Origin of the sequence: Nostoc sp. UHCC 0302, assembly GCF_038096175.1 — a bacterium.
In the GTDB taxonomy this organism is placed as follows: domain Bacteria; phylum Cyanobacteriota; class Cyanobacteriia; order Cyanobacteriales; family Nostocaceae; genus UHCC-0302.
Genome location: NZ_CP151099.1, coordinates 2481687 through 2539357, shown reverse-complemented (window position 1 = coordinate 2539357; position 57671 = coordinate 2481687). Strand labels below are relative to the sequence as shown.

31 protein-coding genes and 2 pseudogenes (2 of these 33 cut by a window edge) are annotated in these 57671 nt (G+C 41.9%); 18 read left to right on the top strand and 15 right to left on the bottom strand.

Features of this window, described 5'->3' with window-relative positions; all coding sequences use genetic code 11:
• From WKK05_RS10445 to WKK05_RS10430, 4 genes are all read right to left on the bottom strand, one after another.
• On the bottom strand, nucleotides 1–159 hold the start of the coding sequence (locus WKK05_RS10445) for a DUF3891 family protein (protein ID WP_341529662.1). The gene continues 582 nt to the left of window position 1, outside the view; 159 of the gene's 741 nt are visible here — the first part of the coding sequence; it begins with the start codon at nucleotides 157–159; the stop codon falls past the left edge of the window.
• A 3-nt stretch (nucleotides 160–162) separates the two neighbouring features.
• Entirely contained in the window at nucleotides 163–306 is a 144-nt protein-coding gene (locus tag WKK05_RS10440) for a hypothetical protein (protein WP_341529661.1), read from the bottom strand.
• Nucleotides 307–628: 322 nt separating this feature from the next.
• Complete coding sequence (locus tag WKK05_RS10435) at nucleotides 629–1321, bottom strand: manganese catalase family protein (RefSeq protein ID WP_341529660.1); 693 nt, start codon at nucleotides 1319–1321, stop codon at nucleotides 629–631.
• 172 nt (nucleotides 1322–1493) lie between these two features.
• Nucleotides 1494–1772, bottom strand: coding sequence for a GlsB/YeaQ/YmgE family stress response membrane protein (locus WKK05_RS10430; RefSeq protein WP_341529659.1), 279 nt, complete (start codon nucleotides 1770–1772; stop codon nucleotides 1494–1496).
• Nucleotides 1773–2153: 381 nt separating this feature from the next.
• On the opposite strand from WKK05_RS10430, the gene WKK05_RS10425 reads away from it, so the two are divergent.
• The gene (locus tag WKK05_RS10425) at nucleotides 2154–2453 is read left to right on the top strand and encodes a hypothetical protein (RefSeq protein ID WP_341529658.1); all 300 of its coding nucleotides are present in this window, start codon (nucleotides 2154–2156) and stop codon (nucleotides 2451–2453) included.
• Nucleotides 2454–2609: 156 nt separating this feature from the next.
• Here WKK05_RS10425 and hemN read toward each other — a convergent pair whose 3' ends face one another.
• Nucleotides 2610–3992: an oxygen-independent coproporphyrinogen III oxidase gene (gene hemN, locus WKK05_RS10420; RefSeq protein WP_341529657.1), complete on the bottom strand. Its 1383-nt coding sequence runs from the start codon at nucleotides 3990–3992 to the stop codon at nucleotides 2610–2612.
• A 65-nt stretch (nucleotides 3993–4057) separates the two neighbouring features.
• On the opposite strand from hemN, the gene WKK05_RS10415 reads away from it, so the two are divergent.
• Nucleotides 4058–4198 (top strand): hypothetical protein, encoded by a 141-nt coding sequence (locus WKK05_RS10415; RefSeq protein ID WP_341529656.1) that lies wholly within the window; start codon nucleotides 4058–4060, stop codon nucleotides 4196–4198.
• 84 nt (nucleotides 4199–4282) lie between these two features.
• Here the strand turns inward: WKK05_RS10415 and WKK05_RS10410 are convergent, their stop codons facing one another.
• On the bottom strand, nucleotides 4283–4999 hold the full coding sequence (locus WKK05_RS10410) for a heme oxygenase (biliverdin-producing) (protein WP_341529655.1): 717 nt from the start codon (nucleotides 4997–4999) through the stop codon (nucleotides 4283–4285).
• 403 nt (nucleotides 5000–5402) lie between these two features.
• Here WKK05_RS10410 and acsF point away from each other — a divergent pair, with 403 nt between their 5' ends.
• The gene (gene acsF, locus WKK05_RS10405) at nucleotides 5403–6479 is read left to right on the top strand and encodes a magnesium-protoporphyrin IX monomethyl ester (oxidative) cyclase (RefSeq protein WP_341529654.1); all 1077 of its coding nucleotides are present in this window, start codon (nucleotides 5403–5405) and stop codon (nucleotides 6477–6479) included.
• A 56-nt stretch (nucleotides 6480–6535) separates the two neighbouring features.
• On the opposite strand, the gene WKK05_RS10400 is transcribed toward acsF, so the two are convergent.
• The 4 genes from WKK05_RS10400 to WKK05_RS10385 form a co-directional block, all read right to left on the bottom strand.
• A complete protein-coding gene (locus WKK05_RS10400; protein ID WP_341529653.1) occupies nucleotides 6536–7981 on the bottom strand; it encodes a cytochrome ubiquinol oxidase subunit I in 1446 nt (481 codons plus the stop codon).
• Between the two features lie 173 nt (nucleotides 7982–8154).
• Nucleotides 8155–13620 carry an AAA family ATPase gene (locus WKK05_RS10395; protein ID WP_341529652.1) on the bottom strand — a complete coding sequence of 1822 codons (5466 nt, stop codon included), beginning with the start codon at nucleotides 13618–13620 and terminating at the stop codon, nucleotides 8155–8157.
• 475 nt (nucleotides 13621–14095) lie between these two features.
• Nucleotides 14096–15115 (bottom strand): SDR family oxidoreductase, encoded by a 1020-nt coding sequence (locus WKK05_RS10390; protein ID WP_341529651.1) that lies wholly within the window; start codon nucleotides 15113–15115, stop codon nucleotides 14096–14098.
• Between the two features lie 201 nt (nucleotides 15116–15316).
• Entirely contained in the window at nucleotides 15317–16024 is a 708-nt protein-coding gene (locus WKK05_RS10385; protein ID WP_341529650.1) for an ROK family protein, read from the bottom strand.
• A gap of 230 nt (nucleotides 16025–16254) precedes the next feature.
• Between WKK05_RS10385 and WKK05_RS10380 the strand changes: the two genes are divergently transcribed.
• The 4 genes from WKK05_RS10380 (at nucleotide 16255) to WKK05_RS10365 (ending at nucleotide 20695) form a co-directional block, all read left to right on the top strand.
• Nucleotides 16255–17058 carry a creatininase family protein gene (locus WKK05_RS10380; RefSeq protein WP_341529649.1) on the top strand — a complete coding sequence of 268 codons (804 nt, stop codon included), beginning with the start codon at nucleotides 16255–16257 and terminating at the stop codon, nucleotides 17056–17058.
• Nucleotides 17059–17189: 131 nt separating this feature from the next.
• On the top strand, nucleotides 17190–17693 hold the full coding sequence (locus WKK05_RS10375) for a 2TM domain-containing protein (protein WP_341529648.1): 504 nt from the start codon (nucleotides 17190–17192) through the stop codon (nucleotides 17691–17693).
• Between the two features lie 1202 nt (nucleotides 17694–18895).
• Nucleotides 18896–19312 (top strand): alternative ribosome rescue aminoacyl-tRNA hydrolase ArfB, encoded by a 417-nt coding sequence (gene arfB / locus WKK05_RS10370; protein ID WP_341529647.1) that lies wholly within the window; start codon nucleotides 18896–18898, stop codon nucleotides 19310–19312.
• 183 nt (nucleotides 19313–19495) lie between these two features.
• Nucleotides 19496–20695, top strand: coding sequence for an alpha/beta hydrolase (locus WKK05_RS10365; protein WP_341529646.1), 1200 nt, complete (start codon nucleotides 19496–19498; stop codon nucleotides 20693–20695).
• A gap of 559 nt (nucleotides 20696–21254) precedes the next feature.
• Here WKK05_RS10365 and chlP read toward each other — a convergent pair.
• Both chlP and WKK05_RS10355 read right to left on the bottom strand, forming a co-directional pair.
• A complete protein-coding gene (gene chlP, locus WKK05_RS10360) occupies nucleotides 21255–22475 on the bottom strand; it encodes a geranylgeranyl reductase (protein ID WP_341529645.1) in 1221 nt (406 codons plus the stop codon).
• A gap of 176 nt (nucleotides 22476–22651) precedes the next feature.
• On the bottom strand, nucleotides 22652–25153 hold the full coding sequence (locus tag WKK05_RS10355; RefSeq protein ID WP_341529644.1) for a bluetail domain-containing putative surface protein: 2502 nt from the start codon (nucleotides 25151–25153) through the stop codon (nucleotides 22652–22654).
• 763 nt (nucleotides 25154–25916) lie between these two features.
• Between WKK05_RS10355 and WKK05_RS10350 the strand changes: the two genes are divergently transcribed.
• Nucleotides 25917–26933 (top strand): sulfate/molybdate ABC transporter ATP-binding protein, encoded by a 1017-nt coding sequence (locus WKK05_RS10350; RefSeq protein WP_341529643.1) that lies wholly within the window; start codon nucleotides 25917–25919, stop codon nucleotides 26931–26933.
• Between the two features lie 256 nt (nucleotides 26934–27189).
• Here the strand turns inward: WKK05_RS10350 and WKK05_RS10345 are convergent, their stop codons facing one another.
• Entirely contained in the window at nucleotides 27190–27363 is a 174-nt protein-coding gene (locus WKK05_RS10345; RefSeq protein WP_341529642.1) for a hypothetical protein, read from the bottom strand.
• Between the two features lie 366 nt (nucleotides 27364–27729).
• Here WKK05_RS10345 and WKK05_RS10340 point away from each other — a divergent pair, with 366 nt between their 5' ends.
• The 8 genes from WKK05_RS10340 (at nucleotide 27730) to WKK05_RS10305 (ending at nucleotide 51882) form a co-directional block, all read left to right on the top strand.
• Entirely contained in the window at nucleotides 27730–31833 is a 4104-nt protein-coding gene (locus tag WKK05_RS10340) for a beta-ketoacyl synthase N-terminal-like domain-containing protein (protein ID WP_341529641.1), read from the top strand.
• Nucleotides 31834–31885: 52 nt separating this feature from the next.
• On the top strand, nucleotides 31886–32572 hold the full coding sequence (locus WKK05_RS10335; RefSeq protein WP_341529640.1) for a hypothetical protein: 687 nt from the start codon (nucleotides 31886–31888) through the stop codon (nucleotides 32570–32572).
• Nucleotides 32573–32703: 131 nt separating this feature from the next.
• Nucleotides 32704–34470 carry an SDR family NAD(P)-dependent oxidoreductase gene (locus WKK05_RS10330; RefSeq protein WP_341529639.1) on the top strand — a complete coding sequence of 589 codons (1767 nt, stop codon included), beginning with the start codon at nucleotides 32704–32706 and terminating at the stop codon, nucleotides 34468–34470.
• A gap of 35 nt (nucleotides 34471–34505) precedes the next feature.
• Complete coding sequence (locus tag WKK05_RS10325) at nucleotides 34506–38672, top strand: PfaB family protein (RefSeq protein ID WP_341529638.1); 4167 nt, start codon at nucleotides 34506–34508, stop codon at nucleotides 38670–38672.
• 238 nt (nucleotides 38673–38910) lie between these two features.
• Nucleotides 38911–40539: a PfaD family polyunsaturated fatty acid/polyketide biosynthesis protein gene (locus WKK05_RS10320; RefSeq protein WP_341529637.1), complete on the top strand. Its 1629-nt coding sequence runs from the start codon at nucleotides 38911–38913 to the stop codon at nucleotides 40537–40539.
• A gap of 380 nt (nucleotides 40540–40919) precedes the next feature.
• The gene (locus WKK05_RS10315) at nucleotides 40920–41186 is read left to right on the top strand and encodes an acyl carrier protein (RefSeq protein WP_341529636.1); all 267 of its coding nucleotides are present in this window, start codon (nucleotides 40920–40922) and stop codon (nucleotides 41184–41186) included.
• Nucleotides 41187–41219: 33 nt separating this feature from the next.
• Nucleotides 41220–46703: a type I polyketide synthase gene (locus WKK05_RS10310; protein WP_341529635.1), complete on the top strand. Its 5484-nt coding sequence runs from the start codon at nucleotides 41220–41222 to the stop codon at nucleotides 46701–46703.
• Between the two features lie 181 nt (nucleotides 46704–46884).
• Complete coding sequence (locus WKK05_RS10305; protein ID WP_341529634.1) at nucleotides 46885–51882, top strand: type I polyketide synthase; 4998 nt, start codon at nucleotides 46885–46887, stop codon at nucleotides 51880–51882.
• A gap of 129 nt (nucleotides 51883–52011) precedes the next feature.
• On the opposite strand, the pseudogene WKK05_RS10300 reads toward WKK05_RS10305, so the two are convergent.
• A pseudogene (locus WKK05_RS10300) lies at nucleotides 52012–52365 on the bottom strand (DUF4351 domain-containing protein); the annotation flags it as partial.
• 86 nt (nucleotides 52366–52451) lie between these two features.
• On the opposite strand from WKK05_RS10300, the gene WKK05_RS10295 reads away from it, so the two are divergent.
• Nucleotides 52452–53345 (top strand): transposase family protein, encoded by an 894-nt coding sequence (locus tag WKK05_RS10295; RefSeq protein WP_341525207.1) that lies wholly within the window; start codon nucleotides 52452–52454, stop codon nucleotides 53343–53345.
• Between the two features lie 163 nt (nucleotides 53346–53508).
• Here the strand turns inward: WKK05_RS10295 and WKK05_RS10290 are convergent.
• A pseudogene (locus tag WKK05_RS10290) lies at nucleotides 53509–54105 on the bottom strand (hypothetical protein); the annotation flags it as partial.
• A 242-nt stretch (nucleotides 54106–54347) separates the two neighbouring features.
• Here WKK05_RS10290 and WKK05_RS10285 point away from each other — a divergent pair.
• Nucleotides 54348–57671, top strand: the 5' portion of a protein-coding gene (locus tag WKK05_RS10285; RefSeq protein ID WP_341529633.1) for a beta-ketoacyl synthase N-terminal-like domain-containing protein. 1443 nt of this gene lie beyond the right edge of the window; the window shows 3324 of its 4767 coding nt (coding positions 1–3324); the start codon lies at nucleotides 54348–54350; the stop codon falls past the right edge of the window.

Genomic DNA, 57671 nt, shown 5'->3' with positions numbered 1-57671 from the left:
TTTTTCTAAGTCATCGTGATGAGAAATTGCAGCTAGCGTTTCATATAACCTTGCTGGCGCATCTTTACGTCGCCACTGTCCTGCTAGTTGAGCGGCTAACAAAGCATGAGCGCGGTGATAAATAACTTCCCAACCAGTTGGTGTAGCGTTAACAATCACAAGTTAATCTCCTACTTCTCTGTTTTGATTTTGAGTTAAGCTAATTTGAATTGATTGAGTTAAATCAATTTCTAAATGCAAAATGCGACTAGATATTAAGGAAGCGATCGCTCTTACAAATACTTCAGTTTTTCGTACTGTATTCACAAGACTATAGGCATCTTGTCTAGAAAATAGACTGAGCTAGACAATACGTTTTTAACTAACTCATATTAAATATTCGAGTTTAAGTAGTCATTGCTAAATTAATTAACCCAAAAGTTTTTGAATTATAAATTTAATTTAAATTAATTTAAACTAGTTTTTATTCTAATAATAAAATCATCCACTCATCCACCAATTTAATAATTTTAAAGCAAGATAATGTAAGGCGAGCAATGCCCACCTTACTAAAAAAAGTAATTTTTCAAGGATTAATCAAAGGCATCTGTGCCTTGAATCAACCTATCCTTTTACAGAACATATTGATTTAGGATTTGCTTTCTAGTGGGTTAGCGATGTATTTAAATGTAGGCTCAGAATTCCAAGGGCCTCGCTCATCAGTACCATTTCCGTTCGTAGATAGATTGTAGTAAAGGGCAACAGTTTCATCAGGCTTGATATTACCAAAGAATGGATCTGTCAACTTACCCAGTGAATCTAGAGCTTTCATAAACATCTGGGTATGAGAAATTTCCCGTGTTAAGAGATGAACCAAAGTCTCTTGAGTTCCCTGATCTGTCGCCAACTTAATTAACTCTTCGTAAGTTTGACGAGCGCCAGCTTCAGCTGCAATATTAGCTCTCAAATCACGTACTACATCTCCACCTTCATTCAAGTAATTTGCAGTCCAGGCGTTACCCTGGCTATCTAGAAAATGGGGGCCAATTCCGCGTACAGCAAAGAGAGTACTTTTGTAAGCTTCTGTTTGATCTGTATTTTTAGTATGAGCTTCGATGAGTTTACCTACCATTTCTAAATGGCTAAATTCTTCGATAGCAATGTCTTGGAGCATATCTCGAATTCCAGCATTTTCGACGTGGAAGGATTGTACCCAATATTGCAGCGCTGCACTAAGTTCTCCTGTCGCTCCACCGAACTGCTCTAGAAGTAACTGAGCAAAACGAGGGTTTGCTTCACGAACGTTTACTGCATGAATCGGCTCTTTTTTGTGAAAAAACATAACCCTTAATATTTCCAAAAAACGATGTTACAGAGTCTACGGATTATTTTTCCTAGTACTCCTAGAATTTCTAGTTTTATTTAGCGAATTTTGATTTTTTGAGCAGATAAAACTAGTTAACTAGAAGACTTAATTAAACACACCTGATTATTTACAATTTGCCAATAAGCGGTTAGACATTGCTACTTCTTCTGATTAATCCCCACAGATAAATAGCTATAATTGCGCCGAGAACAGCAACCAAAATACCCGTAAGGCTTAACCCAGCCCCAGCCGCAGTAAGTTGTAAGGTTCCTGTTCTTAGTAATGTGAAGATACTTCCACCAATAAAAGCGCCAACGATACCTAAAATCATTGTGGAGAGAATTCCACCACCTTGATACCCAGAATAAACAGCTTTGGCGATCGCACCAGCTAAAAGTCCTAAAATTACCCAAGCAATAATAGTCATAATTCCCTTAAGAATTCGCTTGCTTAGTAATTAATTTATCAATATTGGTTCACAATTGTTTCTACCACATGAGATAAATGGTAAATCCAAAAGTTATAGAAAATCTCTTACATCAGCTATGTGTAAAATTTTTTCCTTTTACAAATGAATTTCTTGTTAAATTTAGTTTTTAGTACTTAAAGAAAAACTTTGCTTGAGATATGGTTTAATCTGGTTTGGTTTTGTCATGCATCAAAAGCAATAAATTTAAGGTAGTTATTTCTACCTTTAGGAGAATTTAATCTATTTAAAATATGTTTAGAAATAAAAATATAGGTATTGCACACTTAGTTTTTAAACATATTTGTGTAGCACCTAATGTAAGTAAGTGAGGCAAAAATTATGTTGTATGAAGTTATCAAATCAGATTCATTGGTGGAGTTATCCATAGAAGAACAGCAGCATCTATCTGGTGGACAATGCTTCGGCAGACGTCAAGAACGTCCAGAACGCCCAGGAGAGTTACCACCAGGATATGATAAATATGTCTACCATCATGCTGATGTTTTCCCCCAATCTGGTTCCCCTAGTCAAGGTAGTGGCTTTGACTTCGGCGGCGGGCAGAATGATTTTGGCGGAGGTAACCCCAGCGGAGGTAACCCCGGCGGAGGTAGCCCCGGCGGAAGTTGTTCTGGTAGATAGATAATTACTAATGATTTCCTAAATCCATAATGTGCTAATTTTAGCGTAATAGGGTAGGTTTCCCCTGAGAAACAATTGTTTCTAAATTAGGGGATTCCTACTATTTTTTGCGGAAACTAAACAAGTAACACATCGCAACAAGTTCTCGTAATAGTATCAAATTGCGCGTGAGAATTTAGTCTCGCGAGTTCTTGTATGAGTATCAAAAATGACGGCAATATTCCTTACAAGTAACCTACCAATATCTGTGACTTGAATATGGTTTGTTGATAAACTAACTAAACCATCAACTTCTAGTGGTTGTAATGCTTTTAATTCTTCAGCGAAATATTCATCAAAACTGATGTGATATTTTTTTTCAATATCTGGTTTGTACAATTGAAAGTGAGACATGATAGACATAATCACATCTCGTCTAATTATGTCATTTTGACTCAGTTTGATGCCTTTGCTAGTTGGTAAAACACCCGCTGCAATTGTTTGATAATAATCCTTTAATTGCTTGTGGTTTTGGGCATAGGCATCTTCTAACATACTTATGGATGTGACTCCGAATCCAAAAAGTTCTGTTTCTGCGTGAGTTGTGTAACCTTGAAAGTTGCGTTTGAGAGTACCATTGCGTTGAGCGATCGCCAGTTCATCATTAGTTTTGGCAAAATGATCCATGCCAATAAATAAATATTGGTTACTCGTCAATTCTTCAATGGTCATTTTCATAATTTCTAACTTTTCCTGTGGTAGAGGTAATGTCTCTTGTGCAATATTTTTTTGCACAGGTTTAAGCCACGGTACATAGGCAAAGTTAAACACAACAATCCGGCCAGGGTCTAATTCAATGGTCTTTTTCAGTGTCTCTCGAAATGTCTCGCGAGTTTGATAAGGTAGACCATAAATTAAATCGACATTCACACTTTCAAATTTAGCTTCTTTAATCCAGGTCATGACATCAAACAGCATTTCTTGTGGCTGGACGCGATTCACAGCTACTTGAACTTTGCGATTAAAATCCTGGATGCCAAAACTAATTCGGTTAAACCCAATCTGTCTGAGAAACAAAATGTAATTTCTATCGACATAGCGGGGATTAATCTCAATTGAGATTTCTGCCTGTGGGTCGATGTTAAAGTAGCGATTGATGTTTTTCCATAAGAATTCTACTTGGTCACGCTCTAAGTAATTAGGTGTACCTCCTCCCCAGTGAATTTGCAACACTTTTCTGTCTGGATCAATTAAGGCTGTAGTGTTCTTGATGTCTTGAACCAAATGCTTTAAATAAGGTTCAGCAATCTTTTTATTGTTAGAAATTACCGTATTACAGCCACAGAAATAGCAAGCACTTTGACAAAAAGGTATGTGGAAATACAAAGAAAGAGGGGATTTTCTTTGATTAGAAGCTGCGATCGCTACCTTAAAGTCGGTTTGGGTGAAAGTTTCGCTTAACTCTGTAGCAGGTGGATAGCTAGTGTATCTGGGTGCGCGAGTATCATACTTCTTGATCAAATCCAGATCAAATTTGACACCAGGTAATAGAAAAACCATCAAAACCTCCGGAGACTGGGGATTAGGGACACTTCTCTACGAGAGGCTGCGCCTTAAGCGTAGCTATGCCGCAGGCTTTACAACAAGCGGTAGTTGAGCGCAGCCGAAACTCAGTGCATCGCTGGGGACTGGGTATTAGGGAACTCGGCCCCCTCTGGGGAAGGAGCAATGGGGATAGGGATTTGGGACTAGGTATTAGGGACTAGAGGCTAGGAAAAAATTTAGTTTACTAAAACAAATTGATTTTTCTTCCTAATATGCCAGTACCCAGTACCCAGCCACCAATACCCCTAATTAGCTACTGCTGTTTCGGTGCTACCTGGATTTTGGGAACGAGTCAGGCTATTGAACAATACTTGACCAAGTGCTTTGATTAAACTTCCCTCTAGCTCTTGAGCCATCTGTAAGTTGAACTGGAAGGCATTATTAGCTTCTGCTACAATCCGTTGGGCGATCGCATCATCAATTGGTAGTGCGTTCAATGCTTGACGATACTTGTCCTTAAATGCTTTCTTATCTGGAATTTGCTCAAAATTGTAAAAGGACGTGCCTTCGTAGCCAGAGAGCTTTAGGGCTGACTGAGCAACTTTTTGGAGCATTTGACCTCCAGAGAGGTCTCCCATGTAGCGAGTGTAGGCATGACCTAACAATAAGGCAGGTGCACTAGCAGAAACTTCCCGAATACGAGCAATGTAGGTTTGAGCAGCAGCTGAGGGTGTGACTTGCTTTCTCCACTCATCCCCATAATAGAATACCATGTCTTTCTCTAACGACGCGTGGCGATTGAGTTCGGGGAAATAAACCGCGCTAATCACAGGATGATTGACATGACTCTCTATTGCCGCTTCTAATTCGCTGTAGACGTAATACAAGTTGCCTAAAAATTTGGCGAAGCAGTCTCTATCTACAACCCCTTTAAGAAAACATTTCATGAATCCCACATTTTCCGCCGAGGTGTGAGCTTGTTGAGTTCCAGAGCGCAGTTTGATGGCTAGATTGCTACTCATTGTTGCTTCCTTCATATTCAAGCGCAAGGTTTTCAGGCAGTCATCAACTCAGAATGCCTGTCAGTGCCAGAGTTAAAAGATTGTTATTCTAGGTTTAGAGAGGATTTGCATCACTCTACTCAGCAAGTACCATTACCAACGCAAATCCTAGCGATTTTTATTTATCTCAAAATTATATAACTGATAATGGTTACATAACTATTAAGTTATTATGATTGTTTTGCTGAGGTATATTTCAGTCGGTTAGCGACAAAATTGCTTGTTGGATAGGCATTTTAACTGTCCTGAAACGGAGATAGTAAGGTTATTTCTCACAATTTACTTTCAATAATTTAACTGATGTCTTTTTATAGCTGTTTATGGTTTTATAACTTTAAAAGCATAAACTCATAAAAGGATTCTGATGGTTAAGTCTGTGGAAAGTCTCCAGCCTGATGTGCTGAAGCCAGGTGTGAAAGCGCCTGTTCAGGAAACTTTGTTAACACCAAGGTTTTATACTACTGATTTCGATGCTGTAGCGCAGTTGGATATTTCGGCTCAAGAAGCTGAATTGCGGGCAATTGTTGAGGAGTTACGCGCTGACTATAACCGACATCACTTTATCCGTGATGAAGAATTTAAGCAGTGTTGGGATCACATTGATGGAGAAACGCGCCTCGCCTTTATTGATTTCTTGGAACGTTCCTGTACCTCAGAGTTTTCTGGGTTTCTGTTGTTTAAAGAGTTATCGCGCCGACTGAAAGACCGCAATCCTATCTTAGCGGAAGCTTTTAATTTTATGGCACGGGATGAGGCACGCCACGCGGGATTTTTGAATAAATCAATGGCAGATTTTAATCTTTCCCTCGACTTAAGTTATTTAACTAAAAATCGTACCTATACATTCTTTCCACCAGAGTGGATTATTTACACTGTCTACTTATCTGAGAAAATTGGCTACTGGCGTTATATTTTGGTGTATCGCCATATGGAAAAACATCCAGAACACCAAATTTATCCCCTCTTCCGCAAATTTGAGAGTTGGTGTCAAGATGAAAACCGACATGGGGATTTCTTCAATGCACTGCTGCGATCGCAATCCCAACTATGGAACAATTGGAGAGCGCGGTTATGGGTGCGCTTCTTCTTGCTGAGTGTATTTGCAACCCATACGTTGACAGTATTTGAGCGGGCGACCTTTTATCAGTCCATTGGTATAGACCCGCGCGAATATAATACCAGAGTCATTCAAGAAACAAACAACACCTCTGCGCGGGCATTTCCTCTGATTTTAAATACGAATCACCCCAAGTTTTTCCAGCGCTTAGAGCAGTGTTCTGACCTTAATCTGAAAATAGCAGAGATTAATCAGAGCGATCGCCCCAAGTTTATCAAGTTCTGCCAAAAATTACCCCTGATAACCTCCATCATCTGGTATCTATTGCAGACATACCTAATCAAACCCGTCGATGCTGAATCATTACGGGGGAAGGTTCATTAATCTGGAATTTAAATAAAGTAGGAGATAGTATTATATTATCTCCTCTGCTCCCCTGCCTACTGTTGTGCTTCCACGGGGCGTTCATCGGCAACAAATTCTCCAGGAGTTGTTTTAATCGCTGGTTTGCTAACTTCAACTCCGGGTACAGGCAAGTTGAAATCCGGGCCTCTGCGAATAATGCGACTACCAAAATAGATATATGCAATCAGCAGCAAAATATAAGTGATTGTAAAACCTGTCAGGGATGCAAGAACATGACTGGCAGGAACATGAGAGGCAGAATCTACAGTGCGAATTTCTCGGTAGAGTGTCCACGGCTGCCGCCCAACACAGCGGACAATCCAACCCGTATCAATTGCAATGAATCCCAAAGGAGCCGCAAACATCCAAGCACGCATCAGCCAGCGCTGCTGAGTAATTTTCTCTGGCGAAAATCTACCCAATGGCCAGTAGATAACACTAACGAACATTAATCCGGCTAACAAAAAACCAATACCAACCATTATTCGAAAAGAATAGTAGATTACACCAACAAGACGTGGACGATCCTCCGGTTTCCACTCTTTCAAACCGAGTACTGGCTCAGATAACTTTTCTTTGAATTCTAAAATGTATCCCAGTGCATTGGGAACATCAATTTCCCAGTCGTTTTTCTCTGTTTTGTTGTTTGGTAACGCTAGCAGGCTCCAATCAGCAGACTCTCCAGCGGGAATTGTATTCCACTGTGCCTCCATTGCCGCCAGTTTTTCGGGTTGATAGCGGTAGACTTGTTCAGCATTCAAATGCCCTACATAAATTTGTAAGGGAGCAACTATAATTGCCGCTGCTAAGGCAATTTTAAAAGATTTAGAAAATAACTGAGGATGGCGATTTCTCAAAATATACCAGGCACTAATCCCACCTACGACAAACAAGGACGTTTCTAGCGTTGCGAGGAACATATGCAGAACGCTGTTCCCCATAAATGGGTTGAGGATTGCCTTAAAGTAATCGTGAACTACAAACTTACCATTAACCATCTCTCCGCCTGCTGGTGATTGCATCCAGGAACTTGCTGACAATATCCAAACTGTGGATAAGTTTGCGCCAATTGCTACCAGAATCGTAGAGAGATAGTGAATTGCGGGATTGACACGTTCCCAGCCAAATAACATAATGCCGAGAAACGAAGCTTCTAGCATAAATGCCCAAGATGCTTCAAAGCCAATGACACTACCAAAAAAGTTGCCAACTGCTTCTGAGAAAGGGGCCCAGTTAGTGCCAAACTGAAATTCCATTGGAATACCCGTTGCTACACCAACGCCGAAGTTAAGGGCATACAATTTAGACCAAAAGCGAGCATTATAGTAATAGTCAGGATTGCGAGTTCTTAACCACAGTCCTTCAATAATCACCAAATAAATTCCCACACCTGTTGTCAGGGTGGGCCAAAGCATATGGATGCAAGCAGTCAGTGCAAACTGCATCCGTGACAATACAACGGTATTCGAGAGAAATTCCATGTTGGCATCTCTTGATTGAGCTAGAGAGTATCAATCTTTCTCTATATATGAGTAAACTGAGGCGATCGCATCTTCATCTATCGTTAGACTAATTGCCAAAACGTTAACTCAGTTGTATGAATTGATATGCCTCTGCCTGAGATAAAACATCCGTTGTTTCTTAAATAAGACGGTTAGACAAGCAGGGCTTCTAGCTTTGCCCTAAGCGGCATAAAGATAGGGATAGAAATAATAAATTCCGCCCCTTGTCCTAAAACTGATATACACTCCAACTGTCCTTTATGTTTATTAGTCACAATCTGGTAACTAATAGATAGCCCTAAACCAGTGCCTTTACCAACACCTTTGGTTGTAAAAAAGGGTGTAAAGAGTTGGCGGCGCACATCCTCAGACATACCAGAACCATTGTCAGCAATGCGGATGACGGCAAAATCACCTTCAACAGTAGTACGAATTGTAATAATACTTGGCTGACGTACGATATCGGCATAAGTCCGATGTTCGTTAAATTCCTCTAAAGAATCGATCGCATTTGCGAGCAAGTTCATAAAAACCTGATTTAGTTGCCCTGGGTAGCACTCTATGGGTGGTAGGTTACCGTACTCCTGTATTACCTGAATTCCCGGAGAGTCTGGTTCGGGTTTAAGCCGATTTTGCAAAATCATCAGAGTGCTATCAATGCCCTCATGTATATCAACAGCTTTGACTTCAGCTTCATCTAGGCGAGAAAAGTTTCTTAAAGACAATACTATCTGGCGAATGCGATCAGCTCCTACTTTCATTGAAGCTAAAAGCTTAGGTAAGTCTTCCATCAAAAAATCTAAGTCAACCGCATCTATCTCATTCTGAACTTTAGGTGGTAAATTCTGGTTTTGCTGCTGATAAAGTTCTACTACATTCATCAAGTCTTTGACATAATTCTTCACATGAGTTAGGTTGCCATAGATAAAGCTGACAGGGTTATTGATCTCATGAGCAACGCCCGCCACCAACTGCCCCAAGCTAGACATTTTTTCGCTTTGCACCATCTGAGACTGGGTGAGCTTTAATTCATCGAGCGTCTGCTCTAGCTGCTTTGCTTTTTCACGCGCTTGTGTTTCCGAAACTTCTAACTCCTGAGAGTATATATGCAAATTTGTGTAAAGCCGAGCATTTTCCATAGAGATGGAAACTTGCGAAGTCAATAGATTTAGTACCTCTAGTCGGTCTGCGGTAAAGGCTCCGGTGGTAAGGTTGTTTTCTAGGTAAAGAACTCCAGTCAGCTTGCCCTGATGAGCGAAAGGCGAACATAAAACTGATTTGGGTTGATTGGCAACAATATAGTTGTCGCTGGCAAAACGCTCTGTATGGCTGGCATCGTCTAAAACCAAACTTTCTTTTGTTCTTTCAACATAGTTAATCAGCAAAGCTGGCAGTTTATTCCTTACTTGAACCAGACTAGATGATTGCACTGTAACTTGGTCGCGATTAACGCTTCCCTCAACTTCAATCAGCCATTGGTTCTCCCGTCTGACAAGTAGATATCCCATTTGAGCGCCAGCATTCTCAATTGCAATTGTCATCATTTTTTCCAGCAATCGGCTTAGCTCCATCTCGCTTGACAGTGCTTGTGATGCTTTAATCGCTGTGCTGATATCTAGAGTTTGGGTTTTAGCTTCAGAAATATCCGGAATCTGTTTTGTAGCCGTACCTCGCCCATTTGCTTCCCTGGCTGTATCTCTAAAAAGTTGGGAATATTCTTCGTCCAGTTGCTGGACTTTACCCGTAGCTTGCCACTTGAGATAGCAATAGCGGGCTTCTTTAAAATAAACTTTGGCAAAGTTTTTCCTACCCTTAGCCAAGTAAAATCGAAATGCCAGTTCGTTTGCTAAAGCTTCATTTTGTAAATAACCGTTTTCGGCAGCAGAAGCGATCGCTTGATCATACAGTTCCATTGCCTGATAATCTTGTTGGGAAATCCGAGCAATTTCAGCTTGAATTAGCAGAAACTTATGTTGGTAATTCGCTGAGCAGTGTATTGCCCATTGCTGGAATTTTTCTAAGTTGGTATTTAGTTTATGTAGATAAATTACTTGAGTTTCTATATCTGCCTCTGCATAAGCTCCTGCCAAAGCAACACTTTGGTGAAAGTAGAAAACCGGATTAATAAAAATTCCTCGCGCTCCCCCAACAAATTTTTCGGCATTGTCTGCATATTCAACAGCTTTGGTATACTCTCCATACCAGTTACAGAGCGCAAGTTTATATATGTAAACTACAAATGCACTCAACATATCCGAAGATGCCAGGGCAAATTCTAGCACTTGCTGTTCATCTGCCCAAGTTCCAACAAGCTGGTCAATCTTGGCTACTGGCTTAGTTAGGTTAGCGATCGCTTCCATAGCCAACAGATGGTAGTTCAACATATTTTTGTCAATCTTGCGGAGAGTAGGAATAAAATCTTCGGCTACTTCTGCCGTTGTTTCCAAAGATTCATTTCCGAATAAACATTGCCACAAAAAATTAACTGAACAATAACCAGACCATTGGTAAGAACCTGTTTCTAATCCACTATTAAATCCTTTTAATAAATAAGGTTTACCCTCACTAATGTGGTCTTTGTAGTGACAGATTAAACCTCCCCACATATTCAAAATATTCGCTTCTAATTCCTTCGTCCTTAAAATTTCATGCAGCCGCAGAGATAATTCACCAAACTCATAGCCCGAATCTACCTCACCATATTGAAACACCAGATTAAAGGCATAAAGCATATAGCCAAATACCGAAATTGGTGAGTTGCCATACTGAACTGAAAGTTGAGTTATATTCATCGATGTAATGTGCAACGCTTTAGATCCTAAAAAGTAGGCAATAGGCCAGACTTCTTTTAAGATGCGTTGAGCCATTAACTTCTCTTCGTCTTGCATTTGTGGTAGTTCTGCAAGACTAAAAGTTGAGCGATCGCCAATAATTTTTTTTGTCTGATTCAGTTTTTCTAACAGATATGCATCATCAGGATAAGCTGTAAACTTCAAGCCTAAAAGTTCTAAGGTGTTTAACCCAATTTCATAGGCGGAGTTTAAGTCATTCTCCATGCGATAACACATAATCCGATATTCATTCACTCGGCACATATCAAGAGTAGTTTTAACTTTGCTGAAAGTCTGCTCAAAAATCAGCAAAGCTTGCTCATATTCACCATTTAAAAATTCTGCTTCTCCAGATTGTAAATATAAAGTTAGTGTGAGTAAATATTTATCTTGCCAGCTATTGTCAGGGAGATAGCTCATCCCTGTTTTCAACAATTTTAGTGCAGTTACAAACGCCGAAGAAGATTTTGCTCGCTGACCTGCTTTCAGATTTAATTCTGCTAGTTCATATCTTTCTGCTGGTTCAACAATCAATGCTTCTCCAGCATTGAGATGGTTGACAATATCAAAAAGATGCTCTTCCAACTGGGCTTTTTCAGTATTGTGTAATAGTAATTTGCCAATTTTCAGATGTACTTCTTGTTGCTGACCAGTTGGAATTAAAGAATAGGCAGCTTGCTGAACGCGATCGTGCAAGAACTTATAATCAACTTTTACCGCAGTATCGCAGTATGTTGCCAATTCCGATTGATTCAATAACTGAGGAATTTTGTAAGTATCGCTCAAGGGAAGAATTAATCCCGCCCGCAAAGCTTCCCATAAATCAACTGCTGTTGCTGATGCAGATTTTTCGTTTACTACAGCTAGAATTTCTAAATTAAACCGATTACCAACACAAGCAGCTAATTGTAAAACTTGCTGCGTCGGTTCTGACAGCCTCTGAATTTTATTCACCATTAAATCGACGACATTATCGGTAATGGCTTGTTCCTGAATTTTGTTGAGATCCCAGTGCCAAAAACCCGAACGATAATCAAATGTCAAGAGATTATCTTGATGCAATATTTTTAGTAACTGAGTCAAGAAAAATGGATTACCTTGGGTTTTTTGAAATAGCAAATCAGCTAAAGGTTCTGCCTGAGATAATTCGCAATTGAACGTGTCAGTAAGCAGTTGAGTAATATGAGGTGTTGCTAATGGTTTTAAGAGCAACTCTTCAACAATTGCCCCAGATGCCCGAATTGTCTCTAACATAAGTATCAGCGGATGGGTGGGACTAACTTCGTTATCTCGATAAGCCCCAATCAGCAATAGATACTGACTTTCTGGGTCAGTCATCAAATTCTCGACCAGCTTCACAGAGGCAGCATCTGCCCATTGGAGGTCATCTAAAAACAGCACTAAGGGATGTTCAGCAGCAGTAAAGGCATGGATAAATTGCTTAAACACCCGATTAAAACGGTTCTGAGACTCAGCAACCCCCAACTGCGGAACAGGCGCCTGCTGCCCAATAATTAGTTCTACTTCCGGGATGACATCAATAATAACTTGACCATTAACTCCCAATGCTTGTAGTAATTTATTTTTCCAAACCTCAACTCTGGCTTGGGTTTCAGTTAACAGTTGTCGCATCAATTCTCGAAATGCTTGAATCAAAGAAGCATAAGGAATATCTCGTTTAAGTTGGTCAAATTTACCACCTATGAAGTAACCTCGTTGCCGCACAATCGGTTTGTGAACTTCGTTAACTAGTGAGGATTTGCCGATACCTGAGTATCCCCCTACCAACACAACTTCACTCTCTCCAAGACTGACTCTCTCAAAGGCAGCCATTAAAGCCGCCACTTCTACTTCCCGACCGTAAAGTTTTTGAGCTATTTGGAATTGATGCGAAAAATCTTGCTGACCTAGGGTAAAAAGCTCAATGCTGCCTGTTGTTTGCAATTGTATTGCTGCTTGCTCTAGGTCAGCCTTTAATCCGTAAGCACTCTGGTAGCGGTCTTCAGCAGTTTTGCTCAGGAGTTTCATCGCGATCGCAGAGATTCCTAATGGTACTTTAGGATTAATCTCGTGAGGAGCTACTGGAATTTTTGCAATGTGACAATGCACCAACTCCATTGGGTCTTGGGCATTCTGGAAGGGAAGCTGACCCGTCAGCATCTCGTAGAAAATGACACCTACTGAGTAAAAATCTGTACGATAATCTAAGGTTCGGTTGATGCGTCCAGTTTGCTCTGGCGACATATAAGCCAGCGTTCCTTCTAGAAGGTTGAGGCTACTAATTTCTGGGCTTTCTTTTGACAACAGCGAAGCGATGCTGAAGTCAATAAGTTTTATTTTCTCAGTATTGGGGTTATAAAGAATGTTTTCTGGCTTAAGATCCTTATGAATAATATGGTGGGTATGTAGCTCACCCAAGGTTTCAGTAATTTGGCCAGCGATGTTGAGAAATTTTATAAGTTCAATGCCTGTATTAGATATTTGATCTTTTAAAGATTCTCCACCAAAGTCTTCTAAAACCAGTGCTAGACCATTACTGTAGCCGTTATCGTAACTGATTAATTCATGGGGTTTGATTACACCTGCAATGTTCAAATTTTGGATAATTTCGTATTCGTGCTTAAGTTGAGCAATCTCTTTGACAGTAGGATATTCTGCTTTGAGAAGTTTAATAATAACTGAGTATTCATTAACCTTGGAATATGCTTGATAAACTACTGTAGTAGTAGCTTCACAAATTAAGTTTGTAATACTATAGTCTGGGATGCGGGAGATCAATTTAAACATTATTAGTTGCTTAAATGTTTTTAATCATAAATTTTGCTGGTTACTATGATGATTCCCGTAATCAAAGCAAAGTTAACGCTTTATATTGTTTATCTAAAATATGACGAGAGATTAAATCAGGCTTGTAGTTGCGTTTAAGCCCTACTACTTAGCTTGCTTCCACGTATCGCTAAAGCGAAAGCTTCGCTAACGCGCAGCGTCCCGCAGGGAAGTAGTATGATGTGTTGGTTTCATTTAAAGAATTGATATTAAATACTAGTTGTAGATGAGTCATGGCAATGCCCACCTACTTATATTATTTAACTTTAAAAATGATACAAAAAAGTACGTAGGAACATGGCAACGCCGTGTCCCTACGAGAAATCTATACTTATCAAGATTTTCGTGAATTGGTTTTACACTAATTTTTAATTAAGTAAAATACAAAATATCGTATGGTAGCACAGTTGTGCTACCATTTTTCGCGGTTTGCTAATCAAACATCATTCCCCGGACGCCACCCCCCAAGAATCGCCGCAAAACCCAACGCTGCTAACCCTAACGTCCCCCACTTCAGCGGCGGATTCCTATCCAACCACTCTAAGAAACTGGGTATTGTTAAGTGTTTAAAATCTCCTTCAACACGGTCATATTCGGGAATTGCTGTACCAAAAACATTATTTGGCCCGTCCTCTGATTTTGGCTCACTGGTATACTGTCCTGGAATAGCGATCGCTTGTAACAGTGCATCCGCTAGGGGAGGCGAAATGCGTTGCAGCAAATCTAACACTTTGCCTGCATCCCCGACGACATAATCGCGCGTGGGGTGTTCAGCAGCATAGAGAATGGCATCAGCAACTATGCTGGGTTGATAATACGGTGGTATTCCGGTCGGTTTTACCCCTAGCTTAGTGCCAACTTTATTGTAAAAAGGAGTGTTGATTGTTGCAGGCAATATTGAGGTGACGCTGATAGGCCATTTTTGGTATTGCAACTCCACACGCAACGCATCCAAGAAACCTTCTAAGCCATGTTTTGCAGAAGAATAAGGACTTTGCAGCGGCAAACTGCGCCTACCTTCCATTGAGGAAATATGAATTAATGCCCCACGTCCCTCTTGTTTAAGATAAGGGAGCGCTGCCATTGCACCGTGTACTTGTCCCATTAACGTGACATTAATTACACGCTGAAACTCTTCTGGTGTAATTTTCTCAAAAGGTGCAATTACACCTGTAGCAGCAGCATGAACCCAAGTATCTAACCGTCCATATTCTGCTACGGCTTTATCTGCGATCGCCTTTACCTGCTGAAAATCACTCACATCCGCCACAACTGCGATCGCTTCACCGCCAAAGCTGCGGATTTCTTCTACTAACGACTTCAGCCCTGGTTCGCTGCGTGCTGCAACTACTACCTTTGCACCGCGTCGGGCAAACTTCTCTGCCGTCTCCCGCCCGATACCGCTGGAAGCCCCAACGATGACTACTACCTGCTGATTAATTGGCTTCAATTGCATGGTTAAACATCTCTACCCTGTCCTTATTCCATGTTTAAGTTTTATTAAGGATAAGTACATCCCTCAGAAGGCTTACGCGCAGGGTAGAGATGGGCATAGGGGCAGCACTTCCGCTACGCTCAGTGACCGAGGAGCAGAGAGCAGGGGGACAATAATAACTATTAATTTTTAACTACTAATTCGTAACTCCTTTCCTTTTTTCTAATTTCGCCACAAAGCAATACCGCCTAATAAACCAGTGATATTAGGGATGAGTTTTACATTTAACGGTAGCTGGAGATTCACTCTGACGGCTTCACCACCGCCTATGTAAAGGTAATCATAATTGAACAGACGTTGCAAAGATGCGATCGCTTTTTCTAAACGCCTGTTCCATCTTTTCTCACCAATTTTTTCTAACTCTGCACGCCCTAGTTGTTCCTCGAAAGTCTCTCCTTTGCGAAAGGGATGATGTCCCATTTCCATGTTCGGCACGAGTTTACCATCCACAAACAAAGCCGAACCAAACCCTGTACCTAAAGTAATAACTAATTCCACACCTTTACCTGCGATCGCTCCTAGCCCTTGCATATCTGCATCATTAATCACCCGTACAGGTTTGTCTAAGCGTTTTGACAATACTGTTTCCAAATCAAACCCGATCCAATCTTGATGTAAGTTTACCGCTGTTTCTGTAACTCCAGACCGTACCACACCAGGAAAACCTACCGAAACGCGATGAAATTCACCTTGAGCTGCTGCTAAAACGACAATTGCATTAATCACAACCTCTGGTGTAGCAGGTTGAGGAGTATCCAAACGCGCCCTTTCTGTCAAAGGATTTCCCGTGATATCCAAAACCATAGCTTTCACCCCACTACCGCCAATGTCAATCGATAGGGTGCGAATCGATCCATTTTCTTCAACCATTAGCTTAAGTCCTCGTGATTCTTTGGCTATTATGCTCTGCTATATCAAGTAAAGTTTGAATGTTTTGATAGTCTTCACATCATTAAAAAATAGGGATTAGGGACTGAAGAATATGAAATAAATTATCCCCGATCTCCGATGCCCAATGACGCCATTTCTGTGGGGGTTCCCTCCGCACAGAACTGACTCCCCAATGCCAATTAAAATAAAAATGGCGCGATTTCAGAAATATGCACAGCTTTATTCCCCCAGAACGCTTTTTTCCCTACCTCGCTTGGACTGATATCCAAGCTATGCCAGATAAGGAAAATGTGGTAATCATCCAACCAGTAGGGGCAATTGAGCAACATGGCCCACATCTGCCGTTGATTGTGGATGCTGCTATTGGTGTTGGGGTACTAGGAAAAGCTCTAGAAAAGCTGGACACGAGGATTCCCGCCTATGCCTTACCAACTCTTTATTATGGTAAATCTAATGAACATTGGGATTTTCCCGGTACAATTACCCTGAGTACGGCAACTCTCACGGCAATCATTATGGAGGTGGGAGAAAGCATCTATCGTGCTGGATTTAGAAAATTGGTGTTAATGAACTCCCACGGTGGACAACCCCAAGTAATGCAGCTAGCCGCGCGGGATTTGCACGTTAAGTATAATGATTTTTTGGTGTTTCCGCTGTTTACTTGGCGTGTGCCTAATATTACTAAAGAATTATTGACTCCAAAAGAGGCACAGTTAGGAATGCACGCTGGAGATGCAGAAACTAGCATTATGCTCACAATTTTGCCAGAACAAGTAAAGCTGGAAAAAGCTGTTGCTGAATATCCACCAGAACAGGAAGAAAGTAGTTTGCTAAGTTGGGAGGGTAAGTTACCCGTGGCTTGGGTAACGCGGGATATTAGTAAAAGTGGCGTGATTGGCGACGCGACAACCGCAACTAAAGAAAAAGGCGATCGCATCCTCGAATCTGTTGCTAACGGTTGGGTAGAAGTCATTCAAGATATTTACGCCTTTCGACAACCAAAATCACATTAGGAGACAGGGAGAGAACTAATCCCCAATCCCCAATCCCCAGTCTTATCTAGATTTGCTAATCTAGGAATAATGGAAATAATGCTGCTGGTGGTGGCAAATATCTAATCAAAGTAATAATAAGAGAAAAAATTATGACGGCGTTTGAACCTAACAGCATCCGTTCTTATAGCCAAGAAGATGTACAGCAAATTTTGCAATTTGCGATCGCCCGTCAAGCTGACGACAAAGACACAGAATTTTCTTATCAGCAACTGTTAGAAATCGCTGCTGAGTTAGAAATTTCTCCAGAGTCTCTGAATTTAGCAGAACGTGACTGGCAAGCACAACACAGCCAGATGCAAAGCCGGAAAGCTTTTGATGCCCACCGCCTCAGAAAATTTAAGAAACGTCTAAGTAATTATGCAATTGTTAATGGTTTTTTGATGCTCGTCGATTTAGTCGGTGGTGGCGGTGTTTCTTGGTCGCTGTATATTTTGCTATTTTGCGGATTACCAGCAGGGCTTGACTTCTGGAATACCTTTCAAACAAAAGGTGAAGAGTACGAAATGGCATTCCAGAAGTGGAACCGTAACCATCAAATTAAACAAACTATTAGCACAGTTTTGAATAGGTGGTTCAAAGCTTTGCAAACTTAAGTAATTTACAGTTATACAGCACGTCTTACTACTTAACGCTCTTGGAAAACGCTCCTTAATAAAAAACCCCGTGAACGGGGTAACATTTGCCTTAATAGCAATTTTTTATCCACCACATGAAATCAAAGAAACACAGCAATTATTAGGATTAGAGCAGATATTACTTTGTTTTCGTAAGTATTCTGTCTCTCTTTAAGGGTATATAGGGTCTATCAATAGTCTGAAGAGTACCCCGTAAATTTAGCTATAACCTAAATATTTACTTAGCATAATCAGTATTTAAACCGATTTCATTGCGATTTTGGTAAGTATAAATTGTAATTGTTTACTAGAAGTGAGTGTAGTACCAAGCAAATTGTTGACGCTGCTACTAATTTTTAAGTTGCAGTTTCAAACAAGAGCATACATCTAGACAATTGAATTGTTTCATTAGAATACTCGTTCATATCAATTAAAAACCTTTGTCTTCGCTTTTCTTGATATTGACGAAGCCGAGAACTATTTTCAATGCTCTCACTTCACTTTTCTGTAATAGAAATCAACTCAATCACAACGATTATGAAAATTACTTTGGTTAGGACACATCACATAGTAATACCTACTCTTATGGTTATAAACTATGTACTTTTCACTATGTTGCTCAAGTACTCAGATAGCCTTAATTCGTTACTCAGTCCAGAGTCCATATTCTAGATAATTTCAGTATATCTTTAGCCTCAAATTGGCTTTACACTTAGTTCAGCAGCGATTTTGTTGAGTCAGTGAACTTAAGATTGACAAGTGCTTAATATGTGTATTTTAGGTGGGTCACAATTATAATTTACCCAGTAGAAAAAAAAGCGATCGCATGATTTAAAAATCTGTGATCGCTTTTAGTTTTGATATACCAGAAGCATTAGACTTAGCTAAAGTTTCCACCTATACTTGCGGCTTACTTAGCCTTGGCTCAATGCTGAATGAGGTATTATATAAGAGCCTACCGACTAGTTGATTATTTTCCTATAAGTTAACTCTATAAATTAGCGATCGCAGCTTTATTATTTACATAGTGTATAGCTTTTATTAACCCCTATCTAATTCCCAAATGAGTGAAATTTTTTATGATCAATCTAGAATAGTATCTGAGTTTTATGCCTGCTATTGTTTTTGTTCCTTCTTGAAAATGCTACACAAAGGCACTTTGGAAGCTATATATTTAAGTTATGCTGCAAATTTCTAACAAAATTATCATCCCCGATACAGACATAGAAATAAGTGCGATTCGCTCTCAAGGAGCGGGAGGTCAAAACGTTAACAAGGTTTCTACAGCTATCCACTTACGCTTTAAAATCGAGACTTCATCATTACCCACTTTCTATAAAGAGCAGCTTTTGAAGCTAAATGACCGACGCATTAATCAGGAAGGAGTCGTTGTAATCAAAGCCCAGGAACACCGAAGCCAGGAGAAGAACCGAGAGGAAGCGTTAAAACGGCTCCAAGAACTCATCAAAAGTGCAGTAATACTGCCCCAAAAGCGCAAACCGACTAAACCAACTCGTAACTCTCAGAAAAAGCGCCTTGACCACAAAACTAAACATGGACAGATTAAATCCAACAGAAACCAAGTCACGGATTATTAAATATTTAGTAATACAGCAGTTTGCAACTTAACGAGGTACACATTTTTAACTCAATAGCAAGATATAGAGCTAATTTGCTTCCTAACTCCTCTATGGAGGCAATTAATTACGTTTCTACTCCTGACTCACTTCGGCTACGCTCAGCACCTCGATTGCGCTCGGCGACCACCTGAATTCTGATATATGTGTGATAGAAAGAAAATAGTTTTGTCATGGGCTGCATTATTACTAAGTTTTACTAGCTTATTTATCAGTTCTTGGATTATTATTCCTGCTCCCAATATGTTTTTACTCAATTTAGCAGTGGGAGCGCCAGAAGTCAGTCCCTGGTTATTTGGATTAAATCTATTTTCTTTGTTGCTTTGTTTTTTCTGCATACGTCAGCGTCAACTACAGCGCCTAACCTGTATTGTCAGCTTAATCGGATTGTTAATTTGTGCGTTAGTGCTAGTGAATATACCATCGACTCAAATACAGATGTCGGAAGCGATGAAACGGGGGTTAGGTCAAGATTATTTAGATAAAATTCCAGTACTAGCAAGCGCCAAAATGCAACCCAGTCCTTTTGTTTTAGCTAATACTTTGCAGGGCATTTCATCAGGTAAAACGCGTCATCAATCAGGTATTTTGTTTGCTATGCCTGCGGGAGTACCTTTAAAAATAGAAGTTTATCAACCGCCAAAAGTAGGTAAATATCCAGCGTTGGTGGTGATTTATGGTGGAGCTTGGCAATATGGTACTCCTCACGCCAATCGTGAGTTTAATCAGTATATGGCAAGTCATGGGTATACAGTATTTGCCATTGATTATCGACACGCACCTCAATATCGATTTCCAGCTCAGTTAGATGACGTGAATACAGCCCTCAATTTTATTCGCCAACACGCAAGTGAATATGAAGCTGATCCACAACGTATGATTTTATTAGGACGCTCTGCGGGAGCGCACTTGGCAATGTTAGCGGCTTATCAATCAGATGCACCTCCTATCCGTGCTGTAGTAAGCTATTATGGGCCTGTTGATTTAACTCAAGGATACAAATCACCGCCATATCCTGATCCGATTAACACTCGCGCTGTTTTAAAAAGGTTTATAGGTGGTTCTGTAGAAGAATTCCCTCATGAGTATCAAATCGCTTCACCGATAAATTATGTCACCCACTCTTTACCACCAACTTTATTAGTTTACGGCAGTCGTGATCATTTGGTAGAAGCCCGATATGGCAGACAAATGTATCAACGTTTACATGACTCTGAAAATACTGCTGTTTTCCTAGAAATTCCTTGGGCAGAACACGCTTTTGATGCTATTTTCAACGGTGTCAGCAATCAATTAGCCTTATATCATACTGAAAGGTTTCTGGCTTGGGCATTGTCCAACTAATAATTTCATCTTTTTTATCTATAGGTATCTTTTGGTAGGCTAGGAGTATTCACTTGCTTCCTTGGGAATAATAGCTTTGTAGATTATCGCTATTTTAGAAACAATCAACCCTTGGTTCACTGTTGAGGTCTTTTTTTATTCGGCAAAATGGCATACCTACAGATTAGAGGCTTGCTACTGTATTTGAGTGGGATACATTCCATGCGAAAAGTACTGACTTGCATAACCCCTGGGTAGCTACCAGGGGTTTTTATTGATGCTAAGGGCGATGATAGAAACAACGCTTATCTATCATATACTATTTAACTCATACATAAGCCAGGTAAATAAAATATAAAATCTGCATAAACTACCTGACTTCAATCTTTTTAAAAAATTGTTTATTGGGATGTTTTAAGCACTAGAAACACTCACCATCAGCGGAAGCTACTTCACAATTCTCTATGAATTCTGCTGGAAGTCCTAGTTTGTTGAAAATAGCAAAGGAGTAGAGAATTCAAACTTCTGGATTCTCTACTCCTAATTTTCTATGTCCCCACTTTTAGCACTCAGTACTCAGTTAAGGAGCAAGTGCATTACCTCGAATTAAGCTACCAATAGTTTTGGCAGTAATTTTTAGTTGAGTAATAGGATTAGCTGGGACAACCGTCTTATATAGATAGCTATCGAATGTCAGCTTTTGTACATCAAGGTCGCCGCACATTTCTACAAACGCCTCGCGGGTGGCGTCAGAACGATAGAATACGCTTTGCAGGATGTCCAGCACCTTGTAAGTGAGTCCGTATTTTTTATCCCAACGCTTCAGATAAATTTTGAGGTCATCTTCTGTAGGAATACGGTTTCCACTGTTAGACGCCTCCACAATTGTTTCGGCACACATCCGCCCAGACTTAGCGGCAAAGTAAATGCCTTCACCAGAGGATTTGGTAACATAACCAGCAGCATCTCCCACCAAAGCGATGCGACCAACAACGCGACGAGGACGGGGATGTTCAGGAATAGGGTGCGCTTCTACTTTGATGATTTTACCGCCTGCCAACTTCTCGGAAGCACGGGCGCGAATTCCGGCTTGTAACTGTTTGATGCTGGCTTTATTGACGTGCATCGTGCCAGTACCCACAGCTACGTGGTCATATTTGGGGAAAACCCAAGCGTAGAAGTCAGTAGAAACGTCATCGCCGACGTACATCTCGGCGAGGTCGTTATAGTATGCCATCTTGTCTTCGGGTAAGCGAATCCGCTCTTGAAAAGCGATCGCATAATTATAATCCCCTGCATCCATTTCTTTAGCAACGCGGGAATTTGCCCCATCTGCCCCAATAATTAGATCCACTTTCAGGGTTTTGGCAATCCCCTGTGCGCCACCTTCAGTGTGGTCAACGTAATGGATGGTATAAGGGTCGCTATTGTTTGTGGGTATATCGAGTTTATGAACAGTGGCATTAATTAAATTTGCACCTAGTTTTGCTGCACGATTTCTCAAGAAACCATCCAGCACCTCACGGCGACACATTCCAATATATTCGTCTTCATTTAACAGATTGATATCAACCTCACGATTGGAAGGCGAAATCATTTTCATCTTCCGCACGCGGCGATCGATAATCTCTGGTGGTAGGTCAAACTCACCCACCATACACAGGGGAATAGCACCCCCACAGGGCTTAGCATTGTCTAGCTTCCGCTCAAACAGGTAGGTTTCAATCCCAGCTTTTGCCAGTGTTTCAGCGGCAGATGAACCAGCAGGGCCTGACCCAATAACAGCAACCCGTAGTGTCAAAGGTCTTTCTCCCAATCTTCACATTTACCGAGAGCATCGTATCACGGTCTTTTGGCTGATTTCTCGCTCTACCTCCAGGTTTTGGGTTAAATGCAATATTCCTTAATGTTTCGATACAATTCGGGACTGGGGATTGGGCAAAATCTCTCATAAAATTGAGTGACTTTAGACTTTGCTTAAACAATCGACAATGCACCTAAATTACCGCTGTAACCAGTGATCTCAATGATGCTGTCAGTTTTGGCGTCAAATCCGTTGGTAGAATCATTAACAGCTAAGAAAGTTCGTAGTCCAAGATCAGGATGTGTAGCTACACCGAGAGTAAACGTCGCTGCTTGATTAGCAACAAAACTAGTTGTGTCTAGCAAGGTTTGGATTTTGGACTCATTTAGAGTTCTAATAGTGCCAAATTGCTCAACATTTAAAGCATTTACAGCATTTGGTGCATCAATAATGTCTATACCAATCTTCAAGTCTGTAATTGCATCAAAATTAGACAATAAGGAATCTGTTAAATTCTCAAACACAAACCTATCACTACGATTTCCACCAGTCAGAATATCTCCACCTTCCCCGCCGATGAGAGTATCACTGCCATTGCCTCCCTTAAGTTGGTCATTGCCATCAAATCCTGAAAGTTGATCATTACCATTGCCACCAACAAGTTGGTCATAGCCATCAAATCCGACTAAATCATCATTCCCATTGCCACCAAAAATTTTGTCGTTACCAGCTAATCCCAACAGTTCATCATTTCCGTCACCACCAGAGATTTGGTCATTGCCAGCATCACCAATCAACTCATCATTACCACTGCTACCATTCAGGGTCAAACCCTCTACTGCATTATCATCAATGGTCTTGGCTACGAGTCTACCTTTGTCACCATAGATGTAGCTGACAAGCGTATCAGTGACACCATCATTATTTTCGTCAATCTTCTCAGATATCAGTTTGCCAGTAGTATCGTAGTTGTAGGTAGTGACTGAAACAAGTTGACCATCAACAATCCCAGCATCAACAGTCTTAGTTGCCAAATTACCCAAGGCATTGTAGGCATAGGTAGTCAACGTATCACTGAGTCCATCAATTTTGCTGTCGAACTGTTCAGATATTAGCTTGCCGTTGGCATCGTAACCATAAGTAGTAACTGTATCAATAGTGCCGTCGTTACCTGCGTCAAATCTTTTAGTCGTTAGTTTGCCGCCAGCATCATATCTGTATGCAGTGAATGCGTCAATGATGCCATCTTTATTGTTGTCAGTCTGCTCAGATATCAGCTGACCTTTAGCATTGTATTTATAAGTAGTAACTGCATCAGCCGTGCCATCACCGTCGGTGTCTTGAGTTGTGACTGTGCGATCATAGATGGTGTTATACACATAGTCAACTGTCCCGTCGGCATTGGAGTCCTGGCTTTCAGATGTACGATTGCCGTTGGCATCGTAACTATAGATAGTTACAGAGTCAACTTTACTATCATTATTAGAGTCAGTGCTGTATGATATAAGGTTACTGTTGGCGTCGTAGGTCAAAGATACGGTAGAGTCAACTTTGCCGTCATTATTATTAGAGTCAGTACTTCCAGATATCACATTGCCGTCGGCATTGTAGGTAGAAGTAGAGAAAGAATCAACTATGCCGTCGCCATTAGAGTCATAGCTAAAAGATGTCTGGTTACCGTTAGCATCATAGGTAGTGATAGTGGCAGTGGCATATTCACTGATACCGTCATCATAATCAGAGCTAGAGGTTTTAGATGTGCGGTTGCCTTCAGAATCATAGGTATAGGTTGTAACAGATTTATAAATATAATTTATAGAGCCGCGTGCAACTGATTTATCGCTTTGGGATATCAAGTTACCGTCAGCATCGTAGCTATAAATAGATTTGGTGTTATTTGTGAAGCTGCCATTAATATCACCATTAATATCACCTACAGAGTTGACGGCTGTCAGATTACCTTCGGTATCATAACTATAGGTAGATGTATTTACATCAAAGCCATATCTGTAAAGTTGTTCGGTTCTTTGGGTTGCTAGTCTACCATTGTTATCGTAAGTATAAGTGGAGTCTGTACTACCTTCACCATCAATAAAGGAGCTAGATGTTAGACTACCGTTAGCATCGTATGCAGCGGTAGAAGAAGCGCCAGGGCTAGGGTTATCTATCAGTCTACTATTAGCATCATAAGTATAGCTAATTGCTTGTTCGTACGTATCTTCACTATCAGAGTCGGAACTTACAGATGTGAGGTTATCTTTTGGATCATAGGTATAAGTAGTGACTTGCTTACCACTATAAGTTGGATCAGTAGTTTCTGATATTAAGTTGCCCTTAAGATCATAGGTAGAAGTGGAAACAAACTCAAATACACCATCGTTATTTGAGTCTCGGGTAACTAATATCAAGTTGCCGTTGGTATCATAGGTATTGAGTTCTATAGAGTCAACCGTGCCGTCGCCATTTCCGTCAGAGCTAGAAGATATTAGCTTGCCGTCGGCATTGTAAACGTAGGTCGTAACATTTTCAAGCTGATCATTGCCATCATGGTCAGAGCTAGAGGAAATGAGATTATAAGTAATTACTGATTCTGCTAGTCCATCACTATTGTTATCAATTTTCTCACTGGTGAGATTGCCGTTACTGTCGTAAATATATGTTGTAGTAGATGACATAAGTTTGATTTACGTACGTTGAAGATCATTATTAATTGTAGCGAGTGCTAATTTACTCTCTTTACTAATTAATCTCTTGCAATCAATTCAGGAAAAATGTAATTTTAGGTAATTTTAATACACAAATAAAATTTTCTACCTATACAAGCAACCTCACTCTCCAGATAGATGTGAAAGCTGTAGTTCAATACAAATTAACTTAAATGAAAAAGCGATCGCTTGTTCATTTACTCAACTTTAATCAGTCAATTACCATCAAATTACAAACAAAATTTGAGACTCTTGGATCGAGAATCTTGTTATTTACGCTTAATGTAATAGTACTAATAGTTATCTAGTTAGCTTACAACTTGTAGAATGTTGTGCATAACTAAGAAATTCTAAGTAAATTAAGGTTTTGTCAAGTGAAAATATGAATTTGTCTCACGCAGAAGCGCAGAGAATAAGAGTTTAACAAGAAAGAATAAAGGCGTATTTAGCAACCCTGGAAATTTTCTTGCACATCTAATACGATTCTTTGTGGCAATGGGATGATATCGAGGGCAGCCGCATAATGTCAACAAAAGTATTTTATTATCAAGAAGTCTTAACGTCAGCGTATTAACACTTGCTTATTGACTAGTAAGACTTTTCTCTACTTTCCACTCCCGTCCGCTAGTAGTTAGCCCAAATTTTGTTTACCTGTCAATAGTTATTTATGATATATGTATAACACGGCAATCCTAGCAATTAGGCGTAGATTTTTTATAGAGGGACAGCGGTAGTGGGCATATTAGTTGAAAACGTATCCAAGCAATTTGGAAGTTTCAAAGCAGTTGATCAGGTCGATCTACAAATCAAGAATGGTTCGCTGGTTGCTTTGCTTGGGCCCTCTGGGTCTGGTAAATCTACCCTGTTGCGGTTAATTGCGGGTTTGGAGATGCCAGATAGCGGCAAAATTTTGCTTGCTGGGAAAGACTCTACATATCAAAGCGTGCAAGAGCGCAATATCGGTTTTGTATTTCAACATTACGCACTTTTCAAGCATCTGACTGTGCGGCAAAATATCGCCTTTGGCTTAGAAATACGTAAAGCAGCAGCAAAGAAGATTAAGGGGCGGGTAGAACAGCTACTGGAATTAGTGCAATTGAGTGGGCTAGGCGATCGCTATCCATCACAACTGTCTGGTGGTCAAAGACAGCGGGTAGCCTTAGCAAGGGCGTTAGCAGTAGAACCCGAAGTATTATTGCTGGACGAACCATTTGGCGCACTTGATGCCAAAGTCCGCAAAGACTTGCGAGCATGGTTACGCCACCTCCATGATGAAGTTAATGTGACCACTGTTTTCGTTACCCACGACCAAGAAGAAGCAATGGAAGTTTCCGATGAAGTGGTGGTCATGAATAAAGGGTGCGTAGAACAGGTAGGGTCACCAGCAGAAATTTACGATAATCCAGCCACAGCATTTGTGATGAGCTTCATCGGCCCAGTAAACGTCTTACCCAACACCTGCAAGATTTTTCAGAGCAATGACTTTGATGCACCACATCCACAAGTCTTTTTGCGTCCGCAAGACGTGTTGATTGAAAAACACCCCGAAGGGGCTAGTGCAACCGCGACAGTTAGTCGGTTGATACATTTAGGTTGGGAAATTCAGGTAGAATTAACCTTAGATGACGGGCCTGTTGTGACGGCGCATTTAACACGCGATCGCTTTAATGAGTTGGAGTTAGAACCACAACAGCGAGTGTATGTGAAGCCGAAAGATGCCAAGTCCTTCCCCTTAACATATTCGGCTTAAGTTAAGTAGCACAATTAGCACTGTTAATCATCAAAATAGCATCTGATATATAGATGCAGCAAAGAGAATCTATGACAACGCAGCCTAAGTTAGATGGGATAAAGTCTAACTTAGGCTATTTTTATGCTTTTCAGCCCCTATATCCTGTCTCCTCGTAATTTTACTTAGTGCGTTCGTAGCTTAGTGGTTAATCAGATTTACTTTTAAACCACCAAGGCACAGTGAAAAGTTGAGCCAGTCGCTTGGGCGGGTTTCCCTACTTGGGCGTTAGCGTTCGCCTCCGGTCTAGAGAAGCGTTAGCATCACTGGCATTGAGCGCCGACTTCCGGCGTAGACACTTTGCGGTGAGTGAGTCTGAATAGGGGACTGCGAAGCCGAAAGCTTTGCGGTAGCAAGTCTTGTTTGCGACACCAAGGCGAGCCGCAGCCATCAGAACTTTTCAAAATAAAGAAAGACACAGAGCAAATATAATACTAACGCAACTATTACATTGCCAAACTCATTCCCTGGGCTAAGTCGTGCTAAGCCAGAAGATTTTGTTTTTAAAGTTGCATAAAACCGGAACTAGGCTCTGAATAATAAATAACTACCAAATAGCCTGCTAAAAGGAATTCATTTGCACAATATAAAAGTTCAACAAATATCTTGACACTTTGTTGTTTATAGCATAAGTAACTAATGATAAAGTCTCAATTGATATGCAGCCACAAGCATTTTCTTTTTGCATAAGTTTGCTAAATTCCTGCCTAATGGTTGCTATTAAATCAAATTGAAATGTCAAATTGAGTTTATCAAAGTGCCTCAAAATACTTTTCTAGAAAAAGAAATAACTAATATGGATGATTCAAGTCAAGAGCAATTGCATAGTCAATTGCAACGAGTTCCAATTGCCATTATCGGGATGTCTGCATTATTTCCTAAAGCTAAAAACTTACAGGAATATTGGAATAATATTGTTGGCAAAGTTGATTGTATCTCTGATATTCCCGCGTCCCGCTGGAATATAGATGACTACTACGACCCAGATCCAACAGCTCCTGATAAAACCTATTGTAAACGCGGGGGATTCATCCCAGACATCGATTTTAATCCCCTAGAGTTTGGGCTGCCTCCTAATATTTTGGAAGTGACTGATATTGCTCAATTACTCTCGCTGGTTGTGGCAAAAGCCGCAATGGAAGATGCAGGGTACGGGGAATCGAGAAACTTGAACCCCGATGTTTACCAAAAGATTCGCGATCGCACCGGTGTAGTCTTGGGTGTCATCGGCGGATGTATGCAATTAATCGTCCCATTGACTACCCGCTTGCAATATCCCGTTTGGGAAAAAGTTCTTAAAAGTAGTGGGATGTCCGGAGAAGATACCCAGAAAGTCATCGAGAAGATGAAGCTGGCTTATGTGGGTTGGGAAGAGAATTCCTTCCCTGGTTGGCTTGCCAACGTAGTTTCGGGACGGATTGCCAACCGTCTGGATTTGGGAGGAATGAACTGCGTTGTTGATGCAGCTTGTGCCAGTTCCCTCACCGCTTTGAAGATGTCGATTAGCGAGTTGATTGAACGTCGCACCGACATGATGATTACAGGCGGGGTAGAGACTGATAACTCAATCTTCAACTATATGTGTTTTAGCAAAACACCCGCCTCATCTAAAAAAGATTATTTGAATCCTTTTGATGCTGAGTCTGATGGGATGATGGTTGGTGAAGGCATCGGGATGTTGGTACTGAAGCGCCTTGAGGATGCAGAACGTGATGGCGATCGCATTTATGCAGTCATCCGAGGTATGGGTACAGGTAGTGATGGTAAATATAAAAGCATCTACGCACCGCGCCCAGAAGGACAAACCAGGACATTACACCGCGCTTATGAAGATGCAGGTTTTTCTCCCGCAAGTATTGGACTGATTGAAGCGCACGGTACAGGAACCCCTGTAGGTGATTTGTGTGAGTTCACTGCCTTAAAAGAAGTTTTCAGCGAGAACAACCCCCAAAAACAGCACGTTGCTTTAGGAAGTGTCAAATCTCAGATTGGACATACCAAGGCAGCTGCGGGGGCGGCGAGTTTAATTAAAACAGCGCTAGCTCTACATCACAAAGTACTACCACCAACTATTAACGTTACTAATCCGAACCCCAAGTTTGGGATTGAAAATTCTCCTTTTTACCTGAACACAGATGTCAGACCCTGGCTGCAACCCGACGCAGACACACCAAGACGCGCTGGCGTGAGTTCATTTGGATTTGGTGGCACAAATTATCATGTAGTCTTAGAAGAATATAACAAAGAACAAAGCTCTGCTTATCGTTTGCACAACACTCCGCAATCAGTCCTACTTTGGGCAGATACTCCAGAGCAATTGTTAGTTAAGTGTGAGGATGCCAAATCACAGTTAGAATCTGCAACTGGTCACCAATACTATAGAGAACTAATTAACTCCAGTAAAGCTTCGGATATTCCTCTTAACGCTGCCAGAGTCGGTTTTGTTGCTGTATCTCAAACTGAGGCTGGTGAATTACTCCAAATTGCGATTAAGCAACTGCAAAAACAACCGCAAGCAGCAACTTGGGAACACCCTCGTGGAGTCTACTACCGCAAATTAGGTATATCTCTCGAAGGTAAAGTGGTGGCTTTGTTTCCAGGCCAGGGTTCGCAATATTTGAATATGGGTACTAAGCTAGCCATAAACTTCCCGCCCCTGCGTCAAGCCTACAATTCTCTGGATGACCTGTTCATTCAAGATGGTCTACAACCACTTTCTCAAGTTGTTTTCCCCAACCCGACATTTGATAGTGAGCAAAAGGCTAGCCAGATTGCAGCTTTACAGCGGACTGAAAATGCTCAACCAGCTATCGGCGCTTTTAGTGCAGGTTTGTACAAAATTCTGCAACAAGCAGGCTTCAAAGCAGATTTTGCCGCAGGGCATAGTTTTGGAGAATTAACGGCTCTCTGGGCTGCTGGCGTGTTGAATGACGCAGATTACTTCTACCTAGTGAAAGCTAGAGGACAAGCAATGAGTACCCCTAAAAATGGTGCTGATTGTGATGCCGGAAGTATGCTGGCTGTGAATGGGGAGATTCGACAAATCCCAGAAATTATTAAGGGTCTATCTCATATCAATATTGCCAACTTGAATTCACCCAGTCAGGTTGTGCTATCAGGGGCAAAGCCAGAAATTGCTGCCGTAGAACAAATACTGAGCAAGCGCGGTTATTCAGTTACCCCGCTCCCCGTATCCGCAGCATTCCACAGTAAGTTCGTCAGTCATGCTAGCCAACCCTTTGCGGAAGCTGTGAAGGCGATCGCTTTCCATACTCCCAAAATACCTGTATATTCCAACACAACCGCCACACCTTACTCAACTGAGCCGGAAGCCATTCAACAAACCTTAGAAGGGCATCTTCTGAAATCAGTACTCTTTGAGCAAGAAATAGAGAATATCTATGCTGCTGGTGGTTATTGCTTTGTAGAAATTGGCCCCAGACAAATCCTGACTAACTTTGTTAAAGCTACCCTTGGCGATCGCCCTCATCTAGCTATAGCCTTAAATCCCAGCCGGGAAAAGGATAGCGACTTCCAGATGCGGCAGGCAGTTATGCAACTACGTGTAGCTGGTTTAGCTTTACAAAACCTTGATCCCTATCAGGTGGAAGTGCAAACAACCGAAGTTGCTAAAAACAAGGTGAATATCACCCTCAAAGGCAGTAACTATGTCAGCGAGAAAACAAAAGCAGCTTTTGAAAAAGCATTGCAGGATGGTCACCAAATAGAGTCTAAGGTTGTAAATCAACCTGAAACTGCCACTTCTGCTCAACTGATTTCACCCGCAGATATAACTGTCACTTTACCGGAGGCGACAAATGTCACCATAAATGTTACTCAACCGGAACATACAAATGTCACCATAGATGCCAATTTACCAGAACTGACAAATGTCACCCTAGATGTCACTTTACCGGAAACGATAACTGTAAACACAGATGAGATTCCAACTCAATTTATATCTGTGACATCTGAAAATCCGCTAACTGAGAACGCTTTTACACCAGATTCATCCATTATTGTTCCTTACATTGACACCAAAGAGATGATGCAACCTATTTCCCAACCCCCATATAACGCTTTTCCTGCTGTAGGTAACTATTTAGAGAAACTCCTGACACAGTTTTGCAACCATCAGTCAGAAATTCTGCGGGTACACGAGCAATATCTCAAGAGTCAGGCAGAATCTTCGCAATCCTTTTTCCAACTGATGCAGCAACAATATCGGTTGTTGTTAGGAAGCCCTCAAACCAAGCAGCAGTTAGTGGAATTGGCTTCAGAAAATACACTAACTAACGAGATTCTAGCTAACTTAGTTGCAACTGCTGCCACAACCCCAGTTGCTGAACTACCAACTACTCCAGTTGCGACTCAGATACCTGTAGTAGAACCTAAGCAACAGACTGTTGCCAATACCTTGGCATTTACCGTACCAATTGCCCAGCCACAGCCTGCTCCAGTTGTGACTCAGACACCTGTAGTAGAACAGGCTCCTGCCGCACCCGTGAGCGAGCCACAAATAACCAACACCCTGCCGACTGTACTGCCCACCACGCAAGAAACTCCATCTGTAGAAGCATCTACCTATGACAGTTCTATCAGTGAGTCCCTGTTGAGTGTGATTAGTGATAAGACAGGCTATCCAGCAGAGATGTTAGAGCCAGATATGCACTTGGAGGCAGATTTGGGTATTGACTCTATCAAACGGGCTGAAATCATCGGTGCAATGCAAGATTTATTCCCCAACTTGCCCAAGTTGAGTCCAGAGGAACTGGGAGAACAGCGCACAATTGGCAAGATTAGTGAGTACTTGGCAACAAAAATAGGAGAGGCTAAAAAAAAATGCCTCAGCGCAGTCTGATAACCAGCAATCTGTAATAGATCATCACATTCGGCGCTGTCTGGTCAAACTTATGCCTTTACCTACACCTGATTTTTGGGAGTTTCCTTTACCTGAGTCTCTTACCTGCCTAATTACCGATGACGGTTCCCTCATTACTAATAGATTAGCTAAGCTGTTGAGTGAGCGAGGTTGGCAGGTAGTTGTTCTCAGTTATCCTAAGTCTATTATGATCGAGCGCCCATCTCTACCCCAAGGAGTTCATCGCGTTATACTTGCAGATTTAAGTGAAGAGCAGTTGGAACAGCAACTGACAAGTATCTCGAAAACTTACGGTACGATTGGGGCTTTTATTCATCTACATCCTGATTATAGAGTTTGTGATTCCAAATCAGAAAAATCCATCCTCAAGAGTGTATTTCTTTTAGCAAAACACTTAAAGCGATCGCTCAATCAAGCCGCACGCACAGGACGTAGTTGTTTTTTGACTGTTGCTCGTCTTGATGGTGAGTTTGGACTAGGAGAAAAGGCTGACTTTAGTGCTATTAGTGGTGGTTTGTTCGGTCTAACAAAAACTCTGAATCTAGAGTGGGATGGGGTGTTTTGCCGAGCGATCGATTTAAGTCCTGAATTAAATGTAGAAGCTGCGGCAGACTCCATCTTAACTGAAATGTACGACCCTAATTCCCTAGTTTCGGAAGTTGCATATAACTTCCAGGGAAGAGTAACTCTAGCGTGTGAAACAGCAGCGATCGCCTAGTAATCCACAGGGTTAATCAACAACCGGGTTTCTTCAAGGTTATACATGGCACAGAACAAATATTTAACCATAGAAACCCGGTTTTTCAAGCTCATCTCAATCCCTGTGTTGGAACACAAAAAATAAGCAACATGAACAGCAATACTAAGATTAATTCATCATCCGTTATTCTTGTTAGCGGTGGTGGAAGAGGGGTTACAGCACAATGTACCATCAAATTAGCTCAGCAATATCAGTGTAAATTTATCTTACTTGGTCGCTCTCAACTTGCTAAAACCGAACCGGAATGGTCTCAAGACTGCTACGAGCAAGCTGAATTGAAAAAGCGAATTATGCAAAATTTAATTGCCCAAGGTGATAAACCAACACCAGCAAAAATTCAAAAAGTATTCAACTCTCTATTAGCTCAACGAGAAATTACTACAACCATCTCTACAATTCAACAAGCAGGAGGACAGGCAGAATATCTTAGTATAGACATCACTAACTCTTCTGCTTTACAGGCAGAGTTAGCACCAATTGTTCAGCGATTAGGGAAAATTACCGGAATTATTCATGGCGCTGGCAACTTAGCTGATAAATTAATTGAAAACAAAACAGAGCAGGATTTTGAAACCGTTTATAGTGCCAAAGCTGAAGGTTTAGAAAGCTTACTAAGTTCTGTAGAAATAGCTGAGTTAGATTTCATTGTTCTATTTTCTTCTTTTGTGGCTTTTTATGGCAATCCTGGTCAGTCAGATTATGCACTAGCCAACGAAATCCTCAATAAAACAGCCTGTTTACTTCAGCGTAAATATCCTTCTTGTCGTGTAGTTTCTATTGGTTGGGGGCCTTGGGATGGTGGTATGGTTACCCCCCAATTAAAGAAATTCTTTGACGACCTGAATATGGATCTCATTCCTCTGGAAGTAGGCGCTCAAATGTTAGTTGATGAATTAACATATTCTCACAATAAAGCTGCACAAATATTAGTAATGAGCAGTCCTATTGTGGCGCAACCAAAGCAGCTAAATCCAGAATTACGTTCTTTTCGTCTTCGCCGCCAATTAACATTAGCAGGTAACCCATTTGTTTACGATCACGTAATTGGTGGTAATCCTGTTTTACCAGCTATGTGTAGTATAGCTTGGATAGCTAATATTTGTGAGCAACTCTACCCCGGCTATCACTTTTTAAGTTGTAGTAATTATAAAGTTCTCAAGGGAATTATTTTCGACGACACTCTCGCAAAAAAATATTTTTTGGATTTAAAGGAAATCAATAAATCCGACTCTGGGGAAATCACTTTTGAGGCAATACTATGGAGTGAAAGCACTAAAGGCATCCCTCACTATCATTACAGTACTCAGATAAAAATTGTGCGGGTAATTCCCTTAGCGGATACTTATAAAACATTTACCTTGAGCCAAGACCCAGCCACATTAAATCTATTGCCTTATGAAAATGGAACATTATTTCATAGACCAATTTTTCAGGGATTAAAGAGAATTATCAACATCACTCCTGAAAAAATGACTGCTCAATGTTACTTAAACAAACTTGAAGCAGAGAAACAAGGACAATTTCTCTTACAAACATTCAATCCTTACACAGCTGATATTTTGTTTCAGTGCTTATTAGTTTGGGTGAGACATTTTTATAAGTTAGGCAGCTTGCCCTTGCAGGTTAAAAATCTAGAACAGTTCCGACCAATTCCCTTCGACCAAGAATTTTATATTTCTGTAGAAATTTACTCAAAAAGTGAAGCGAATGTGTATGCCAACGCCACAGCCCATGATGCTCAAGGGCAAGTATACCTTCAGATATCACAAATGCAGGTTACTACAAGTGAACGGCTTAATGTTCTCTTCTTAAAGAATTCTTGTACAGAAATAGAAAACTCAACCGTTATTAATTAATTAACAATATTTGATTGATATATAAGGAGATGTAAATGACTGTCAAACTGGCAATTGTAGGCATAGACGCTTTTTTTGGTACTAGTTATGGATTGGATAACTTTGAGCGTAGTATTTACGAGGCAACTCAACATTTTATTCCCGTTCCTTCTACAAGATGTCAAGGCATACAGCAAAAGCAGCCAATATTGGAAGGACAGAATTCTCACAATCATCAAGCGCCATTGGGAGCTTACATTCAGGAATTTGAAATCGATGCCTTTCGTTTCAAAATCCCGCCCAATGACTTAGATAAACATGACCCTAAACAGTTACTTTTACTTAAGGTAATTGATAATGCATTAAAAGATGCAAGTTTAGACAAAAAACAAAATGTAGCTATAGTTACTGCTATTAAAGAAAAGCAAAATTATGAGTTGGATAGTAATTTAAATGCAGTTATAGGTTATGACAACAGCCCTAGTGAGAAAACAAATGCTGTTTTCCAAAAGATTGCTACTTTATGGAATATTTCCGGCCCTAACTTTACTGTAAATCTTGAAGAGAATTCCGTTTTCGAGGCATTAGAGACAGCGAAAATGCTGCTCACTGTTGGGCCAGTAGATGCAGTTGTTGTCAGCGCAGTAGATTTTGCTGGTGGAATTGACTCTGTTAGTTCAAGCGCCAATACTCAAACGGGTAATTTTACCCTTAGCTATGACTATAATGCCAGTGGCTCAATCGTTGGCGAAGGAGCCGGGGCTGTAGTTTTAAAGCGATATGAAAAAGCTAAGCACGACCAAAACCGCATCTATGCAGTGATTGACGCGGTTAGTTTAATCCAAGAAACTGTAGCCACCCCAGCCGAATTAGTTAGACAAACTTGCCAGAAAGCTTTTGAGAAAGCAGGAGTTAGTCCCGCAGATATCGGCTACTTAGAGGTTTTTGCGAGTGGGGTTGAACACCAAGATGAGGCAGAAATTCAGGGTTTAATCCAAGCCTATCGAATTCCTGACACAGAATTAAGCTGTGCAATTGGCAGTGTTAAGACGAATTTTGGACATACCCATATTGCATCGGGAATCGCCAGCTTAATTAAAACTGCTTTTTGCCTTTACAACCGCTATATCCCTGCAACACCAGAGTGGACTAGCCCAAAACAGCCAGAAATTTGGCAAGATAGCCCTTTCTACGTTGCTACTGAGTCCAGACCTTGGTTTTTGACTCCAGGGCTAACAAAAAGAGTAGCTGCTATTAATAGCTTAGCGAATCAAGGCTCCTATGCACATTTAATTTTGTCTGAAGAACCAAGTCAGCAAGAACGTAGCAACAAATACTTAGAACAAAGCCCTTTGTATCTTTTCCCTATTGCTGCTAATGACCAATCAGCTTTACTTGATAAACTAGATGCGTTAGAACAGAGAATTAAAAATAGCTCCTCTTTCTCTACAATTGCGAGTCAGACTTTTGCTGCTTTTCAAAGTAATTCCCAGGCTATTTATGCATTGGCAATTGTTGGGCATAATCAAGAAGAATTACTTCGAGAAATTCAGCGTGGACGTCAGGGGATTCCTAATGCCTTTACTCAAGGGAAAGAATGGAAAAGCCCATCGGGTAGCTATTTTACTGCTAACCCTTTAGGTAAGAAAGGTACTGTTGCCTTTGTTTATCCAGGTGCATTGAATTCCTATATTGGCATGGGTCAAAAACTTTTCCAATTATTTCCTAAAATTTATGAACGTGCTGCTAAATTTGTTTCTAATCCTAGCCTATTTTTACGGGAGAAACAACTTTATCCCAGAAGTCTAAATAAATTATCTAAAAGACAGTTAGAAGACCTAGAAACAAATTTGCTCAATGATGCATTAGCAATGCAAGTTTCTGGTACAGGTTTCTCAGTGTTGTTAACCCACATCTTAAGAGAATACTTTCAAGTACAGCCTCAAGCTGCATTTGGATACAGTATGGGCGAAGGTACTATGTTGTATGCTCTGAATGTTTGGACTAGCGGTGAAGATGTTAGTAAGTTTGTGCATTCATCAGAACTATTTAAATCACGCTTGGTAGGTGCTAAAAATACTGTTCGGGATGCTTGGAAATTAACTCAAAATGCAAATAACGAAGGCGAATCTGTCTGGACTAGCTATGTTGTCATGGCTCCAGTATCCGCAGTTATTTCTTGCTTAGAACAAGAAAAGCGAGTTTATTTAACGAACATCAACACGCCTACAGAAGTCGTAATTGCTGGTGAACCTCAAGCTTGTCTGAGGGTAATTGAAGCTTTAAATTGCGATTCTTTCCGTTCACCTGCTGATATGGTACTGCACTGTGAACTGATGGCTTCTGAATATAATGATTTGATCAGACTTAATACATCACCTGCTCAAAATGTCTCAGGGATTAATTTTTATTCTTCAGCTAATTACAACTTGATTCCTCTTGACAAAGAGTCACTGGCTCACAACATTAGTCGAGGATTTTGTCAGCCTGTTGATTTCCCTCGACTGATTAATCGAGTTCATGAAGATGGAGCCAAGATATTTATTGAAATCGGCCCTGGTAATACTTGTTCTCGATGGATTACTGATAACCTCAAACAGAAAGAACATACTACTTTATCCATCAATCGTAGAGGAGCGGATGATTACGCTACCATTGTCAAAGCTTTGGCGCAACTAGTTAGCCATCGTGTTTCTCTAGATTTATCGCCACTATATTCTCCCATAGAAGAAAGTGAGAGTAAAAAGAAATCTTTGCTGAAGACTATCACTTTAGAACGTTATCCGTTAATTACAAAAAATGTAGTTGCTAGGAGTGAAAGTTTAAATATAGTTAGTTTGTCAGCAAGCCATTTACAGCTACAGCAGAAACAGCTAAGTTTAGTTGGAGCAGAAAAAGGACAAACTAGTGTCACAGTTACTAGTGATGTTTACCCAGTCAATTATTCATCGAAATTAGCGGGAACTGTCGAGAAACAACGTGATTTTTACGATAGGGATAGCTCTAAAATTTCAGTTCGCCGGAAGCCAGAAAATGTTGTTTACGATGAAGTGGATGTTTTAGAGTTTGCTAAAGGCACGGTTTCAAAAGTACTGGGTAAAGATTTTGAAGTTATTGACCCATATCCGAGACGAGTACGCCTACCGAATCCTCCTTATCTATTTGTCAGCAGAGTCACAAAAATTGCAGGTGAACGAGGTGAATATAATACAGGTTTCATTGAAACTGAATATGATTTTCCTCAAGATGCTTGGTACTCGGTTGACGGTCACATCCCTCTGGGAATATATGAAGAATCAGCACAGGGTTTCTTGCTTTTACTTGGCTATCTGGGAACTGATTTTGAGAATCAAGGGCAACGGTCATTCCGCTTACTAGATTTGACTGCTACATTTGTCAGTGAACAACCCGAAGACATCAAAACTGTTCGTTATACTGTCAAAATTAATTCTTTTGTCAGAACGAATTACAACTTAATAGTCTTTTTCACTTGTGAGTGTTTTGTTAATGACAAACTGTTTTTGAAAGTATCTGGAGGCTGTGCCGGACTATTTTCAGATGAGGAGCTAGAACAAGGGCAAGGTATTATTGCTTCTGCTAGAGATGAGAAACTAAAAAGTTTAATTAAAAAGCAAACTTTTGATGCATTACTGCCTTGTGAAAAATCGAACTTTAATTGGCAAGATTTGCTTTACTTGAGCCAAGGAGACATTGTAGCTTGCTTTGGTGATCGCTATCAACAAAATGGCTTAAATTCATCCCTACGTTTGCCTCCACAAAAGCTATTGATGATTGATAAAATCCTATCTGTTGATCCGAAAGGCGGAGCAGCCGGATTAGGTTTAGTCACAGCTCAAAAATCTGTAGAACCAGATGATTGGTATTTTCTCTGCCACTTCCAAAATGACCCGACCATGCCCGGTAGTCTCATGGTTGAAGGTTGCTCTCAGCTATTACAATTTTATCTTCTCTACTTGGGACTCCAGACAAATACTGTAGATGCTAGATTTCAACTAATACCTGAACGTCCACAAATAGTCCGTTTTCGAGGACAAGTTACGCCAACTTCTGCCATATTGAGCTACCGATTAGAAGTTATAGAAATTGGATTAACTCCAAAGCCTTACATTGTAGCTAACGTTGATGTTTTCTTCCGGGATAAAACAATCGCTTACGTTAAAAATTTGGGGTGGCAATTAACTGAAAGACACGAAAATACATAACTAAAAACTTGCGTTCTTCTTTGCGCCTTTGCGCCTACCCTGCGGGAACGCCTAACGGCGAATGCGCGAGACAAAAAAAGAATCAACGAATCGCATTCGCGTTAGGTCTCCCCTTCTCCCAAAGGGAGAGGCTAGCGCCAAGGGAGAAGGACGCGAAGAACGCAAATAATAGTTTGAGAGAGTCCTAGTAATAGAAAGTTCAAGAAGTAGAAATTTATTGTAAATGTAGGTTTTCAAAATGTTAGCAAATGTAAATAAAGCAATAGAAATCGGCAATGTCACAAATTATTTAAATAAGGCTGAAAAAGGTGATTTAGATGCAATTGCCTTTGACGAAGTAGAAATCAAGACTCGCTTGCTGAATTTGCAGCAACCTTGTTATGTCCTCAATAATCACGGACAGATTGGTGTCACCAACAAATCTGACAACAGCCGCAGTGGATTAGAGACCTTGATAGTTGCGCCACCGCTACCACCCGAAAAATTAGGCGATCGCAACTTCCAATCTTGGCACGGGGTAAAATATGCTTATGCTGCTGGTGCAATGGCAGGTGGTATTGCTTCCGCAGAACTAGTAATTGCTTTAGGAAAAGCAAGCATTTTAGGTAGCTTTGGTGCAGCTGGTTTAGTTCCTTCTCGAATTGAAGCAGCTATTCATCAAATTCAAGAAGCACTTCCCCAAGGCCCTTACGCATTTAACCTAATTCACAGTCCTAGCGAAGAAGCCCTAGAACGTCGAGCGGTCGATTTGTACCTCAAACACAATGTTCGGACTGTAGAAGCATCTGCTTTTCTCGGTTTGACCCCTCATATCGTCTATTATCGCGCTGCTGGATTGAGTGTGAATGTATTCGGTCAAATCGAGGTGAAAAACAAAGTAATTGCCAAAATTTCTCGCTCAGAAGTTGCAACAAAATTTTTACAGCCAGCGCCGACCAAAATTCTCAAGCAGCTTGTGGAACAACAACTAATTACAGAGTTACAAGCTACTTTGGCAGAAAAAGTGCCTATGGCTGATGACATTACCGTAGAAGCAGATTCTGGTGGACATACAGATAATCGTCCGCTTGTTTGTCTTCTCCCCTCAATTTTGGCTCTGCGGGACGAGATACAGCGCCAGTACCGCTACGACAAACAGGTGAGAATCGGTGCAGCTGGAGGTATTGGCACACCTGAGTCAGCATTAGCCGCCTTCATGATGGGGGCTAGTTATGTAGTCACGGGTTCTGTTAATCATTCTTGTGTGGAAGCTGGTACTTCTGTTCATACAAAAAACTTGCTAGCCAAAGCTGCGATGGCAGATGTGATTATGGCTCCTTGTGCGGATATGTTTGAAATGGGAGTAAAAGTACAACTGCTTAAACTGGGTACTTTCTTCCCCATGCGGGCGCAGAAATTGTATGACCTTTACAAAACTTACAACTCAATTGAGGAAATTCCAACTGAGGAAAGACAAAAATTAGAACAGCAAGTATTTGGTAGAAACCTAGATGCAATTTGGGAGGATACAGTTAAATTCTTCTCAGAACGAGACCCAGAGCAAATTGCCAGAGCTAATGATAATCCTAAGCGGAAAATGGCTCTGATTTTCCGCTGGTATTTGGGGTTATCTTCTCGTTGGTCTTCTTCAGGTGAAAAAGGGCGAGAAATGGACTATCAGATTTGGTGTGGGCCAGCGATTGGTGCTTTTAATGAATGGGTGAAGGGGTCTTACCTAGCTGACCCGAATGCACGGCGTGTGGTTGACGTTGCATATCATATTATGAATGGAGCGGCTTACTTGTATCGCTTGCAAAGTCTGAAACTTCAGGGATTGCAGCTACCAGAGGATTATCGTTATTATCGTCCAGAGTCTTTAGTATCGTAATTTTTATCTCACGCAGAGACGCAAAGGCCCAGAGAAGAAAGGGAGAGAGTTATAAGCTAAATAAATGAGAACTCCTGAAAGCCGCTACAATAATCAGTTGATTAGTAGCGGTTTTCGGAGTTTCATCATGAATGCCCAACTCTTGCACAAAAACTCAATCTTCTCTCTGCGCCTCTGCGTCTCTGCGTGAATAAACTTCCTCTAATTTTTGTAAGACTGCATAATTTATCAACCTAGAGATGAAAGCTCAATAGAGGTTGGTAGTTTCAGCTGAGCAACATAACCTGAAGTATTGCAATTTATTTATATCCAAGATTCGGGAAAAGTCAAGCTTAATCCCATATTTCTCTGCGTACAACTTAGTTACTTAATTTAATCAAATGAGCCAGCCAATTACTATTTCAAATCAACAAGAAACTATCCAAGCTTGGTTAGTTGCCCAATTTGCCGAGCGGCTTGAACTTGATTTAGAAGATATAGATATTAGTGAACCTTTCGATAATTACGATTTAAATTCAGCTGAAACAATGATTCTGCTGTCTAAGTTAGAGAAGTGGTTGGGACGTAATTTTAATCCTACCTTAATTTTTAACTACCCAACGATCGCAGAACTTTCTGCGCGTTTAGCGCAAGAAACGAGTGTTTGAAAGTAATTACAAAAACCTAACAAGATATTTGAGATGGAACCAATCGCAATTATTGGTATAAGCTGCCGATTTCCGGGTGCAAAAGATCCAGAGGCTTTTTGGCAGCTTTTACGTAATGGAGTAGATGCTATCACAGAAATTCCCAAAAATCGCTGGGATTTTAATGAAATTTATGATCCAAATCCAGAAATTCCTGGTAAATCGAACTCACGCTGCGGCGGCTTTTTGCAGCAGGTAGACCAGTTTGACCCGCACTACTTCGGCATTTCCCCGCGAGAAGCTATGTCTATAGACCCGCAGCAGCGGCTCTTGTTAGAAGTGGCTTGGGAAGCGCTGGAAGATGCAGGACAGGTGCGAGACAAACTATCTGGCTCACAAACTGGTGTGTTTGTGGGAATTTCTACAAACGATTACAGCTTGATTCAAGGGGAAGCTTATTCTCAACAAATCCAAGGCTACGATTTGACTGGTAATGTGTTGAGTATTGCTGCTGGTCGCCTTTCTTATTTATTTAACTTTCGCGGCCCAAGTATGGCAATTGACACAGCCTGCTCATCTTCCCTGGTTGCAGTTCACCTTGCTTGTCAAAGTCTACGCAATAAGGAAGCTACTATGGCCTTGGCTGGCGGTGTGAATATTATTATTTCACCGACTGGTCATATTGGCTTAACTAACATGAAAGCCTTGTCTCCCGATGGTCGCTGCAAAACCTTTGATGCATCAGCTAACGGTTATGTTCGCAGTGAGGGTTCTGGTTTCGTTGTTCTCAAACCTTTATCACAAGCTTTAGCAGATAATGACCAGATATATGCATTGATTCGCGGTAGTGCTATTAACCACGACGGTCGTAGTAAGGGATTAACTGTACCATTCGGGCCTGCTCAAGAAGCACTCATCCGTCAAGCTTTGGACAATGCTGGCGTTGCAGCAAATCAAATTGGTTACGTTGAGTTGCATGGTACAGGCACTCCTCTAGGAGATCCTATCGAAGCGATCGCATTAGGAACAGTATTAGCGAAAGACCGTGAACCTGGCAACTACTGTGCTGTTGGCTCGGTGAAAAGCAATATCGGGCATTTAGAAGCAGCCTCTGGTATTGCTGGTTTAATCAAAGTTGCATTATCACTCAAACATCAACAGATACCGCCAAATCTGCATTTTAATCAACCTAACCCTTATATTCCTTTTGAAACTTTGCCCATACGAGTGCAGCAGTCTTTGTCAGCTTGGCCGGAATTGTCTCATCCAGCTTTTGCTGGTATTAGCTCGTTTGGGTTTGCCGGAACTAACGCACATATCGTTCTCGAACAGCCCCCAGAAGTATCTCAACCAAAAACAAATCTACAGCCACAAACTTATTTATTACCTTTATCTGCTCATACTCCAGAAGCAGTCAAAACACTGGCGCAATCTTATCATAACTTTTTAGAAACACAAGAACCCAACGCTGTATCACTACAAAATATTGCTTACACAGCCAGTATCCGCCGTACTCACCATGAACACCGCTTAGCTTTATTGGCTGATTCTCCCGCAGAACTGCAAGAGCAGTTGCAAAATTTTTTACAAGGCAAGTTAGATACTCCCCAAGCTTCTGAACGCAAAAATCGCCATCGTCGCCCTAAAGTAGTTTTCGTGTTCTCCGGTCAAGGCCCGCAATGGTGGGCGATGGGACGGGAGTTACTAGAACAAGAACCAGTTTTTCGTGCTGCTATCGCGGAATGCGATGCGCTGATTAAATTCCATACTAATTGGTCTTTGTTAACAGAACTCACAGCCAATGCTGCTGAGTCTCGTTTACAAGAAACGGAGATTGCCCAACCTGCGATTTTTGCCCTGCAAGTAGGGTTGGCGCGTCTGTGGCGTTCTTGGGGTATCGAGCCAAAGGCGGTTGTGGGTCATAGTTTGGGTGAAGTTGCAGCAGCTCACGTTGCTGGCGCTCTTAGTTTAGCAGATGCGGTGCAACTGATTTGTCTGCGCGGTCGTTTGATGCAACAAGCTACCGGCAACGGTAAAATGGCAGCGGTAGAATTGTCAGCAGAAGAGACGGAACGCTGGTTGCGTGGATATGAAGGAAAATTGGCAATTGCTGCCATTAATAGTCCTACTTCCACCGTAGTATCGGGAGAACCTGCTTCTGTCGAATCATTTCTTGAGTTACTCCAACGAGAACAACCAACAGTTTTCTCGAAGTTGCTTCCTGTGAATTATGCCTTTCACAGCCCGCAGATGTTGCCCTTTGCTGAGGAATTGATAGGAAAACTAGAGCAACTCCAGCCACAAGCAGCAAAGATTCCCATCTTCTCCACTGTCACAGGTGAAGCTATTAAAGGTGAAGATTTCGATGCCGCTTACTGGGGACGCAATTTACGCCAACCTGTTCGCTTTGCGCCAGCAATTGAGCAATTGGTGAGTGCAGGTCAAACTATCTTCCTGGAAATTAGCCCGCATCCAGTACTTTCAGGTTACATTTCCCAAACCCTCAGTCATCTAGAGCAACAAGGAACAGTATTGCCTTCGCTACGGCGCGGTCAGGCAGAACGAGCTACATTACTGAGTTCTTTAGGCAACCTTTACACTTTAGGATTTACTGTTGACTGGCAGCAACTTTATCCATCTGAATATCAAGTTGTTAGCCTACCTTCCTATCCTTGGCAACGCGAACGGTATTGGTTTGAACGCAAACTTCCGCAAAAGCCAGCAACTAGTAAAATAAATCTGCATCCTCTGTTAGGCCAACGGCTGCGTTCAGCGCTGAAAGAGACTTTATTCGAGTCTGAGTTGAGCATTGATTTACAGCCTTTCCTTGAAGGTCATCAAGTTTATGGGATGGTCGTTTTGCCAGGGGCGGCTTACTTGGAAATAGCCTTGGCTGCGGCGAAAGCAGTTTTTGGCTCAGGAGTTTCTCTCCAGCAAGTACTGATTCAGGAACCACTAATTATACCAGCAGATACGAGTCGCATTGTTCAGTTAATTCTCACACCTGAAGGCGAGGGACAAGCCTCATTCCGAATTGTGAGTTTGACAGATGATGCAAACTCTTGGGTACAGCACTCCACCGGAAAAATTCAAGCTGGGCAGATAGATACCGCGCCAATTGTCTCTCTGCAAGACTTGCAAGCAAGCATTCAGGAACAATTATCAGTCCAAACATACTACCAACAACTGCGAAACCGGGGACTGGAGTATGGACAAACTTTTCAAGGAATTGAGCAACTCTGGCGACGCGAAGGCGAAGCTTTAGGGCGAATTCGACTACCAGAGGCATTAGTTTCAGAAGCAGCAGGCTATCAACTACATCCTGTACTAGTGGATTCTGGCTTTCAACTTTTGTTTGCCACCTTAGCCGGTGTTGCAGACGAAGATACTTATTTACCAGTTGGGTTAGAGAATCTGCGAGTATATCGTCGCCCGGAAACTCAATTGTGGATTCACGGACAAATACGCCCGCAAGATAGCGCGAATCAGGAAACTCGCACAGGCGACCTACTGCTGTTTGATGATGCTGGAGTGGTAGCAGAAATTCAGGGCTTACACGTCAAGCGTGCTAAGCAGGAAGTATTACGGCAATTTGCTCAGAAGAACTTGAATAATTGGCTTTATCAACTAGAGTGGCAAGCTAAAGCACGTCAATCTAGTTTACAGAGTCAGCCAAATCATCCAGGTAGCTGGTTATTCTTCGCAGATAAAGAAGGCACAGCAGCAGCCTTAGCAAGACTTCTGGAAGCTCAAGGCGAAACTTCTATTTTGGTTTTTCCCGGTGAAGCCTATGAAGTATCTAAGACAGGCCAATACACAGTCAACCCAAGCCGCGCCGAGGATTTCCAGCGGTTATTGGGCGAAGTTTCGCAGATAAATAAAGCCCCGTTGCGCGGAGTAGTTCATTTATGGGAGTTAAGTACTCCTACTGTAGAAGGTATAACAGCAGACTCTCTCCAAGTTGCCCAGACCTTGGGTTGTGAAAGTGTATTGTATCTAGTGCAAGGACTTACTCAGGTTGAAAGTTCCGCTCGGTTGTGGTTAGTGACACAAAATACACAACCTGTAGAATCGTCAGCCAGTTCCTTGGCAGTAGGACAATCAAGTTTGTGGGGATTAGGTAAAGCGATCGCTTTAGAACATCCAGAAATTTGGGGAGGAATGATAGATTTAGCAAGTGGCGTCTCTAGTGATCAAGCCGCGTTGCTATTTGCTGAAATTTCCCAACCTGAGAGAGAAGATCATCTAGCCTTCCGGGGTGGACAGCGTTATGTCGCCCGCCTTGTACAAAGTACCGCAAAAGCAACAACGCCTTTGTCTTTGCAAAGCGATCGCACTTACCTCATTACTGGTGGTCTAGGCGGTCTAGGGCTAAAGCTGGCTGAGTGGATGGTAGAACAAGGAGCGCGGCATTTAGTCCTAGTAGGACGTAGGGATGCTAATGAGGCTACCCGCAAAGCTGTAAACGAGCTAGAACGGGCTGGTGCAAAAATCCTGATTGCTAAAGGCGATGTTTCTCAAGAGCGAGATATTGCTCAAATCCTGGGCAAAATTACCGAATCAATGCCGCCACTGCGAGGTATTATTCACGCTGCTGGTGTTCTTGACGATGGAGTGCTGCGTCAACAAACCTGGGAACGCTTTACTAACGTGATGGCTCCCAAAATCCAAGGAGCTTGGAATCTGCACGTCTTAACGCAGAACTTACCATTAGACTTCTTCGTAATGTTCTCCTCAGTCACCTCCTTGCTTGGTTCTCCAGGACAAGGAAACTATGCAGCCGCCAATGCCTTTTTAGATGGGCTTGCTCATTATCGATTAGCCCAAGGTTTACCAGCGTTAAGTATCAACTGGAGTACCTGGGCAGAAGTGGGCATGGCTGCTAACTTGGGTAGTCAAGAACAACAACGCTTGTTAGCAATGGGGATGAATACCATTGCACCACAGCAAGGATTACAAATATTAGGGCAGTTACTGCAACAGCCTGCTGCTCAAGTTGGGGTAATACCTGTGGACTGGTCACAGTTCATGCAGCAATTTTCTGCTGATACTGCTCCACCGCTGTTAGCCGAATTAGGCTCACTAATTAAAGCTGAACCACAGTCAGCACAACAGCTAGAGTTTGTCCAACGATTAGAGAAAGTTTCGCCACGCGATCGCCAAGAAATTTTACTAGCTCACGTCCAAGACCAAGTTGCGAAAGTTTTAGGTCGAGGTTCCTCCCATTCTCTAGAACCGCACCAAGGCTTCTTCGATATCGGTATGGATTCTCTCACCTCAGTAGAATTACGGAACCGTCTGCAAACTTCTCTAGGATGCTCTTTGCCTTCAACGTTAATCTTTGACTATCCGACTCTTGATGCGCTTGCTAAGTATCTGGCTAACGAGGTGTTTGCTGCTGAACAGCCCATAGAAGTACCGATGGTAATTGAGACCAATCATCACGAAGAAATTATTACCTCAGCAGAACTCGAACAACTTTCAGAAGAAGATGCAGAAGCATTACTACTCAAAGAGCTAGAAAACATTAGGTTTTGAGGACTGGGAAGTAGTGGGGCTGTCTTACCAACAGCCACCGCACACTCAAGAAGAATAATTTATTTTTTAACGAACCGCCAAGGACGCAAAGGAAAAGAGAGGAAAAGAAATAGGTAAAAAGTCGTCCTTTTAGCGTTCTTCTTTGCGCCTTTGCGTGAGACAAAAAAAATAGGAATTAATTATGGAAAATACCCAATCTCTATCCCCCACAAAACGCGCCCTTTTAGCTTTGCAAGAAATGCAAGCCAAGCTAGAAGCTAACGAGCGTGCTAAGACAGAACCAATAGCTATCATTGGTTTAGGTTGCCGATTTCCAGGAGGCAGCAACGATCCAGAATCATATTGGCAGATGTTGCGTAATGGGATAGATGCCATTGTAGAAGTACCAAGCGATCGCTGGGATGTTGACGCTTACTATGACCCAAATCCTGATGCTACAGGAAAAATGTATGTCCGCAACGCTGGGTTTCTCGACCAAGTAGACCAGTTTGACCCGCAATTCTTTGGGATTGCCCCACGGGAAGCTGTAAATATGGATCCTCAGCAGCGGCTACTTTTAGAAGTGAGTTGGGAAGCTTTAGAAAATGCCGGCATAGCACCAGACAAAATAGTTGGTAGTCCAACTGGGGTTTTTGTCGGGATTATGAATTTGGATTATTTCCAAATAGCTGCCAATGATCCCAATCACGCTGATACTCATACTGCCACAGGTAGCGCTTTTAGCGTAACTTCTGGACGCTTATCTTACACTCTCGGTCTGCAAGGGCCGAGCATGGCAATAGATACAGCCTGCTCTTCATCACTAGTAACTGTCCATGCAGCTTGCCAGAGTTTACGGTCAAGAGAGTGTAATTTAGCACTGGCTGGGGGAGTGAATTTAATTTTGACGCCAGTTGTAACTATAAATGAATGCCGCGCGCGGATGCTAGCTCCTGATGGTCGTTGCAAAACCTTTGATGCTGCGGCTGATGGTTATGCACGGGGAGAAGGATGCGGGATTGTCGTTCTCAAGCGATTAAGTGATGCGATCGCTGACGGTGACAATATTTTAGCCTTAATTCGCGGCTCGGCAGTCAACCAAGACGGACGCAGCGGCGGGCTGACGGTTCCTAATGGGCCATCCCAACAAGCAGTTATCCGCACAGCCTTGGCTAACGCTGGTGTTGCACCCAATCAGGTAAGCTATGTGGAAGCCCACGGCACAGGTACATCTTTGGGAGACCCCATTGAATTACGCGCTTTGGCAGCAGTGCTAGGCCAAGGACGTTCCCCCGACGAGCCTTTGATAGTTGGTTCAGCAAAAACCAACATGGGACACCTGGAAGCAGCCGCTGGAGTTGCGGGTTTAATTAAGTTGGTGCTGGCTCTGCAACATCAAGAAATCCCGCCGCATCTACATTTAAACAATCCTAATCCTTACATCCCTTGGGCAGAACTGCCGATTAAAATTCCTACAAAACTCACTCCTTGGTCTTCGCCCAACGGTTCGCGCATTGCGGGGTTGAGTTCTTTCGGTTTTAGTGGTACTAATGCTCATTTAGTAGTTGAAGAAGCGCCTTTAGAAATTCAAAATTCAAAATTCAAAATTCAAAAAGAAGATGCGCCAGAACGTCCCTTACACTTGCTCAGTCTTTCGGCAAAAACTGAAGGCGGATTACAGAAGTTAGCGAGTAAATTTTCCACGGCGTTCCAAAATAATCCCGAACTCAACCTAGCTGATGTCAGCTTTACTACTAACACAGGACGTTCAGTATTTCCCCATCGTTTAGCAGTAGTAGCTGAAAACTCAGCCCAAGTGCGTGAACAGCTAGCAGCTTTCGCCAGTGGTAATCAAGTATCAGGAGTATTCACTGGACAACCCCAAGACAATCGCCGTCCCAAGATTGCCTTTTTATTCACTGGTCAAGGTTCCCAGTCTGTCGGTATGGGACGCCAACTTTATGAAACCCAGCCAACTTTCCGCCAAGCTTTAGACCGCTGTGATACGATTTTGCAACCATATCTGCAAAAGCCTTTGTTGTCTGTACTTTACCCAGCAGCAGGCGATAATTCACCCCTCGACCAAACTGCTTATACTCAACCTGCTTTGTTTGCCCTGGAATATGCCCTATATGAATTATGGCGTTCTTGGGGAATTGAGCCTAGTGCAGTAATCGGTCACAGTGTCGGTGAATATGTAGCTGCTTGCATCGCTGGGGTATTCAGTTTAGAAGATGGTTTGAAACTGATTGTTGAACGCTCTCGCTTGATGCAATCATTACCATCTGGGGGTGAGATGGCAGCGGTATTGACCTCAGAAGAACGGGTAAAAGCTGCGATCGCTCCATATCCGAAAGTAGCAGTTGCCGCAGTCAATGGCCCACAAAGTATAGTTATTTCTGGTGAAGGAGTCGCTGTACAAGCTGTCATCAAGGAACTAGAAGCTGAAGGCATAGTAGTTCGTCCCTTAATAGTATCCCACGCCTTTCACTCTCCTCTCATGGAGCCGATACTGACAGAGTTTGAGCAAAAGGCAGCAAATGTTACCTATAGTTCTCCTCGCATAGATTTAATTTCCAATGTAACTGGAGAACTGGTACAGGGAAGCGAAATTGGTCAAGCTAGTTATTGGCGGCGTCATCTGCGGCAGGCGGTACGATTTGAATCAGGCATACAAACGCTGCAAAAACAAGGGTATGACCTGTTTGTGGAAATTGGCCCGCATCCCGTACTAATTGGTATGGCGCGGCAGTGTTTACCAGAAGAAACCGGGCTTTGGTTGCCTTCCTTGCGCCGTGGACAAGATGATTGGCAGCAGTTACTCCAGAGTGTAGCATCACTCTATGTCCAAGGTGTGAAAGTTGACTGGTCTGGCTTTGACCAAGATTATCAGCGTAGCCGCGTACCTCTGCCTACCTATCCTTTCCAAAGAAAGCGGTATTGGGTTGAGTTTCAAGCAGCCAAGCAACCTGAAACACAAATCATCTCAAATAAAGGTGTTGAAAATCCTATTCACAATCTGTTAAATGCTGGAAACACTCAACAACTGACGCGGAAGCTAGAAATAGTTGAACAACTGCCAGCAGAGCAAGTAGAGTCAATTCTAGAAAGTATGCGTCTTGCCCAACTTTCGCAACGCATTGTCCAGCTTTCTCCAGACAGATATGAACTGCTGAAACAATTGCTCTTACAAGACCAACAGCAATTAATTCCAGATTACTTAAGTAATGCATTATACGAGGTAGAGTGGCAACCCCAAGAGCGTTTAGTTCTGCCGCCTATTTCCGTCAACCAGCCCGGCAAATGGCTAATTTTTGCAGACCGCGCTGGTGTAGGGCAAGCATTGGCAGAACAATTGCAAGCGCGTCGGGAAAAATATGTGCTAATTTATCCTGGTGCAACCTATGAAATCTTAGAAGACGGGCATCGGCAAATTAATCCAGCTAATCCTGAAGATTTTCAACGACTAGTACAGGAAACTGTTGGAAACAATGGATTACCTTGTCGTGGAGTAGTGCATCTATGGAGTTTAGATGCCGCACTTGACGACCAAATTACACCATCGTCTCTGGAGAAGGCGCAATTACTGGGTAGTGGCAGTGTGTTGCATCTGGTTCAGGAACTAGTCAAACGGGGTAATTCAGTATTACCTCGGTTATGGCTAGTAACTTCTGGAACTCAACCCGTTGAGACAAAACCTGCTGCAATAGCAGTAGCGCAAGCCCCTGTGTGGGGACTTGGGAGAGCGATCGCTCTTGAACATTCTGAAGTTTGGGGAGGACTAATAGATTTAGACCCCAATATTTCTGGAGATCAGCAAGCTGTTTCTCTACTCACAGAAATTTGGCAGCCTGATGGCGAAGATCAACTGACTTTACGTAATGGCAAACGCTATGTTGCTCGTTTAACCCGTAGCAAACAACACAGCACAAAACCTGTGCAAATACAAGCTAATGGCACTTACCTAATTACTGGTGGCTTGGGTAGTTTAGGGCTGAAAGTTGCTCAGTGGCTAGTAGAACAAGGAGCGCGGAACTTGGTACTAGTAGGAAGGAGTGGTCTTCCTGAACGTGCTGAGTGGGCAAATCTACCACAAAATACCAACACCTGGGAACGGGTACAAGCAATTCAAGCCTTCGAAAATTTGGGTGCTAACGTCGTTATTGCTCAAGCTGATGTCAGCAATCAAGCTCAGATGTCTGCGGTATTTGCCCAGTTATACAATGCTCAAATTCCCTTAAAAGGAATTATCCATGCTGCTGGTATTGCTGAGTATCAAGAGTTACAAAATATAGACCTCAAGTCACTTGAATCTACTTTAAATCCCAAGGTAGCGGGTGGATGGCTCCTACATCAACTCAGCTTGGGGATGAATTTAGACTTCTTCGTTTGCTTCTCCTCAATAGCTTCAGTATGGGGTTCTAGAGGACAAGCACATTACGCGGCTGGCAATCATTTCCTCGATGCCCTTGCTCATTATCGCCAAGCTTTGGGAGTACCAGCTTTAAGCATAAACTGGGGGCCTTGGGCAGGCGGGGGTATGGCTGACCCAGAAATCCAAACCTTGTTAAAACGGATGGGGTTAGAAGCTTGGCAACCAGAACAAGGGATTGCAGTTCTAGCGCAGCTTTTGGGGACAAACACAGTCCAAGCAACAGCCGCCAAAGTTGACTGGAGTATCTTCAAACCAATTTATGAAGTCAAGGGACAGCGGCCACTGCTGAAACAATTTGGCAAAATACAGCCACAACAGCAAGATGAATCGCAACCAGCAAAACGCCCAGAGATTTTAGACCAATTGGACGCCTTACCAGCTAACAAACGTTACAGTTTCTTAGTTAATCATCTACAAAGTCAAGTTGCTCAGGTTTTGGGACTAGATTCATCTCAGCCCCCAGAAGTACAACAGGGATTTGTGGAACTAGGTATGGATTCCTTGATGGCTGTGGACTTGAAGAATCGCCTTGAAACCAGCTTGGGGCAAACCTTAAGCTCAACATTGGCTTTTAATTATCCCAACATAGAGACTCTTGCAAATTACTTAGCTAACGAAGTTCTTTCCTTAGAGCTAACAGTACAAAAGGAGCCACAAAAAGATACCATCGATGAATTATCTCAAGCTTCAGCCGAGTTAGAAGAACTTTCTGAAGACGAATTAGCTTCATTACTTGATGCAGAATTGGGGGCTTTAGTTCATTAAAAGCGACGGTAAACTCATCACCAAGGTGGGTGGAGAGATAGTCGCCTCGTAGCTTTGGGCATTGGTAACTTCTTCCTCATGCCCAAAAACTCCCTCATATTGGTGAGGGAGTTGTCATCGAGAAATTTTTTACGTTGTTTGATTTGCTTCCAACCAGTTAAGTAAATCCTCAATGGCTGTAAAATCTAATAAAGCCTCTCCAAGTGCTTCTAATTGCTCTAGGGAAAGAGTTTGAATGCGCCCCTGAACCTCTTTTGGTAACTCTCCTACCCGTTTTTGTAGTAGCCGTAGCACGAGAGTTTGCTCACCTTCCTGTTTTCCTCGCTCGTAGCCAATACGCTCGCCTGTGGTAATGTAGCTCATAGTCCGCTCCTGCTCAAACTGCTTAAACTCTAGCCAAAATTCTGCTTCCAAGGCTTTTGGTAAAATCATAACCCAATCAATAAATCGGTAAAGGTTACGAATATCTTTTTCTTGCAATCCTAATTAAACTTGTCCGAAATATTAACTTAGGAAAAGAAAAATGGTAAAACGTTAGATTGGGCGTCTACCATTTTCCACAATTAGTTATGATTTTAGATTATATACAAAAGTATCCACTACGAACAAAACAGATTTTAGGGATTAGTTACGAACAATTGCAATCACTGCTAAATTGCGCCTTAAAACGAAATCGATACATCAAAGCTAAACAAGAGAGTCATAAAATTAGAATTAATGCGGCTGGTGGTGGTCGTCCCGAAAAGCTATCAACCGAAGAACAAGTATGTTTATGTCTATTTTATCTAAGACAGATGCCAACATTCCAAGTATTAGGAATGCTATTTGGTGTTTCCAAAACCGAAGCTAATGATACATTTCACGACTGGATACCAATTCTTCGTGATATATTACCTGCTAGTTTATTAGAACAAGTATCAAATAATGAAAGTGATTTACTATTTGTTCAAGAAGTATTAACAAATTTTAGGCTATTAGTCGATAGCTTAGAACAGCCAATATATAGGGATTCTGACCAAAAAGAGCAACAGAAATATTTTTCTGGAAAGAAGAGACAACATACATTAAAAAGTCTGATAATTGGCATACCAGAAGGCAAAGATATTGTAGAGGTAGAAGTAGGTGTTCCTGGGCCAACAGCAGATATAAAATTGTTTCGTCAATCTCAAAATAAATTTGATAAATCTCAACCCTTTTCAGGTGATAAAGGCTTTCAAGGAGGTGAGAATATCACTACTCCTCATAAAAAGAAACCAAAACGAGAATTAACTCAACAGCAAAAAGATGAAAATAAGGCTTTATCTAGTAATCGGATATTCATTGAACATTTGATTCGATTACTTAAAATATTCCGCATAGCCTCACAAAGATTTCGCTTAAAGCTTGAGACGTATGAGCAGATTATTTTAACAGTTTGCGGATTAGTTAGGTTAAGAATTGGTAGCTTAGTTCTGCCAACTTAGCTAGTAGCAAAAATCATAAATTTTTAGAAATTAGGAGTTAATTTTTATGCCTCTAAATTATCACTAACTATCTCAAAGCCTTATAATTACGTATTTACGAAGATATCAAAGTTTTGCCCCAAAGCTTTGAACAGTCTGGCTTTGGAATTTTCGGACAAGTCTATTCATACAATCGGCGAATCAAGGTAAATTTCCAAGCTTTACGTTCTCCTGGCTTTTTACTTGTTTGCTGTGTCTTCAGATGCGCCATCACTACAGTTGCAAATGGGTTGTCACTGGCTTCTAATTCTGCCCACCGATTTTGATAATCCAGCAGCTTGACAGTTCCAAATTCAAAATTAAGCCTGGTATCCGGATAATTATAACTATATTGATTGGGTCGCCATGTCGGGTCTGTATCGCACAAAATCGCCAAACTCATGGCAGGTTTCGCAAATCTGTCAAAAATTCGCAGGTTGTAGGAAAACATTCTTTCTGTAAAGGTATCTTCTGATTTTGCCTGGATTTCTACATGGATTAATAGCCAAATTTCTTGTCCTTGAATTTGCCAGACTTTAACTAATTTATCTGCATATCTCCTACCAAGTTCTGCTTCGCGGGCTATTTGTTGAAATTCCTTGTCGAGAAATTCGTGGGGACGTTCCCAATTAATTATTTCTGCTGTTTGGGGAAAGAAAAATTGCATTGCTTGGGGAAAGTAAGCTTCTAAAATTTCTTTCCACGGACTATCATTATCTGCTCTTTCCACTTCCTCTTTCATCAGTTAATTAGTAGATGCTATACCTGTTCTAATCTATATTCTGTACTCTACAGTTCATCTAGTATTGTCTGAAATTTTCATGCATATAGTAAGGATTTGCACGAAAACAGCAGACTGAAACAGTATTTAGATGTGTTTGCCCTGCCCCTAGAACCCTTTTGCAAGAGATTCTTACCCCAGATTGCATCAAAGTTACTTGTTTTACCGTTAATTCTTTAAGCAACACCGAGAAATTATTAAAAATGAGTAATACTTTAGAAACTATTGATAATCGCGATCGCTTAAAACAAGCTCTTTTGGCAGTCAGGGAAATGCGCTCGAAGCTAGAAGCGGTGGAACGTGCTAAAACAGAGCCGATTGCTATTATTGGTATGGGTTGCCGGCTTCCTGGCGCTAACAATCTCCAAAGTTTCTGGTCTTTACTACATGACGGCGTGGATGCCATCAGCAAAGTTCCCAAAGACCGATGGAATATCGATGAATTCTACGATCCAAACCCTGATGCACCAGGGAAAATTTATGTGAAAAGTGCTGGTTTTATCGACCAAGTAGACCAGTTCGACGCCCAATTTTTTGGCATTACCCCGCGAGAAGCGGAAAATATAGATCCCCAGCAGCGGCTAGTTTTAGAAGTGAGTTGGCAGGCAATTGAACACGCTGGTATTGCACCAGAACGCTTGAGAAACAGCCAAACAGGTGTGTTTGTCGGGATTACCACCAATGACTATTTACAACTGCAAATTGGGTCTAGCGATCGCAGTAAAATTGATGCTTACAGTGCTACAGGTAATTGTCTCAACGCTGTAGCTGGTCGTTTGTCATATACTTTGGGTCTACAAGGCCCCAGTATGATAGTGGATACGGCTTGCTCATCTTCATTAGTAGCGATTCATTTAGCTTGTCAAAGTCTACGTACACAAGAATCAGATTTAGCCTTAGCTGCTGGGGTGAACCTCATCCTCTCACCAATTGCGACCATTGCTACTTGTCGCGCTAGGATGTTAGCCCCTGATGGTCGTTGCAAGACCTTTGATGCGTCTGCGGACGGTTTCGCTAGAGGAGAAGGTTGCGGTGTTGTCGTACTCAAGCGATTGAGTGATGCGATCGCTGATGGTGATAATATCTTAGCCTTGATTCGCGGCTCAGCAGTTAACCAAGACGGGGCAAGCAGCGGTTTGACAGTTCCCAATGGAGTCGCCCAGCAAACATTGATTCGTAAAGCCTTGGCTAACGCTGGGGTAGAGCCAGCACAAGTCAGCTATGTAGAAGCCCACGGCACAGGCACATCTTTAGGAGATCCCATCGAAGTCGAGTCTTTAAGTGCAGTGTTGGGCCAAGGACGTTCTCAAGAGGAACCTTTAATTATTGGTTCAGCAAAAACCAATATCGGTCACTTGGAGTCAGCTGCTGGAGTGGCAGGGCTGATTAAGGTGGTGTTGGCATTACAAAATCAAGAAATACCTCCGCATCTGCACCTGAAAAATCCCAATCCTTTTATTCCCTGGGCAAAGTTACCAGTAGTAGTCCCAACCCAGAGAACACCCTGGACTTCAGGAGATAAACCCCGGATTGCTGGGTTAAGTGGGTTTGGTGTGACTGGCACTAATGCTCACCTTGTGATCGAAGAAGCCCCAGCCAAGCAACAGCAGCCCAACGAAGTAGAACGTCCTCTACATTTGCTGAGTCTCTCGGCAAAAACTGAAAGCGGCTTACAAGAATTAGTTAGTAATTTTTATACAACGCTCAAAGCTAATCCTGATTTAAACCTAGCCGATGTCAGCTTTACTGCTAATACAGGACGTTCAACCTTTGCCCATCGTCTAGCAGTGGTAGCTGAAAATTCAGTGCAGGTGAGTGAGCAACTTGCAGCTTTCAACATTGGACAAGACCCTGGTGGATTATTCAAAGGACAAGTTGAGAAGTCTCGTCAACCTAAAGTTGCCTTTTTGTTCACTGGTCAAGGTTCCCAGTATGTCGGCATGGGACGCCAACTCTATGAAACCCAGCCAACTTTCCGCCAAGCTTTAGACCGTTGCGATGTAATCCTGCGTCCATATTTGCAAAAGCCTCTTTTATCTGTACTCTACCCAGCAGCAGGGGAGAATTCACCCCTCGACCAAACAGCCTACACTCAACCTGCTTTGTTTGCCTTGGAATATGCCCTGTGTGAATTATGGCGTTCTTGGGGAATTGAGCCGAATGCAGTGATAGGTCACAGTGTCGGTGAATATGTAGCTGCTTGTGTAGCTGGTGTATTCAGCTTAGAAGATGGGCTGAAACTGATTGCTGAACGCTCTCGTTTGATGCAGACATTGCCCTCTGGGGGTGAAATGGCAGCGGTGTTTGCATCAGAAGACCAAGTGAAAGCAGTTATAGCTCCGTATACCGAGCAAATTTCTATTGCAGCAGTCAATAGTCCGCAAAATGTGGTTATTTCTGGGGCAAAGTCAGCAATACAAGCAGTATTGCAAAAACTAGAGTCACAAGGAATTGAATTCCGCAGCTTGCGAGTTTCTCACGCTTTTCATTCTCCGCTGATGGAGCCAATTTTGGCAGAGTTTGAGCAACGTGCTAGTGAGTTGGTCTACAGTGAACCTCAAATAGACCTGATTTCCAATGTGACTGGAAAACTAGTACAAGGAGCCGGAATTGGTCAAGCTAGTTATTGGCGGCGTCATCTACGGCAGGCAGTACAATTTGCCGCAGGTATAGAGACACTGCAAGCTCAAGGGTATGACCTATTTGTAGAAATTGGCCCAAATCCAGTACTTATAGGTATGGCGCAACAGTCCATATTTCATGGAGTCGGAGTTTGGTTGCCTTCCTTACGTCGTGGACAAGATGATTGGCAGCAGTTATTGCAGAGTTTAGCATCCTTATATATCCAAGGTGTGAAAGTTGACTGGTCTGGCTTTGACCAAGATTATCACCGTAACCGCATACCTTTACCTACCTATCCCTTCCAGCGCCAACGTTACTGGATTGAAACTATAGCAGTCGAGGCAAGCTCTCAGCCACAGCTAACCCAAAAACCAGAAATTCCTGTCATTAGCATCTCTGATGTGAACTTAGAGGAACGCATCTTAACTCTAGCCGCGAAGACAACCGGACTTAAGCCAGAGCAACTGAGTTTGGATATTTCCCTAGAAGCAGACTTGGGGCTGGATTCAATCATGATGATGCAACTCATGAGCGGTCTGGTGAAACTGGTTCCAGCAGAACAACAAACTGCATTTAGTAGCAAGTTTTCTTTGCGTGACTTAATGCAGTTGCAGACATTGAGACAAGTAGTCCAGATATTTGAAGAGTGGCAAACCTCTGAGACGCAAGGCACAGTTAGCGGTGCAGAAACTGTAGTTGTTAACCCAGAAACTTTACAACAGCCAGAAACTGAGAACGTAGAAATACTTCATGGGCAGTATTTTCACTTACTGGGACATTGGGTGGTTAATTCCAATAGCCTATTTTCTAGTTTGCGGTTGCAGGGAGATTTCGATTTAGATGTAGCTTGGCAGAGTTGGAAAGACTTGCTATCTCGGCATCCGATGTTGCGATCGCATTTCCAT

Coding starts and splice junctions, on each gene's coding strand:
- WKK05_RS10435 (WP_341529660.1), bottom strand. CDS start 1,321: ATGTTTTTTCACAAAAAAGAGCCGATTCATGCAGTAAACGTTCGTGAA.
- WKK05_RS10430 (WP_341529659.1), bottom strand. CDS start 1,772: ATGACTATTATTGCTTGGGTAATTTTAGGACTTTTAGCTGGTGCGATC.
- WKK05_RS10425 (WP_341529658.1), top strand. CDS start 2,154: ATGTTGTATGAAGTTATCAAATCAGATTCATTGGTGGAGTTATCCATA.
- hemN (WP_341529657.1), bottom strand. CDS start 3,992: ATGGTTTTTCTATTACCTGGTGTCAAATTTGATCTGGATTTGATCAAG.
- WKK05_RS10415 (WP_341529656.1), top strand. CDS start 4,058: ATGCCGCAGGCTTTACAACAAGCGGTAGTTGAGCGCAGCCGAAACTCA.
- WKK05_RS10410 (WP_341529655.1), bottom strand. CDS start 4,999: ATGAGTAGCAATCTAGCCATCAAACTGCGCTCTGGAACTCAACAAGCT.
- acsF (WP_341529654.1), top strand. CDS start 5,403: ATGGTTAAGTCTGTGGAAAGTCTCCAGCCTGATGTGCTGAAGCCAGGT.
- WKK05_RS10400 (WP_341529653.1), bottom strand. CDS start 7,981: ATGGAATTTCTCTCGAATACCGTTGTATTGTCACGGATGCAGTTTGCA.
- WKK05_RS10395 (WP_341529652.1), bottom strand. CDS start 13,620: ATGTTTAAATTGATCTCCCGCATCCCAGACTATAGTATTACAAACTTA.
- WKK05_RS10390 (WP_341529651.1), bottom strand. CDS start 15,115: ATGCAATTGAAGCCAATTAATCAGCAGGTAGTAGTCATCGTTGGGGCT.
- WKK05_RS10385 (WP_341529650.1), bottom strand. CDS start 16,024: ATGGTTGAAGAAAATGGATCGATTCGCACCCTATCGATTGACATTGGC.
- WKK05_RS10380 (WP_341529649.1), top strand. CDS start 16,255: ATGCACAGCTTTATTCCCCCAGAACGCTTTTTTCCCTACCTCGCTTGG.
- WKK05_RS10375 (WP_341529648.1), top strand. CDS start 17,190: ATGACGGCGTTTGAACCTAACAGCATCCGTTCTTATAGCCAAGAAGAT.
- arfB (WP_341529647.1), top strand. CDS start 18,896: ATGCTGCAAATTTCTAACAAAATTATCATCCCCGATACAGACATAGAA.
- WKK05_RS10365 (WP_341529646.1), top strand. CDS start 19,496: ATGTGTGATAGAAAGAAAATAGTTTTGTCATGGGCTGCATTATTACTA.
- WKK05_RS10355 (WP_341529644.1), bottom strand. CDS start 25,153: ATGTCATCTACTACAACATATATTTACGACAGTAACGGCAATCTCACC.
- WKK05_RS10345 (WP_341529642.1), bottom strand. CDS start 27,363: ATGGCTGCGGCTCGCCTTGGTGTCGCAAACAAGACTTGCTACCGCAAA.
- WKK05_RS10335 (WP_341529640.1), top strand. CDS start 31,886: ATGCCTTTACCTACACCTGATTTTTGGGAGTTTCCTTTACCTGAGTCT.
- WKK05_RS10330 (WP_341529639.1), top strand. CDS start 32,704: ATGAACAGCAATACTAAGATTAATTCATCATCCGTTATTCTTGTTAGC.
- WKK05_RS10325 (WP_341529638.1), top strand. CDS start 34,506: ATGACTGTCAAACTGGCAATTGTAGGCATAGACGCTTTTTTTGGTACT.
- WKK05_RS10320 (WP_341529637.1), top strand. CDS start 38,911: ATGTTAGCAAATGTAAATAAAGCAATAGAAATCGGCAATGTCACAAAT.
- WKK05_RS10315 (WP_341529636.1), top strand. CDS start 40,920: ATGAGCCAGCCAATTACTATTTCAAATCAACAAGAAACTATCCAAGCT.
- WKK05_RS10310 (WP_341529635.1), top strand. CDS start 41,220: ATGGAACCAATCGCAATTATTGGTATAAGCTGCCGATTTCCGGGTGCA.
- WKK05_RS10305 (WP_341529634.1), top strand. CDS start 46,885: ATGGAAAATACCCAATCTCTATCCCCCACAAAACGCGCCCTTTTAGCT.
- WKK05_RS10295 (WP_341525207.1), top strand. CDS start 52,452: ATGATTTTAGATTATATACAAAAGTATCCACTACGAACAAAACAGATT.